A 54,278-nucleotide genomic window follows, 5' to 3' on the forward strand; every position below is an offset into this window, starting at 1 on the left:
CAGCGCGGTGCGGCCGGCCACCAGTAAAAGATCGAGGGGATCGGTCATGGGTTGACCAACGCCGGCGGATGGCGATGGTTCCGCGCAAGCCCCCAATGTCAGGCGACAATTCCGCGCTTGAATGGCGCGTCTGGCGGCCTAGTCTGCCGCCATGCTGAAGATTCTGGGCAAGGCCTCGTCGATCAACGTGCGCAAGGTTCTGTGGGCCTGCGCCGAGATGGACGTGCCCTATGTCCGCGAGGACTGGGGTGCGGGTTTCCAAAGCACCGACGATCCGGCCTTCGCCGCACTCAATCCCAACCGTCTGGTGCCGGTGGTGGTGGATGGCGATTTCGTGCTGTGGGAGTCGAACGCCATCCTGCGCTGGCTGGCGGCGCGCGAGGAACGCTTCGACCTGCTGCCGCGCGCCGATGCACAACATGCCCGCGAGCGGGCGCGGGTCGAGCAGTGGATCGACTGGCAGGCCACCGACTTCAACGCCGCCTGGCGTTATGCCTTCCTGGCGCTGGCCCGCCGCGCGCCGGGTTTCGACGACGCGAAGCAGGTCGAGACTTCGCTGAAAAGCTGGGCCGCGATGCTGGCGATCATCGACGGCCAGTTGCAGAAGACGGGCGGGCATATCGCTGCGCAGGAGTTTACGCTGGCCGACATCCCCGTGGGGCTGGGCGTACATCGCTGGATGATGACGCCCGTCGAGCAATTTGGGGAAACCGCCGGACACGAACGCCCCGCTTTCCCCCATGTCGGCGCCTATTACAACAGGCTGGTCGCGCGGCCGGCTTTCCAGTCGCATGGCAGTGTTGGCGTGGCCTAGCCCAGCAACCAGCGCAGCACAATATACAGCCCGAGCAGCAGCAGGCCGGCATAGAAGACGCGCTTGAAGGCGGTTTCCGACAGATGATGCCGCAGGCGGCGGCCCAGCGCCATGCCGGCCAGCGCCGGCACCAGGCAGGCGGCGGACAGCGCGAGCTGTTCCGGCCCGAGCAGGCTGCGACCGCCCAGGCTGGCGCCGAGGCCAAGGGTGGAGGCCATGAACAAGAGGCCCATGGCCTGCACGAGCTGGTCGCGGCTTAAGCCCAGCGCCTGCAGGTAGGGCACGCCGGGCACCACGAAGCTGCCGGTCAGGCCGGTGAACAGGCCGTTGACGATGCCGGTGAGCGGCCCGGCCCAGGTTTCATGGCGCGCGGCGAGCTTCAGCGGCGGACGCAGCAGCCCGAGCAAAGCGTAGACCACGAGCAGCAACCCGAGCAAAGCGGCCAGCATTTTGCCGTCGACCACGCCGAGCGCAGCGGTGCCGGGCCAGATGGCGATGCCGGCGCAGAGCAGGAAGGGCCAGAGCCGCAGCAGCAGCGCGCGCAGATGGCCGCCATGCAAGGCCTGCCACAGGTTGGTGACCAGATTGGGCGCCAGCAGCAGGATCATCGCCAGCGTGAGGTCCATCGTGGCGGCCAGCAGGCCGAGCGAGATGCTGGGCAGGCCGAGGCCGATCACGCCCTTCACCATGCCGGCGAGCAGGAAGACGGCGACGATCCAGGACAGCGCCAACAGATCGAGAGACTGGACATCGAAAGACTGGACATCAAAAGACATGAAACGACTCCGGAGTGATGACTCCGGGCATCATGGCGCGGAAGCGGCGGGGAATGGTTCGGTACCGGCCGAACTGTCGCGGATGCTCAGAGCCAGAGCAGCAGCAGCGCCAGCACCGCCGGCAGCGTCTGGATATACAGGATCTTGCGCGCCGCCGTGGCCGCGCCATAGAGGCCGGCGACGGCGATACAGGCGAGGAAAAAGCTCTTGATGTGCAGCGCGGCCGCCGCGTCGCCGTATAGCGGCGCGTAGAGCAGGCCGAAGGCGAGCCCGGCGGCGAGGAAGCCGTTATAGAGCCCCTGGTTGGCGGCCAGCACCGCCGTGTCGCGCGCTTTCTCCGGCGTGTTGTTGAAGGCGCGCAGGCCGGCCGGTCTGGTCCAGAGCACCATCTCCAGCACCAGGATGTAGACATGCAGCAGCGCGATCAGCACCACCAGGATATCGGCGAGCAGCATCATGGGGCGAACCACTCCGCGACGGATTTGAACAGGCCCAGGCCGGCGGCCTCGGCCAGGCGGATCTCGGCCCAGGTTTGGCCGAGCAGCACAGATTCCTGGCGCGTGGCGCCATGTTGTCTGAGCAGGCGGCGCAGGCGCTGGGCACGCTGCGCATCGGTATCCATCGGCCGGAACGGCAGCACGAGCAGAGCCTCGGCCTTGCCGTCATGGCGCTGGTTGATCTGTCGCAGCAGCGCACGGCGCGCGGGCGGATCGAGCGGGCCGGTCATTGCCTCGTCGAGCAGCAGGAACAGCCGGCCGTCGAGGCGGGCGATTTTCTCATCGAACTCGGGCGCAGCCGTGATGCGCAATCCGCCATCGCGATCCCGCAGCACCGAAACGACATGATGCAGCGGCAGCAGCAGCACCGAAAGGTGGCAGCCATGATCCAGCAGGGCGAGCGTCACGTCGCGATAATCCAGGCCGAGCCGCGCGGCCCGGCGCAGGCGCGTGGCGACGATCTCGCGCGGCGGCGTCTTCCAGGCCCTGGCATGGGCGCGGCGCCAGGCCACGGCAACGCCCGACATGTCGAGCGGCGGGCCGCCATTGTGGCCAATCCCAGCCAGGCGCGGCGGAACCAGGCCGGAGATCGCCGGAGGCCGGCGCAGCAGGGTTTCCAGATTGGGATGGCGGCTGTGGAAAAAACGGTCGCCCATGGGTCCTCGTTACAATCCCGTAACGCAGTCCAGTCTTCCGCATATGCCGCAGGGCGTCAATCGGGCCGGCTATACCCGTGTCGCGTGGCGTAACCAGATTTCAACTGCCCGGACCGGCGCCGCCTCGCTAGCGTCTCCACCTGCCCCCGGAGCGAGTCATGTCAGTCCTTACCGCCCAGTCCCTGTTTCCCGCCCGCGTCACGTCCGGCCATGGCTGGCCCGAGATTCGGGACCCAAATATGCACACCTTCCTGCGCTGCTGGGCGCAATGGCGCCAGCCGGCGCCGCGTTTCGGCCCGGTGGACGCACCGACCGGCAAGCTGCCGCCACGCCGGCGCGACATCGACCCCATCGCCCTGCGCCACTGCCTGCCGCATCTTTGGATTTTCCGCGTCGATCCGGACCTGCGCAACGCGCGACTCACGCTCGCCGGCGAGGAGATCCTGTTCTACTGGGGCCGCAGCATCATCGGCAACGACGTGAACCAGCTCTGGGGCGATGAACGCCTGGCCCGCACCAGCCTGGACCATCTGGTGCGCTGCGCCGCCACGCCGGCGATCATCCATGGCCAGCCGCAAAACCGCGCGCCGAAGGCCCATGGGCTGCGGATCGAACGGCTGATGCTGCCGCTGATGAACGACGACGGCGCGCCTTTCGGCGTGATCGGCTATAGCCGCTTCGAGCGCGAGACGCACTGGAATACTGCCACGCGGCCGCACCCGAACGAATCCTTGCAGATCTATCCGCTGTCGGAACTGCCCGACACGCTGCCAGATTGAAGGACAGGCCAACTAACAGGGGCCGGACTAGCGGCGCGCCGGACTGACGGAACCGACCCGGGCTGTGCTAGTTTCACGTGGTGCTCTCCGGAGGACTGCGCGTAATGGACCCCCAGATCGTCAAATTCGCGGCTGCCCTTGGCATCGGCCTGCTGATCGGCGCCGAACGCGAACGCCGCAAGGGCGCGCGTTCAGTGGCCGGCATACGCACCTTCACCCTCGCAGCCCTGGCCGGCGCCGCAGCGCAAAGCATCGGCGATGCGCTGCTGCTGACGGTGGCGGTGGCCGGTACCGCCCTGCTCTGCGCCGTCGCCTACCAGCGCCAGGCATCTGCCGCCGAGGCCGCGGACAGCGACGACAATTACGGCCTCACCTCCGAGATCGCGCTGGTGCTGACTGTGCTGCTGGGTGGCCTGTGCATGCTGAAGCCCGTTCTGGCAGCCGGCATCGGCGTCACCGCTGCCATCCTGCTGGCCGCGCGCACGCCGCTGCATGCCTTCGTGCGGCAGACACTGACCGCCGACGAGCTGCGCGATGCCCTGATCTTCGCCGGCGCTACGCTGGTGATCCTGCCGCTGCTACCCGACCGCGCGATGGGGCCCTTCGAAGCCTTCAACCCGGCCAAGGTCTGGATCGTCGTGATCCTGGTCATGGCGATCGGCGGCATCGGCCATATCGCCGTGCGGGCGCTGGGCTCACGCTACGGGCTGCCGCTCGCCGGTTTCGCCGGCGGCTTCATTTCCAGCACCGCGACCATCGGTGCGATGGGCCAGCGTGCCCGCGACGAACAGGCGCGCAGCGCGGCCGTTGCCGGCGCCGTGCTGTCCACCGTCGCCACCGTGGTGCAGATGGCGCTGGTGCTGGCCGCCACCAGCCTGCCCGTGCTGCTGCATATGGCGCTGCCGCTGGCGCTGGCCGGTGCCGCCGCCATCGCCTACGGGGCGATCTTCACTTTCGATGCATTGCGGCGCGCCCGCGACGAGGAAAAAGAACCCGGCCGCGCCTTCAGCCTGAAGGGAGCGCTGGTCTTCGCCAGCCTGCTGGCCGTGATCCTGTTTGCCGCGGCGGCACTGCAGCATTATTTCGGCGCAGCCGGCGTGCTGGCGGCTGCAGCCGCCGCCGGCTTTGCCGATACCCATGCGGCGGCGATCTCGGTGGCCTCGCTGCAGATGGAGCCGCAGGCGGCTGCCATGCCGATCATAGTCGGATTCACCACCAACTCGGTCAGCAAGGCGGTCTTCGCATGGATCGGCGGCGGCATGGCCTATGCCCTGCGCGTCATACCCGGTCTGGTGCTGGTGGCGGGCGCGGCCTGGGTCGGCCTGCTGCTAGGCTAACCGTCAGTCCTCGTCGCGGGCGTAGGGATTCTTGCCCTTGCGCAGATGCATGCGGATCGGCACGCCCTGCAGGTCGAACACCTCGCGCAGCCCGTTGATCAGGTAGCGCAGGTAGGATTCCGGAATGAATTCGGCGCGCGGCGCGAACAGCGCGATGGTCGGCGGCCGCGCCTTCACCTGGGTGGCGTAGCGGATGCGCACGCTGCGCCCGCCGGCCAGCGGCGGCGGATTGCGCGTCGTGACCTCTTCCAGCCAGCGGTTGAGCTGCGATGTCGGGATGCGGCGGTTCCAGCGCTCGTACTGTGCCATCACGGCGGGCAGCAGGCGATCCAGATGCCGGCCGGTGAGCGCGGAGAAGGTAACGACCGGAATGCCACGTGCCTGCGGCAGCGAGGTCTGCAACCGGTCCTCGATCTCCTTCAGCGCCAGCGCACGGTCTTCCACCGCGTCCCACTTGTTCACGGCGATGACCAGCGCGCGGCCTTCCTGCAGTACATGATCCGCGATGGTCAGGTCCTGCTTGTCCATGCCCAGCACGGCATCGAGCGCCAGCACCACCACCTGCGCCATGCGCACGGTGCGCAGCGTGTCGGCGACCGACAGCTTTTCCAGCTTGTGCTCGACGCGCGCCTTGCGGCGCATGCCGGCGGTATCCACCAGTTTCACCCGGCGGCCCTGGTACTCCCATTCGATGGCGATGGCATCGCGGGTCAGCCCCGGCTCCGGGCCGGTCAGCAGGCGGTCGCTGCCGATCAGCTTGTTGATCAGGGTGGATTTGCCCGCATTGGGACGCCCGACCACGGCGAGCTGGATCGGGCGGTTGGGGTCTTCGGCCGGCGCCTCGGCATCGGGATCGATGTCGATATCGGCCTGCACCATGTCGAGTTCGTCGGCATCGTCGGCCGGCACGGCATCGGTGTTGCCCGCGATGTGCTCCATCAAGGCCAGCGAGAGATCGTACATGCCCTCGCCATGCTCGGCCGAAACCGGAATCGGATCGCCGAAGCCCAGGCCATGCGCCTCGGCCACGCCGAAACCGCCGGCGCCGCCCTCGCATTTGTTGGCCAGCAACAGCACGGGGCGCTTCTGCTTGCGCAGCCAGTTGGCGAAATGCCGGTCCAGCGGGGTGACGCCGGCGCGGCCATCGATCACGAACAGCACCGCCGCCGCCTCGCGCACGGCGGCCTCGGTCTGCAGCCGCATGCGGCCGGCCATGCTGTCGTCGTCGGATTCCTCAAGGCCGGCGGTATCGACGGCAGTGAATTCCAGATCGCCGAGATGCGCCGCGCCCTCGCGACGGTCGCGCGTCACGCCAGGCGTATCGTCGACTATGGCGAGCCGCCGGCCGACCAGGCGATTGAACAGCGTCGACTTGCCGACATTCGGCCGGCCGACAATGGCGACTTTTGCGGGCATGACCTGCCTTAGCGATACGCGATCAGTTGCGCGTCGTCGGTGACGACGTAAAGCGTGCCATCGGCCACGACCGGCGCGACCGAGGCCTTGTCGGGAAGCGAGACCTGGCCGATCAGGTCGCCGGTATAGGGCGACACGGCAAACAGGCGCTCGTCGGTGGAGGCCAGCAGCAGGCGGTCGCCCGCCAGCACCGGGCCATACCAGGTGATGATGCCCTTGTTCGTCTTGGCCTTGGGATCCTCGTAACGGCGCAGCTGGCGGATCCATTTCACCTTGCCGTCGCGACGCGACAGGCAGAGCAGCTCGGCGTCGATGGTCACGGCATAGATGAAGTCGCCGGCGGCCCAAGGCGTCTGGATGCTGGGGATCACGCGTTCCCAGATGCGTTCGCCGCTGCGCATGTCGAGGGCGACGAAACGGCCCGACTGGCTGACGGCATAGACGCGGTCGCGGTCGATGACCGGACGGCCATTAATGTCGTTCAATGCGCCGGCCTGACTGATACGGCCCGAGGCGCGGATCAACTGTTCGCTCCAGACCACGACGCCAGTATCGGCGCGCAGGGCGATCAGTTCGCCCGACGAGAACGGCACCACGACGACATTGCCTTCGATGGCTGGATTGGCCGCGCCGAGGAAACCCGCGGTTTCGGCGACGCCGGCGAAGGTCCACAATTCATTGCCTCGGTCGAGGTCGAGCGCATGCACCTGATTATCGTAGGTGATGACGAAGACGCGGTTGCCATCGGCCGCCGCAGCGCCACGGATCGGCTGCTTGAGCGAGGTGACCCAATGCGCGAGGCCGGTGGCGGCCTGCAAGGCAATGACATCGCCGTAACCCGTGGTGACGATCACCTTGCCGGCATGCACGGCCAGGCCGCCGCCGATGGCGCCCGTTTCTTCCTTGCGCGGGGTGAGTTCGACGCGCCACAGGCGCCGGCCGGTGCTGGCGTCGAAGGCGCTGACGCGGGTTTCCGAATCCATCGCATAGACGCGACCCTCGGCCACCACGGGCTGGGCCAGGATTTTCTGTTCCTCGTCGGCGCTGCTGCCGAGATCCGCGGTCCACGCCCGCTGGAGCGTATCGCCCAGGGCCAAGTGATACATGGCGTGGCCGGGATAACCACCGGCCTGCGGCCATTCGGCATTGCGCCACGGCTTGGGCAGCGTGACCGGCGTTTCAGCCAGTTGTGGATCGGGATCGAGCTGGCTGTCGAATGCCAGCACGGAAATGCGCTCGCCGGTGACTACCGGCTTGGGGTCGTCGGCAAACCAGTCGGAGACCGTGTCGCAGCCGGCAAGCACAACGGCGGCGACGGCGATGGCAGCGAAGCGGAACATCGGATGACCCATCTGCATGGCGGCCTGCGGCGGTTGCTGGAGCAGTTACTGGACCGGACCGCCGAGGGCGGCCAGCAATTCGGCGGCGCGCCCGCGCAGGCCGGCCGGCACCAGCGGATCGTCAGCCAATGTTGTGAGCTGCTGGCGCGCGGCATCGCGGTTGCCGGCCTTGAGTTCGGCGAGTGCCTGCAATTCGCGGCCATTGGCATACCACGGGCTGTCGCCCGGGATCGCGGAGACATGCTTGCGCACGCCATCGACGCCCAGCGTGTCGAAGCCGTGGAAGGCGGCAAGGTAATTGGCAAGATCGCGGAAGCGCTGAGCGATGCCGCTGTCGGAGGCGATGGCGGCATAGGCGGCGACGGCCCCGGCGGCGTCCTTGGCCTCGATCAGCATGGCGGCCTGCTGGAAGCGGGCCAGCAGGGCATAGCCATCCTTGCCGCTGGCCGCCATGTCGGCGAAGGCCTTCGCGGCATCGGCGGGCTTACCCGCCTGCGCCTGACCGAGCGCCGCAGTGAAGGCAGCGACGGCGGCGGCGGCCTTCTCGGCCTGCCAGTTCTTCCAGACCTGATGACCGGCCACGCCGATCAGCAGCAGGACGACGAGGCCGATGGCGTAGGGACTCCACCGCTTCCAGGCTTTTTCCAGCCGGTCGCGACGTACTTCCTCGTCGACTTCCTCGATGAAATTGGCCACAGGCGACTCCCTGAACGAACAGCCGGACACACGGCCGGTCTTGCGACCGGTTCAAAACGGCGCGTACCTTACCTGCAACACGGCACGATGGCAAAGCCCGGAAGACCACCAAATTTTGGGGTAACCATTTGATAACACATCGAGTCTTGGCACGACTCGGAAAATCGACTAACCTGCCTGCCGCTCATGCAGTCAGGGACGACAATGCCGGCGGTTCACCGGCAGGCCCTTCAAGGGGGGAATAAAGGAATGTTCGGTTTCCGGAATGCGACAATCGCCGTGGCGCTGCTGGCCGCTGCCGCCAGCCTTGCCGCCTCTGGCGTCGTCGCGACCGGCGCCGCCCAGGCCCAGTCGAAGAAAGGCGGCAAGCCCACCGCCCTGATCCCGTTCGAGGCCGAGCGTGCCAAGGAACGCGGCGACCGCAACCTGATCCGCCTGAACGACGACATCACCCGCATGTCGTCTGCCCGCGTGGTCGAACTGCCTGTGGTGGACGGCCGCATGGGCGACCATGCCCGCCTTGAGGATGTCGAGATTTTCTTCCCCTTCGGCAGCATCGTACTCGCCACCGCCGAATTCCATAAATACCGCCCTGCCCTGGTGGCCAGCGCCGCCGTCACGCCGCTGCCCGACGTGAGCGCCGATCCGCGCTATGACCGGGTAAAGCATTTCGACCATCAGCTGGGCAAGGTCTGCGCCAGCGAGAAACTGAGCGATGGCCAGCGGATCGAGATGCGCATCAGCGCCGAGCGCGTGCTGTCGCTGGTGCATGTGACCCCGGCCAAGTTCCAGGGTCCCACCGCGGCCGACAACCCCTCCTACAAGGTGGTCAGCGCGCTGGAAATGCGGTTCCTGTCGTTCAAGGAACCCGATGCCGAGCGGCTGTACCGCCAGTGCCAGCGCCCCGCTGGCACCAAGGTTTCCCAGAAAGACTGACCGCCAGCGCCGGCCCCGGCGATGAGCGACAACGACTGGCTCCGCCTGGCCGCCCTGGTGATGGCAGCAATGCTGATCATGCCGGCCGTCCTGCGGCTGCCCGGCGCCGTCGGCGGCCGGCGCATCCTGCTTTTCATCGTTGCCTGGCTGGGCATCTTCCTGCTGGTCGGACTGGCCTACAGCTTTTTCGCCGGCTGAGGCTGGCCGTCCGGGCCAAGCGCTCCAGATAAGAGAACGGTTTCACGCGGATTTTATCACCGCGCGATGGCGCGTCGGCCCACAATCCGGCGCCCTGCATGCCACCGTGCCTGTCCGCCACGGGATCGTTTCGTCTCAACCGGAGGAACATATGAACGCCGATCTGCTCAGCCTCGTCCCCAAAGTCGATTTCAACCGTCGTGGCTTCATGGCCACCAGCCTGATCACCGGCTTCACCGTCGCCGCAGGTCCGGTGATGGCACAGACCGCGATCAAGACCGATGCCACCGGCCTCAATGCCGGCGAGGTGGATATCCCAGTCAAGGGCGGCATGATGAAGGCCTATCGCGCCCAGCCGGCCGGCGCCGGCCCCTTCCCCACCATCCTTGTGGTGCAGGAAATCTTCGGCGTGCACGAATACATCAAGGATACCTGCCGCCGCTTCGCCAAGCTGGGCTATCAGGCCATCGCCTCCGACCTTTATGCCCGCCAGGGCGACATGAGCAAGGTGACCGACCTGCAGGGCGCGCTGGCCGTGGCCGGCAAGGTGCCGGACGCGCAGGTGATGGCCGACCTGGACGCCACGGCGGCCTGGGCGGCGAAGAATGGCGGCGACGCCAACAAGCTGGGCATCACCGGTTTCTGCTGGGGCGGCCGTATCACCTGGCTCTATGCCGCGCATAACCCGAAGGTGAAGGCCGGCGTGGCCTGGTATGGCCGCCTGGTCGGCCAGGCCAGCGAGCTGACGCCCAAACATCCGGTCGATATCGCCAAAGACCTGAAAGCGCCGGTGCTGGGCCTGTATGGCGCCGCCGACCAGGGCATCCCGGTTGCCACCGTCGAGCAGATGAAGGCGGCGCTGGAGGCGGCGAAGAAGTTCAACACCTTCTACGTCTATCCCGACACGCCGCATGCCTTCCATGCCGATTACCGCCCGAGCTATCGCAAGGAGCAGGCCGAGGATGCCTGGCAGAAGGCGGTCGGCTTCTTCAAGGTGCATCTGGGCTAAAACGACGGCGGGCCGCCCTGAAAAGCGGCCCGTTTAATTTTGCCGATCAAGCGGGCGGCGGTAGATCGCCCCCAGGATCATGCCGACCGTCTCGGGCGCATCGCCGAGCCCGAGCGGCATCAGCAGGCGCTCGTGGGTGAACCAGCGCTCGCCGATTACATCGTCGAACTTGTAAAGCTGAGGCTCGGCCGCGACGAGCGCTTCCAGGTAGTGCTGATGGACGCGCTCGGCGAAGGATGCCGGCTGCAGCTGGTCGACGTAACGACCGGTCATCTCCTGACCGTAGTCGCGGGCCAGATCGGTGCCCCACAGGCGATAGCGGAACCGGATGGCGGGTTCGCGCTCCACATCCACCAGCAGCACATGACCCAGCGCGTAACCGATATCGAGCGGATCGATATCCTCGCGCAGCGGAAAGCGCCGTCCGCGTCGCCGGTCGTTCCAGTAATCCAGCAGGCGTTCGAGCTGCGGATGCAGAAAATCCACGATCGTTTCCCCCCGCGACCAGTATGGCGGGCGGGAGCGACCGGCAGCAATCCGTAAAAACAGAAAAAGCCTGTCCTTTGCAGGACAGGCTTTTCGTCAAAGATGCCGGCGCGGACGGTACCGCGCGTCTTAAGTGCAGGTCAGAGGGTGTCCTTGAGCTGCTTGGACGCCTTGAAGCGCACCGACTTCGAGGCGGCGATCTTGATCGTCTCGCCGGTCTGCGGATTGCGGCCCTTGCGGGCGCCACGCTTGGACACCTTGAAAGTGCCGAAGCCGACGATGGTGAAGCCGCCTTCCTTCTTCAACGACTTCGCCATCGCCGCGAAGACGGCATCCACGGCGTCGCCGGCGGCAGCCTTGGTGGTGCCGGCGGTTTCGCGCACGATTTCGATCAGATCAGCCTTGTTCATCACACCCTCCAGATTCTGCGGATACGCCCGCCAAACAGAATCGGACGATCCGCAGCGGGTGAGAGCAGTTACCACATCCACCGCGTCAAACAAGGCCAACAAAGGTCGCCCAAAGCCTTGTCATTCGCGGCTTCAGCCGCAATCGCGATTCGACGCAGCGCAAAAAGAGCGAGTCGCTATCCATTGTCGCGTCGACCCGATTTGATCGAGATCAAAGCCGCCGCGGAACGCCGCTGGCTAGCCTCCGGCCACAAGAAACATCGGCAACCGAATCCGGGGGAGACACATCATGCCGTTCACCGAACAGCTCTATCTCATCGGCGCCTGCAGCGCCTTCGTCATCTTCGCCGTGGCGCTGTTATTCTGCCGCGTGACCTCGGCCGACCTGCCGAAGTAAGTCAGCCCAGCAGCGGCCTGTGCAGGAGGGCGCGCAGGGCGCCATCCCGCACCATGGTCTTGGCCGCCGCCAGATCCGGCGCCAGCCAGCGATCCTCGGCCATCATCGGCACGGCATCGCGCAGCAGTTTCTGCGCCTGCTGCAGATGCTTGCTGGTGCGCAGCGGTGCGCGCAGATCGACGCCCTGCGCGGCACAGAGCCATTCCACCGCCATGATGCCGGCCGCGTTCTCGGCCATGGCCAGCAGACGATAACCGGCATGGGCCGCCATGGAGACATGGTCTTCCTGGTTGGCAGATGTCGGGATGGTGTCGATGCTAGCCGGATGGGCGCGCTGCTTGTTCTCGGAGGCCAGCGCGGCGGCCGTCACCTGCGCGATCATGAAACCCGAATTGATGCCGGGATTGGGCGCCAGGAAGGCCGGCAGGCCGCTTAAGACCGGATCGACCAGCAGCGAGATGCGGCGTTCGGAGAGATTGCCGATCTCGGCCAGTGCGATGGCGATGATGTCGGCGGCGAAGGCCACCGGCTCGGCATGGAAGTTGCCGCCGGAGAGGATTTCTCCTTCACCAAAGACCAATGGATTATCCGAAACGCCGTTGGCTTCGCGCTCCAGCGTGGCGGCAGCCTGGCGCAGCAGATCGAGCGCCGCGCCCATCACCTGCGGCTGGCAGCGCAGGCAGTAGGGATCCTGCACGCGCTCATCGCCGGTGCGGTGCGAAGCGCGGATATCGGACCCCTCCAGCAGCTCCAGCAGCAGGGCCGCCACCTCGATCTGGCCCGGCTGGCGCCGCGCGGCATGAATGCGTGGATCGAATGGCGTATCGCTGCCGGCGGCGGCATCGACGGACAGCGCGCCCGTGACCAGCGCCGCCGCCGTCACGTCCTCGGCGGCGAACAGACCCGCCAGCGCCAGCGCGGTGGAAACCTGCGTGCCGTTGAGCAACGCAAGGCCTTCCTTCGCGCCGAGTTTGAGCGGTTGCAGGCCCGCCTTCGCCAGACCTTCGGCGGCCGGGCATTCGCGGCCGGCGATACGCACGCTGCCCTCACCCAGCAAAGGCAGCACCAGATGCGCCAGCGGCGCGAGGTCGCCCGAAGCGCCGACCGAGCCCTGCGCCGGCACGCAGGGCAGCACATCGGCATTGAGCAGGGCCCGAAGCGCTTCGATGGTGTTCCAGTGCACGCCCGACAGGCCCTGGGCCAGGGAGTTGAGTTTCAGCAGCAGGATCAGACGCACGATGGCATCGGGCAGCAGCGGCCCGGTGCCGACCGCATGGCTGAGCACCAGGCGGCGCTGCAATTCGGCCACCTGATCGGGCGCGATGCGCACACGGGCCAGCTTGCCGAAGCCGGTGTTGACGCCATAGACGGCCGCTTCGCCGGCGGCGGCCCGCGCCACGGCTTCGGCGGAGGCCTCGACCGGCGCACGGGCGGAAGCATCGATCTCCAGGCCAAAGGCACCGCCGCGATAGAGCCCGGCCAGATCGGCAAGTGTGAGCGTTCCGGGCGTCAGTCGATAGGCCACGCGCATCCCCAATTCTGCGGCTTGAATCGAGTATAGGCTAAGGCCGGGCCGGTCAGGTTGTCTATACATGATTATTTGACTTGCCGTCTTTCGCGGCACGGTTTTTAATTAGGCATTCGCGCCGGGGCCAATGGCGGCCCCGCCCGCAGCCTTCCGGGGGATCAACCACATGAAAACGATGAAGATTCTGGGCACCGCCGCTGTCCTGGCCCTGTTCGCCGGCGCACCCGCCATGGCGCAGGACATGCCGAAGGTGGTGCTGGGCATGAGCGGCTGGACCGGCTTCGCGCCGCTGACGCTCGCCGCCGATGCCGGCCTGTTCAAGAAGCGCGGCGTGGATGTCGAGATCAAGTTCATCCCGCAGAAGGAACGTCACCTGACGGTGGCCGCCGGCGCCACCCAGGCCGTGGCGACCACGGTCGACACCTTCGTGGCCTGGACCTCGGCCGGCGTGCCGCTGACCCAGGTGCTGCTGCTCGACAAGTCGAAGGGCGGCGACGGCCTGGCCGTGCGCAACAACATCAATTCGGTGAAGGACCTGAAGGGCAAGACCATTGCTGTCGACGGCGCCGGCACCACGCCGTATTTCGTGCTGATGGTGATGCTGAAGCGCAACGGCATGGGCCCGAAGGATGTGCAGTATGCCACCCTGGCGCCGAACCCGGCCGCGCAGGCCTTCGTCGCCGGCCAGTACGATGCCGCCTCGACCTACGAGCCGTATCTGTCGTCGATCCGCAATGCGCCGGACAAGGGCAAGATCCTGCACACCACGATCGAATATCCGGTGGTGGTCGACATGCTGGCCTTCCAGCCCGACTACATCAAGAAGAACCCCAAGACCGTGCAGGCGGTGGTGAACGGCTTCTTCGACGCGCTGGAGATGATCAAGAAGGAACCCGACAAGTCCTACGAGATCATGGGCGCCAAGGTGAAGCAGACCGGCCCGGATTTCGCCAAGTCGGCCGCGTTCATCGCCTGGCAGGACAAGGCCGCCAACCAGGCCTATTTCAAGGGCGACCTGCAGGCCTTCATGAAGGAAGCCGCCGACATCCAGCTTGAATCCGGCGTGATCAAGAAGATCCCCGACCTGAAGCCGATGGTCGACGACAGCTTTATCAAGTAAGGGTTTTCCGTTGTTCGAACCGCTTAAACCCGTTTCCCCAGGGCGCCGCACCGCCCTGGGGATTCTCTTTTTCGTGGTCTTCCTCGGCCTCTGGGCTGCGGTGACCTATGGCGGCATCGTGCCGCCGCTGTTCCTGGCCGATCCGCTGAAGGCGGCGCTGGCCGGCGTATCGCTGTTCACCGAATACGGTTTTGCCGGCGATGTGGGCGTCACCATCTGGCGCGTGGTGGGCGGCTTCGTGATCGCCGCCGTGTTCGCCGTGCCGCTCGGCATCCTGATGGGCGCCTTCAAGAGCGTGGAGGCCTTCTTCGAACCCTTCATTTCCTTCGCGCGCTACCTGCCGGCCTCGGCCTTCATTCCCCTGCTGATCCTGTGGGCCGGCGTGGGCGAGGCACAGAAGCTGGCCGTGATCGTGATCGGCTCGTTCTTCCAGATCGTGCTGATGGTGGCCGTGATCGTGGGCGGCAGCCGCATGGACCTGGTGGAAGCCTCGAAGACTCTGGGTGCCAAGCGCGCCGGCATCGTGCTGCGCGTGCTGCTGCCCGGCGCCGCGCCGCAGATCGCCGAGACATTGCGGCTGGTGCTGGGCTGGGCCTGGACCTATGTGATCGTGGCCGAACTGATCGGCGCGCAGAGCGGCATCGGCCACATGATCATGGACAGCCAGCGCCTGCTCGATACCGGGCAGATGATCTTCGGCATCGTGGTGATTGGCCTGATCGGCCTGATCTCCGACTTCCTGTTCAAGCAGGCCAACGCCCGCCTCTATCCCTGGTATTTTCTCAAGTGAGCAAGCTCAAGATCGACAACGTCAGCCGCGTGTTTCCCGGCGTTCGCGGCGGCGAACCGACCCGGGCGCTGGAACCCACCAGCATCGCGGTGGAAGACAACGACTTCATCACCATCCTCGGCCCCTCGGGTTGCGGCAAGAGTACGTTGCTGCGCATCGTGGCCGGGCTGGACCAGCCCACCACGGGCAGCGTGCTGCTGGACGGCCAGCCAGTGCGCGAGCCGGGGCCGGATCGCGGCATGGTGTTCCAGTCCTACACTTTGTTTCCCTGGCTGACCGTGCGGGAAAATATCTGCTTCGGCCTGCGCGAAAAAGGCGTGGCCGAGGCGCAGCAGCGCGAGATCGTCGCCCGCTACATCGACCAGGTGGGCCTGAAGGGGTTCGAGAATCATTACCCCAAGCAGCTCTCCGGCGGCATGCAGCAGCGCACGGCGCTGGCCCGCGCGCTGGCCAACGACCCGAAGATTCTGCTGCTGGACGAACCCTTCGGCGCGCTGGACAACCAGACCCGCGCCCTGATGCAGGAGCTGCTGCTCGGCATCTGGGAGAAGGCGCAGAAGACCGTGCTGTTCGTCACCCACGATATCGACGAAGCCATCTTCATGGCCAACCGCGTGCTGGTGATGACCGCCCGCCCCGGCCGGGTGAAATGCGACATTGCCATAGACCTGCCGCATCCGCGCCATTACACGGTGAAGACCACGCCGGAATTCGCGGCCTACAAGGCACGGCTGACCGAGGAAATCCGCGTGGAGTCGATCCGTGCCGCCGAAGCTGAACATTAGGCCGTTCCAAGCCGCCGACCGCGCGGCCGTGATCGCGCTGTGGCAGGCCTGCGACCTGACACGGCCGTGGAACGACCCGGACAGCGACATCGCCTTCTGCATGTCGAAACCGGATTCCACCATCCTCGTGGGCGAACAGGATGGCAAGATCGTCGCCAGCGTGATGACCGGCCATGACGGCCATCGCGGCTGGCTCTATTACCTCGCCGTCGAGCCATCGATCCAGAAATCCGGTTTTGGCCGCGCCATGGTGGCGGCGGCGGAAGCCTGGCTGCAGGCACGCGGCGTGCCCAAGGTAATGCTGATGGTGCGGCCAGAGAATGAGCGCGTGCGCGCCTTCTACGACGCGCTGGGCTACACCGAAGAGCCCCGCGTGATCTTCAGCCGCCGGCTGGACGGCAAGTAGACTCTATTTCTTCAGCGCCGCCGCATACTGGTCCGGCTTGAATCCGACCAGCAGTTTGCCGCCGCTGAGTTCCAGCACCGGACGCTTGATCATCGAAGGTTGGGCCTGCATCAGCGCAATCGCCTTCTTCTCGGTAAGCCCTTCCCGCTCGGCCTCGGGCAGCTTGCGGAACGTCGTGCCGGCGCGGTTGAGCAGAATTTCCCAGCCGACCCCTTTGCACCAGGATTCGAGTTTGGCCTTTTCGATGCCGCTGGCCTTGTAGTCGTGGAAAGCATGGGCCACGCCGTGACTTTGAAGCCAGGTGAAGGCCTTTTTCATCGTGTCGCAGTTCTTGATGCCGTAGATCGTGACGGGCATGGAATACTCCCGGAGCGGATGCAGGGACTCTTGTGCCGGATTCCGGCCGGCTGGCGCAAGGGCCGGCTCTGCCATAGTATGACCGCAGACCCCAGCGATCATGAGGCTGCCGTGTCCGCACCGCCCCAGCCAGAACCCGCCGAAAGCCGTTTGCGCCAATACCTGCGCAGCCTGTATTTCGGCGACGACCAGGGTGCGCGCCGCTTCCGCTACGGGCTGGTCGTCTTCGACATATTGACCATCGCGTTTTTCATCCTGGCCGCCACCGTGCAGGACCAGTGGTGGGTGATCCCGATGGATTTTGCGCTGGGTGGCCTGCTGACGCTGGAACTGCTGGCACGGCTTTATGCCGAGACCGACCGCCGCGGGCATATCCTCAGCTTCTCGATGGCGGCCGACATCGCCGTGATCGCCTCGCTGTTCCTGCCGGTGGTGCTGGAGAACCTGGCCTTCCTGCGCATCTTCCGTGCGCTGCGGCTGCTGCGCTCGTACCACCTGCTGAGGGACCTGCGGTCCAGCTCGTTGTGGTTCCGCCTGCATGAGGACGTGATCCAGCGCAGCCTGAACCTGATCGTGTTCATCTTCATCGTCACGTCCTTCGTCTATGTCACGCAGCACAACGTCAACACCGGGATCAGCACCTATGTCGACGCGCTGTATTTCACCATCACCACGCTGACCACCACCGGCTTCGGCGACATCACGCTGCTGGGGCCCGGCGGACGACTGCTGTCTGTGGTGATCATGGTGGTGGGCGTCAGCCTGTTCCTGCGGCTGCTGCAGGCGATCTTCCGGCCGCACAAGGTGCGGTTCGAATGCCCGGACTGCGCCCTGCGCATCCACGATGTGGATGCCGTGCATTGCAAACATTGCGGCCGGGTGCTGCCGATCCCGACAGACGGGGCGGTATAGCCGGCAGGCGCATATCGCCAATACTTAGGTATTGACCTAAGTATATTCCGGGACTATGGTCCGGGCCGAAACGCATTGCCCTCGCCCCGGAGACGCCCTTGCAAACATCCGCCGCCGGCCAATCCCTCGCTACAAATGCGGCCATCGTCGATGGCGTGTTCCGCGCGCTCTCGGATCCGACGCGGCGCCATGTGCTGGAGCGGCTGAGCCGTTCCCCGGCCTCGGTGAGCGAACTGGCCGCGCCTTTCGACATGGCCCTGCCCTCCTTCGTTGCACATATGAAGGTGCTGGAGCAGAGCGGGCTGGTGCAGTCGAAGAAAAGCGGCCGGGTGCGGACCTACCAGCTGGTGCCCAAGCGCCTGAAGCTGGCCGAAGACTGGCTGGGCAAGCAGCGCGCCCTGTGGGAGCGCCGCCTCGATCAGATGGATGCGTATCTTTTGAGCCTGAAGGAGACAGAAACGTGAGCACCGCCCCTGTTTGGACCATCGACCCCAAGCTCGACCTCGTGCTGGAACGCGAGATCGACGTGCCGCCCGCCCTGGTGTGGAAGGTATGGACCCAGCCCGAGCATCTGAAGCACTGGTTCGTGCCGAAGCCCTGGAGCGTGACCGATTGCGAGATCGACCTGCGGCCCGGCGGCATCTTCCGCACCACCATGCGTTCGCCCGAGGGCCAGGAATTCCCCAATCTCGGCTGCTATCTGGAAATCGTGCCGCAGCAGCGGCTGGTCTTCACCGATGCGCTGCTGCCGGGTTTCCGCCCCGCCGAGAAGCCCTTCTTCACCGCCATCCTCAGCCTGACGCCGCAGGGCAGCGGCACGCGCTACACGGCCATTGCCATTCATCGCGATGAAGCCGGCCGCAAGCAGCATGAGGAGATGGGCTTCGAGCACGGCTGGGGCACAGTGGTGACCCAGATGGTTGAATACATCAAGGCGATGTAAGGCCTCAGTCCAGCGCGGCGATGGCTTCCACTTCCAGCAGCAGGTCGGGATTCACCAGGGCGGTGACTCCGACCAGCGTGCTGGCCGGATAGGGGCCATCGCCGAAGCATTTCGCCCGCGCCGCGCGGATCGGCGGCAACATTTCGGGCGTCAGGTTCACCACATAGGTGACCAGCTTGAACACGCGGCCGACATCCGCGCCGCCGGCAGCCAAAGCGGTTTTCAGGTTGGCGAAAACCTGTTCGGCCTGGGCGCCGATATCGCCCTTCCCCACCAGATTGCCACTGGCATCCAGCGCCACCTGGCCGGAGATGTGCAACTGCCGCCCCGCCGGAACGATGGCGATATGCGAATAGCCAGTGGGCTTGGAAAGGCCCGGCGGATTCCTGCGTTCGATGGTCATTGGTCCTGCCTCACGCCTTGTAGCTGATCTTCACCTTGGCCGCGGCCGCCTTTGCCGCGGCGCGGGCGGTATCGACGTCGCCCTGCTTCGCCAGCGCCAGCGCCACGCCCATGCGGCGATAGGGCCGCGTGGTGGGTTTGTTGAAGATGCGCAGATCGAGATCGATGCCCTTTGCTGATGGCGTGAGCGCCTCGGCCAGGCCTTCTACGGTGAAATCCGTGGCGTCGCGGTCGGCCAGGATCACGGCCGAGGCGCTCGGGCCGTTCTGCGTGATGCTGGGGATCGGCAGGCCGAGGATGGCGCGGGCATGCAGGTCGAATTCGGTGAGGTTCTGCGAGATCAGCGTCACCATGCCGGTATCATGCGGGCGCGGCGACAGCTCGGAGAAGATCACTTGATCGTTCTTGACGAAGAATTCCACGCCGAACAGGCCGTAGCCGCCCAGATTGTCGACCACGGCCTTGGCCTGGCGCTGCGCCTCGGCCACCGCACTCTCGGTCATCGGTGTCGGCTGCCAGCTTTCCTGGTAGTCGCCGCGTTCCTGCCGGTGGCCGATGGGTGGGCAGAAGATCACGCCCTGGCGCGTGCGGATGGTGAGCAGGGTGATTTCGTAGTCGAAAGCGATGAAGGCCTCGACGATCACGCGCTTGCGGTCGCCGCGCATGCCGGCCACGGCATAGTCCCAGGCCTTGTCGATGTCGCCCGGCGCCTTCACCGTGCTCTGGCCCTTGCCGGACGAGGACATCACAGGCTTCACCACGCAGGGAATGCCCACTTTCGCCACCGCGTCGCGCATCTCCTCCAGGCTTTCGGCATAGAGGAATTTCGAGGTCGGCAGGCCCAGTTCGTTGGCCGCCACGTCGCGGATGCGGTCGCGGTTCATGGTCATCAGCGTGGCGCGCGCGGACGGCACCACGTTGAAACCGCGATCCTCGAAATCCTTCAGCACCTCGGTGCGGATGGCTTCCACCTCGGGCACGATGAAATCGGGCTTGTGCTTCTCGATGGCGGCGCCCAGGGCCGCGCCATCCAGCATGGAAAACACCTCATGCTCATCGGCCACCTGCATGGCCGGCGCGCCGGCGTAAGCATCGCAGGCCACCACATGGGCGCCGAGCCGCTTGGCGGAAATGACGAATTCGCGACCCAGCTCGCCCGAGCCGAGCAGGAGGATTTTTCTGAAAGCGGTCATTGGCCCAATCGTCTCGCCCGTCGTTGCATCCAGGCAAGGCTTATAGCAGCGCCGCCCCCGCCAAGGCAAAGCCCCGCCGCCCCGATGGGAGCCGGCGGGGAAAGGCTTCAGGCCGGCGGCATGGTCGCGAATCTCGGCAGGGCCGGATCGAGCGGGTCCCAGTCATGGGCACGGCTGGCATAGGTCACGACCTGCGGCCTGAATCGCCCGGGTTCGTCCAGGCTGGCGGCGTGGATGGTGAACAGATCCGGCATCGCGGCGAAGGTGAGATGGACCGGCGCGCCGCAGCCGGGGCAGAAGCCGTGCCGCTTCACATTGCCGCTGTCGGCCACGACGTCCCTTTCCTTTGCCGTGCCGGTGAGCGTCACGTCGGCGCGGCTCGCAAAAGTCATGTAGGAGCCATGGCCGGTGCCGCTGACCTGCTGGCAGTCGCGGCACTGGCAATGGTTGGAGAACACCGGCTCGGCCGCGATCTCGTAGCGGATCGCACCGCAGGCGCAGCCGCCGGTATAGGGTTTTGTCATGATGTTTCTCCTGTCATCAGTTTCAGCCATGGCCCGGCATGAAAGACGCTCATCAGGGCATACATGAGGGCCATTCCGTTCAGAGGCAGGCTCTCGGGCGCGGTCAGGCAGAGCGGATCGGGCAGAAGGCCGGTCAGCAGCGCCATGACCGCGAAGGTCGGCGCCGCCGCGAAGCGCAGGGCCTCGGCGGCGACACTATGGCTCAGGCGCAGCACGACGCGCCTGCGGCTTTCTCCGGCACATCGTATTCGTCATGCCGGCGCCACCAGAAGCCGGTCTCTTCCTCGTTGCGGCCCTTCGGCGCGCGGTCGAGCCAGGGATACATGCCCCATATGCCATCCACGCCGCGCGAATAGGCCGAATAGGTGTGATAGACCTCGCCGTCCTGCAGCACGAAGGCACTCATGCCCGGCCGTTCGCGCATGTAGCTGGCCGGATCGGTGCCGCTGGTGGCGGCCATCTCGATCACCGGCGGCGCGGTCACGCCCAGCATCGGCTGGCCCGGACGGTAGTTATAGTCTGCGCCCTCGCGCTGCTGCCGCTCGGTAAACGAGACGGCATAATCGAAATTGAAGTCGCAGCCTGAGGACGAGGCCCAGGGGAAGCTCCAGCCCATGCGGCGCCGGTATGCCAGGAGTTTGGTCAGCGGCGCGCGCGATACCGCCGTGAAGGCGACATCGTGGTTTTCCAGATGCACCGCGATGCCGTTGAAACCATCGGCGATCGCCGAGCAGGACGGACAGCCGGCCGTAAAGTCCGGACCGAACATGAAGTGATACACGATCAGCTGCGACCGGCCGCGGAACAGACCGGCCAGCGAAACCGCGCCCTGTTCGGTATCGAAACTGTATGCCTTGTCGACCCGCACCCAGGGCAGGGCCTGGCGCCGGCGCGCCAGGTCGTCGCCCTGTCGCGTGTATTCTTTTTCCGCCTTCAGCAGATCCAGCCGCGCCTTCAGCCATTCCTCGCGGGTTCCGGTTGCATGCATCGTCATCGCTTTCGCCTCCTTCTAGGGTGTCGTTGGATACAGTTGTCCCGTTCGCCGGAGCGGGATTCTCCGGCGGCGCTTTATTCAGATGATGTGATCGGTGGTTCGGCTCAGTCCTGTTCGTCGGCGACGGCGCTCAGGGTCTGGACACACTTGACCCAGCCCTTGCCCATATTCTGATAGGCCGTGTCGTTCTTCGGCAGCACGAAGCCGGAATGCTCCATGCGAAGCCGTGTGCCGGTCTGCACGCGGGTGAGCGTGAAAGTGACCACCGTGTCGAGCTTCGAGCCGTAGCCGACATTGCCCTCGTGGCCGCCGCGCCAGGCATAGGCGAAACGCTGCAGCGGCACGACCTCCAGCACCTCGCAGTGAATCGTGCCGTCCCAGGCGCCGGCCGGCGTGGTCTGGAAGGTGAAGCGGTTGCCCAGCACGGGCTCAAAACCATTGGGCTTCATCATCCAGCGCGACATCAGGTCGCCGTTGGTGATCGCCTTCCACAGCACCTCGGGCGCATGGGGGAAGACCTCGTCCAGCACGATGGCCTGAGTCGTGGACTGAGCTGTGGATTTCATAGAGAGATCGTTCATGGGTCGATATCCTTCAGCAGGTCGCGCAGGGCGTCGAGGCGCTCGCGCCAGAAGACGGCGTAATCGTTGATCCAGTCGGCCAATGGCGCGAGGCCTTCGGGCTGGGCGCGGTAATAGACGCGGCGGCCCTCCGGCCGTTCGGCCACCAGCCCGGCCTGTTTGAGGGATTTCAGGTGCTGCGAGATGGCGCCCTGGGTCACGCCGCTGCCCTGGGTCAGCTCGGCCACGGTGATCTCGTCGGCGCGCACGACGCGTTCGAAGACGGCGCGCCGCGTGGGATCAGCCAGGGCGCGCATGACGGTATCGATGGGGGTGGTTTCGATCATGGGCCTATAATTAGCCCACGCTAATCAATTAGTCAACACTAATTATTTTGCCCGGAAACCGGCGTTAACCGCCCTTCCCCGCCTCCCGCACCACATCCAGGAAGGCGCGCAGGGCCGGCGGTACGGCGCGGTGGCCGGGATAATAGACCGCCACGGCTTCCGCCGGCGCCATCCAGGCCGTCAGCACCGGACGCAGCCGCCCGGCCTTGAGCGCCGCAGAGGCGGCGATGTCCACCACATAGGCAATGCCCAGTCCCTTGATGGCGGCCTCCGCCATCAGTTCCTCGTCGTCGAGGATCAGGGACGCGGGTGCGTCGACCGTCATCCCCTGCCCGGCGCGCTCGAATTCCCAGCGATAGAGTTTGCCGCCCGGCAGGCGATGGCCGATGCAGCGATGCCGTACCAGATCGTCGGGCGTTTTCGGTGTGCCGGCGCGTTTGAGATAGGCCGGCGACGCGACGCAGACGAAGCCCACCGGTTGCCCGAGCGGCACCGCGATCATGTCGCGTGGAATCGAGCCCATCAGCCGCACGCCGGCATCGAAGCCACCCGAGACGATATCCACCAGCCGGCCCTCCACCACGATATCCACGACGACATCGGGGGAACGCTGCGCCATCACGGGCAGCACATCGCGCACCAGCAGGGCGGCAGGCAGGCGCGGCGTGTTGATACGCACTGTGCCAGCTATAGCGCCGCTGCCGCGAAAGGCCACGACGCTGTCCAGCGCATCGTCCAGCGCGCCGAGTGCGGATTGCAGGCGGCCGAGCAGCGCGGCGCCGGCCTCGGTGGGCGCGACGCTGCGCGTGGTGCGGTTCAAGAGCCGCACGCCCAACCGCTCCTCCAGCGCGCGCATGGCATGGCTGAGCGTGGAGGGCGCGGTGCCGAGCTGATCGGCGGCGCGGCGGAAACTGCGATGGGTGGCGACCGCCACGAAGGCGGCGAGGTCGTTGAGCGACGGCGAGGAAGGGCGACTGGTCATTACTGGTGATTTTGCAGCAACCCATACGGAATTCAACGGCTAATCCGAACAATCCGGATCGCCTATATCGGGGCCAGACCAACCGACCAGAGCAACTGAAAGGCACCCGATGACCAAACGCGACGCCGTCTTCCCCGCCAACCGCCACGCGCTCTACGACCTGCATCAGTATTCGCCCGCCATCCGCTCCGGCGACCTGCTGTTCGTCTCGGGCCAGGTGGGCAGCCGCGACGACGGCTCGCCCGAGCCGGTTTTCGCCGACCAAGTGCGGCGCGCCTTCGCCAATCTGCGCGGCGTGCTGCAGGCGGCCGGCTGCAGCTTCGATGACGTGGTGGATGTCACCACCTTTCACACCAACCCCGATGCCCAGGTGGAAACCGTGCTGGCGATCCGCGCCGAGGAAATCGGCGCACCGCCCTATCCGAACTGGACCGCCGTGGGCGTGACCTGGCTCGCCGGATTCGATTTCGAGATCAAGGTGATCGCGCGGGTGCCGGCTAAGGCGTGATGCGGCAACGACGTTTATAGGTGCGGCCCAGCCATGGCGTAGCGCGTGACGGAGGCGATGCTGCAGATGGTGAAGTTCTATATCGCCGGCCTGCAGGTGACAGAGAAGGATTTAAAAAAGAACTAAAGAAAGGCCCCGCGCCTTCCGTCACGCTTTACCTTCGCTTGCTTTGGTCAAATGATCTAAAATTCGAATTAGAGTTTCATTCCGACTTTCACCAATCTCTTCGGCCCACTTATTGGCCATTACCGCCGGATCACCAAGTTCGGAGAAATCAGGTTTTCCATTTTTCATCGGTAATGTTTTTAACTTCGTTTGAATTATTTCCCTTCGCCGAACCATGTCAGCAACAAAGAAAGACGACATGGCCTCTTGTGATCGAGAAACTCCCAAGACTCTACTTATGCTACCAATTTTCTTTTCAAGTTTCTCCGTTTCAGATCGCTCAATGCCGGCTCGTATATCAAGATAGTCTGTACATCCACTATTAATCAGACTTACTTGACGGGCCACATGAAGAAAGTCTCTTGGTACTTCCGCAACGCCAGGCCTCACGATTATGAGATGGCGGCTCACGGAAAACTCCAACCAATTTCGGATTACCAGATTTATGTGAGAGTCGCCAAAACTGTAGCCAATGCAGATTAGCTCTGAGACGAAATTCACATTCTGCTGAAAATACTTCAGCAGACTCTTCGGCAACGTTTGACTCGCGCGAGCATCGAATTTATAGGCCCCGGCTAAAAGACTGCGACGAAGGAATTGCATTTCGCCTGCATCGTCAGCATAGGCAATTTCGTTAACCACCTTCAATCGACCGTCGGGCGCCCCTGGATCAGGGTAGAAGAGATCGTTGTTCGCGGCTCGGAGCACGTTGAAGACCCCTGCCGATCCCGGCTCTTCCGGCAGAAGACGCAACACATCCCTTCCATCATTGAAAGTGAAAGTATCAAGAGATCCGTGTACTTTGAGAAGATAAAGACCCGGCTTTAAAGGATTTGGGAAATACATGCCCACGTGGTCAAGATCGTGTTGATTTATGACCTCCGCTTTAATTTCTCCGATTTTCCGGCCACGAGCATCACGGCGTGGCAAACAGGCAGTCTGAGGACTGAAGCCGCAGTAAAGCGGAATCCGCAACCGCGCGGCCATAGCTTCAATAATTAAGTCATGATTGAGAGAGAAAACCCACAGCGGGTCATCACCTTGCACAAATGCATTGAGCCCGTCATACAGAGGCAAGTTACGCTCGAAAAACAAATCATTGTTCACTTGGCGACAAGTAAGCAAACTCGACACCAAATCAACAATCCAGGAATATAAGCTGTGATACTCCTGCGCTGTCGTTTGTTGGCGGCGGAATTGGGTTTCGAGATACCCTAAAATCGCTTCGTAATGCATCCCAGAGCGCTCAAGCTCTGTGACCAAGTCCTCGATCACTGTTTCCGAATAACCGCCACCTTGCAGGCGCCATCCATTGTTAAGTTGGCGAAGCTTATCGGGCGTCAGCCAATTCTTAATCTCGTTCGTTAAATCCCACGCAAGGGGCATACCTGCTTCGACGGAAGCACCTGCCCCTAACAAAAGCCCTGTCCGATGCCTCATGGCTGGATATTCCCTCGCCACTCTGCTCTGATCAACACTCTCTATTCACTGATCCAAATACGCTATTGTCCTAGGAATTCCCCCATTCTCACTGCCACATAAGCAGACCCGGCAAACTCAGCGTAATAACGTATGTCAAGCCGATGATACTGAACACTTCAACAAGATATCACCCGCCCGGATGCAGCCCCGGCGCTTCCTGGCCGGTGCGCGCCACATATTCGGTATAGCCGCCGGTGAACTGGTGCACGCCCTCGGGCGTCAGTTCCAGCACGCGGTTGGAGAGCGCGGCCAGGAAGTGGCGGTCATGCGACACGAACAGCATGGTGCCCTCGAAATTCGCCAGCGCCGTCACCAGCATTTCCTTCGTCGCCATGTCGAGATGGTTGGTCGGCTCGTCGAGCACCAGGAAGTTCGGCGGGTCGAACAGCATCATGGCCATCACCAGCCGCGCCTTCTCGCCGCCCGACAGCACACGGCAAGTCTTTTCGATATCGTCGCCGGAGAAGCCGAAACAGCCGGCGAGAGTCCGCAACGTGCCCTGCCCCGCCTGCGGGAAGGCCTTGTCGAGCGTTTCGAAAATCGTGTCGTCGCCGTCCAGCAGATCCATGGAATGCTGGGCGAAATAGCCCATCTTAACGCTGCCGCCCAGCGTCACCGTGCCCTGGTCGGGTTTGGTATCGCCGGCCACCAGTTTCAGCAAGGTGGATTTGCCCGCGCCGTTGGCGCCCAGCACGCACCAGCGTTCCATGCGGCGCACCTGGAAATCGAGGCCGGCATAGATGGTATGATTGCCGTAGCCCTTGTGCACGTTCTTGAACAGCGCCACGTCCTCGCCCGAGCGCGGCGGGCTGCGGAATTCGAACTGCACTGCCTGGCGCCGGCGCGGCGGCTCTATCTTTTCGATCTTGTCGAGTTTCTTCACCCGGCTCTGCACCTGGGCGGCGTGCGAGGCGCGCGCCTTGAAGCGTTCGATGAACTTGATATCCTTGGCCAGCATGGCCTGCTGGCGCTCGAACTGCGCCTGGCGCTGTTTCTCGTTCAGCGCGCGCTGCTGGTCGTAGAAATCGTAATTGCCGGAATAGGTGGTGAGCGTGCCGCCGTCGATCTCCACGATCTTGCCGACGATGCGGTTCATGAACTCGCGGTCATGCGAGGTCATCAGCAGCGCGCCGTCATAGTTCTTCAAAAAACTTTCCAGCCAGATCAGGCTTTCGAGATCCAGATGGTTGCTCGGTTCGTCGAGCAGCATGCCGTCCGGGCGCATCAGCAGAATACGCGCCAGCGCCACGCGCATCTTCCAGCCACCCGAGAGCAGCCCCACATCGCCGTCCATCCGTTCCTGGCTGAAGCTTAAACCCGCCAGCACCTCGCGCGCCTTGGCCTCCAGCGCATAGCCGTCCAGCTCCTGGAACCGCGCCTGCGCCTCGCCATAACGCTCGATCAGGGCTTCCATGTCGTCGGCCTGCTCAGGGTCGACCATGGCGGCCTCAAGCTGCGCCATCTCGGCGGCCAGCGCGCTGACCGGGCCGACGCCATCCATCACGGCGGCGACGGCAGACTGGCCCGACATCTCGCCGACATCCTGGTTGAAATAGCCAATCGTCATGCCGGTATCGATCGACACCTGGCCGTCATCGGGCTTCTCCTCGCCGACGATCATGCGGAACAGCGTGGACTTGCCGGCACCATTCGGCCCGACCAGCCCCGCCTTCTCCCCCTTCTGGAGGCCCATCGAGGCATCGATGAACAGAATCTGGTGGCCGTGCTGCTTGCTGACGTTATCGAGACGAATCATGGGGGCTGCATGGACTGGAGGATGGACATAAACAAACCGGGCCGCATCGGCGGCCCGGGGATGCCCTATCAGGACCGGTGACAAATATCCAGTCGCAACTGCGCCAAGGCCCCCATCACCCCCTTCAGGGTGCAACCGGTATTGGCGTCGAAGGTGGCAGGCCCGCCACTGCATGCCCGGATTGCCTGCCGCGCCCCATGGCGGCAATGCCTTGGGCAAAGCTCACGTGCGGCACATAGCCAAGCTCTGAGCGTGCCTTGGCGATACTGATGGTGAACGGCTTGCCGATCAGGCGCAGCATCTGGCGCGTAATCGGTGGCTCGCCGCCACGCCCCAGCAAACGCCATGCCGCACCCATGATGCCCGCCATCATCCAGGCCAGGCGGAATGGCACGGCCCGGTCTTTCGGCACGATGTCGCGCGTGGCCAGCAACGCCGAGATGACGCTCTTCAGCGTGCCGTTCTCTCCGTCGGACACAAAATAGGTCTCGCCGCCCCGACCATTGTCGACGGCCAGCAGCAGCGCGTCGCAGAGATTGTCGACATGGCAGGTGGACATGGCCTGTCCGCCACCGCCGACCCACTGGAAACGCCCGACCCGCACGGTTTCGACCATGTGATCGAGGGTTGGCATATCCGGGCCCCAGATAAAGGGCGGACGGATGGCGATGGTCTCGAAGCCAGGACGGCGGTTATTGGCGGCCAGCAGCAGGCGCTCGCCTTCGGCCTTCGAGGATGAATAGGGCGCGAAGTCGCGGGTCTGGAGCGGAAGCCTCTCATCGACATCGAGCATCGGCTCCGGATCGCCCATCACGACGGCCGCGGCGCTGACGGCAACCACCCGGCGCAAGCCCTGGGTCGCGGCCGCAGCATCCACCAGCATGCGCATCCCTTCGACATTCACGCGATCAAAGACGGCGCGCGGTCCCCAAAGTTTAAAATGGGCGGCGACGTGGAAAACGACCTCGCAGCCCGCCATTCCGGAGCGCAGGGCGGACGCGTCGGTGAGATCGCCCTGCACCGGGATGGCGCCTGCCCGGCGCACCGCGTCCATCGCCTCCGGGCTGCGCGCCAGCGCTTTGACCTGCCAGCCACGGCTTGCGAGGAGCGCGATCAGGCGGGAGCCGACGAAGCCCGAGCCGCCGGTGACGAAGGCGGATCGTGGGGCAGCCGTGGTCTGTGGCGCGGTCAGTGAACTGGGATTCTGCATGGGAAGCCTCCGGGTAGGGCGTTGATAGGCCTTACTATAGGAGGATTCGGACAATATTCAACGAACATTTTATATATTTTGTTCATCGTTGCATCTGGCGCCACGGTCCCTTAAAACTTCCGGTCATGCAGGCCCCTCGTCCCCCCAGTGATGACCCCTCCTTCCGGGAACAGATTCTCGACGCCGCCCGCACCCAGTTGCGGCGCTTTGGCGAGGCGAAGACGAATGTCGTCGATATCGCCCGCGCCCTCGGAACCTCGCACACCACGATCTATCGCCACTTCCGTTCCAAGGCGGAGATTTTTGACGCCGTGGTGGCTGAAGCCATGCGCGACGAAGAAGAGATGGCGCGGCGCTTCGTGGATGTAGATGGTCCGGCGGCCGAGCGGCTGGAGGCCATGGTGCTGGCCCTGCACGCCCGCAAACGCGAGCGTTTCGCTGGCGACCCGGAGGTCTATCAACTTTACCGGCGCGTCATGGAGGAGCGGCCAGACATCATCGCGGCCTATGCCCGCGCGATGACGGCGCTCATAGCCCAGATCATAGCCGACGGCATCAAGCGACGGGAATTCAAGGTCGACGACGTGACGATCGCGGCCGGTGTGGTGCGGGACGCCCTTACCGTGTTCGTGCACCCGGCTCATGTGGAGGCAGCCGTGAAGGCCGGCCTGCCGACCGAAGCGATGGCAAAGAATGTGGTCCGCAGCCTTGTCGCGGCCTTCCGCGCCGGCATGCTGTACGGACAGGCCAGCTCAGAAGGCTAGCCGCTACCCCGTCGCAGAAGCGGTCGTGACCGCCAGCACCGGCAACAGCTCAGCGAAGGCCGCCAGATCTGACAAGCGGCGGCCGGCACATATCTGCTTGGCCTATCAGGCGGGCGTCACAAGTCGGCTCGAACTGCTCGACGCGCAGCGAACCGTTTACGCCGCCCGGCAGACGATGCTAAGCGTGCGCCACGCCGAACTCACCAGCGCAACCGCCCTCTATCGCGCCCGGGGATGCCCCGTGATGAAAAGACATGAGACAAAGATGGCCCGACCCCTTGTGATGCTCCTTCCCGCGGAGCCAGCCGATTTCCCGGCCTTCAAGCGCGACCTGCAGGCCGCTTTCGCGGTCGCGGTGGTCGAAGAGATGGGAGAACTGCCGGACGGGCCGATCCCGTCCGATGCGGATTTGGATCGCGCGATGGCTGCACCGAATGCGGTCGTCCTGCACATCCTGCACGATGACCGCAGGGTCGGTGGCGCCGTCGTGACGATCAACGGCGATACGCATGCCAACTCCCTCGACCTCTTGTTCATCGCGGTCGGGAACCACGGGCAGGGTCTGGGCAAGGCAGCCTGGTCGGCGATCGAGGCGATGTTCCCCGACACCCACACCTGGGAGACCGTCACGCCATATTTCGAGAAACGGAACATCCATTTCTACGTCAACGTCTGCGGATTCCATATCGTCGAATATTATCATGAACGGAATCCCGACCCCCACGTGCCCAGCCCGACAGGCCTGCCCGACAACAGCGGCATGTTCCGCTTCGTAAAGGAGATGCGGCGGCGACTGGATCAGGGCGACGCCATCTAGCACGGCGGCGACGGCGCTCTGACCCGACGTGTCGCCGACGATCATGCGGATCAGCCGTTGGCTGCCAAGCCGCGCCAGTTGGGCCATCACTCCCACTCAATCGTGCCCGGCGGCTTGGAGGTGATGTCGTAGGTCACGCGGTTCACGCCCTTCACCTCGTTGATGATGCGGGTGGCGACGCGGCCGAGGAAATCGTGCGGGAACGGGTAGTAATCCGCCGTCATGCCGTCGGTGGAGGTGACGGCGCGCAACGCGCAGGCCTGATCGTAGGTGCGGCCATCGCCCATCACGCCCACGGTGCGCACCGGCAGCAGCACGGCGAAGGCCTGCCAGATATCGTCATACAGGCCGGATTTGCGGATTTCATCCAGATACACCGCATCGATCTCGCGCAGCAGGTCGAGCTTTTCCTTCGTGATGTCGCCGGGAATGCGGATGGCCAGGCCCGGGCCCGGGAAGGGATGCCGGCCGACCAGGCTTTCGGGCAGGCCGAGCTCACGACCCAGGTCGCGCACCTCGTCCTTGAACAGCTCGCGCAGGGGCTCGACCAGCTTCATGTTCATGCGTTCGGGCAGCCCGCCCACATTGTGGTGCGACTTGATCGTGACGCTGGGCCCGCCATGGAAGCTGATGCTTTCGATCACGTCGGGATAGAGCGTGCCCTGTGCCAGGAATTCGGCGCCGCCGATCTTTTTGGCTTCTTCCTCGAACACGTCGATGAACAGCGCGCCGATGGTCTTGCGCTTGGTCTCGGGGTCGGAGACGCCGGCCAGCTTGCCCAGGAACAGCGCGGAAGCATCCTTGTGGATCAGCGGGATGTTGTAATGCTCGCGGAAGAGCTGCACCACCTGCTCGCCCTCGCCCTTGCGCAGCAGGCCGTGGTCGACGAAGACGCAGGTGAGCTGGTCGCCGATGGCCTCGTGGATCAGCACCGCCGCCACGGAGGAATCGACGCCGCCGGAAAGGCCGCAGATCACCCGGCCCTTGCCCACCTGGGCACGAATCTTGGCAATCGCCTCGGCGCGGTAGCCCTTCATGCTCCATTCGCCCGAGCAGCCCGCCACCTTGCGCACGAAGTTGCGCAACAGCTTGGCGCCGTCCAAGGTATGCATCACCTCGGGGTGGAACTGCACGGCGTAGATCTTGCGCTTGTCGTCGGCGATGGCGGCATAGGGCGAACCGTCACTGACGCCCACCACGCGGAAGCCATCGGGGATCTTGGTGATCTTGTCGCCGTGGCTCATCCAGACCTGGTGCTTCTCGCCCTTGCCCCAGACGCCGTCGAACAGGCCGCAATCATCCTTGATCTCAAGGAAGGCGCGGCCGAATTCGCGGTGATGGCCGGTCTCGACCTGGCCGCCGAGCTGGGTGCAGATGGTCTGCTCGCCATAACAGATGCCGAAGACCGGCAGGTTGCGCTCGAACACCGCCTGCGGCGCGCGGGGCGAAAACTCTTCCGTGGTGGAGGCCGGACCGCCGGAGAGGATGATGCCTTTCAGTTCGCCATGGGGGCTTTCGGCCGTCAGCGCTTCGGCGGCCTTCTGGAACGGAACGATCTCGCAATAGACGCCGGCCTCGCGTACGCGACGAGCAATCAGCTGGGTGACCTGCGATCCGAAATCGACGATGAGAATACGCTCCGCCATCGGGGTACTTCCGCTCCTGTGGTTGGGGCCGAAGCGAAGAGGCCCCCGGTCGGGGGCCCCTGCTTCAGCTTGCTGGCTTCAGCTTGGTTTGGCCGCCCTGTAGGCGGCGATCTTGTTTTTCAGTTCCGTATACTCGGCGCAGCCGAAGGTGCAAAGGCTGCTGAGCCGTTTCAGATGCTCCTCCGCCTTTTCCGGCTGGTTGGTCTTGAGATACGCCTCGCCGATATATTCATGGGCGCCGCGATGCTTGGGATCGAGTTCCAGCGCCTTGTTATAGGCGATGAAGGCTTTTTCGTAGTCGCCCTGGTTGCGCAGGGCATATCCCAGCCAGTTGAAGGCATCGGCATTCTTGTCGTCCCGGGCCACCACGGCCTGGAATTTGGCAGCGGCCGTGGCGAAGTCCTTGGCGTCGATGGCCTTGCGGCCCTCGGCGAAATCGGGATCGGCCGGCTTGGCGGCCGTTGTCGCAGGGTCGCTGCCCATGGCGAAGACGGTAACAGGCGACAGGGCCAGCAGGGCGGTCAGGAACAGACGACGCAGGATCGACATGGCTTGCTCTCCCTTAACTCGGCTTGCCGGCCTTGAAGGCCGCGATCTTGTTTTTCAGCTCGGTATATTCCGCGCAGCCGAACAGGCAGAGGCTGTCGAGGCGCTTGAGATGCTCCTCGGCCTTCTCAAGCTGGTTGGTCTTCAGATAGGCCTCGCCGATATATTCATGGGCGCCGCGATGGCGCGGATCGATTTCCAGCGCCTTGGTGTAATGGGCGAAGGACTGCTCGTAATTGCCGAGGTTGCGATAGGCATAGCCGAGCCAGTTATAGGCATCGGCATTCTGGGCATCCTTGGCCACCACCGCCTGGAACAGCGGAATCGCCGCAGTGAAGTTCTTCGCGTCGATGGCCTTGCGGCCTTCGGTGAAGTTCGGATCGACCGGCTTGGCGGCCGGGGCCGGGTCGCTGCCGCCGGCGGCATGGGCGGGCGGCACGGCAGCAACCGGAGAAAGGCAAAAGGCGGCGGCCAGCAGAATGGCCGGCAGGATACGGAACACAGACATCGTGAAGCTCCTCGATGCGGATGGCATTATATCCGTCCCGGGCTTCATGGAGCCACCCCCGCGCCCGTCCGCCGGAAGGCGGCGGCGAAAAAGCCGTCGGTACCGTGGCGGTAGGGTGTGAGCGACAGCCGGTTCCCGGAACGCATACGAGAGTCCGTTACACCCTCCCCCCAGGCCTCGGCCAGCGGCAGGGCCATAAATTCCCCGTGATGGTTGAGGAACCAGTCGACCTGCTCGCCATTTTCGGCAGGCAGGATCGAACAGGTGGCATAGACCAGGCGGCCACCCGGCCGCACCAGCCGAGCGCCATCCTCAAGCAGCCCGCGCTGGCGCCGCAGCACCTCGTCCAGGCTGGCGGGATCGTAGCGCCAGCGCGCTTCCGGATTGCGCCGCCAGGTGCCGCTGCCCGAACAGGGCACATCCAGCAACACGCGGTCGGCCTGGCCTTCCAGTTTGCGCAGCAGGTCGGGCATGGCATCGGCCGGGTGCACGGTCACGTTCCGCACGCCGGCGCGTTCCAGCCGCGGGATCAGGCGCTCGATGCGGCGCTGGTCGTTGTCGGCGGCATGCAATTCGCCCTGGTTGCGCATGCAGGCGGCCAGCAGAAGGGTCTTGCCGCCGGCCCCGGCGCAGAGATCGACCACCACCTCGCCCGGCCGCGCATCCACCAGCAGGCCGGCCAGCTGGGCGGCTTCGTCCTGCGGTTCGATCAGGCCGTCGCGGTAAAGATCGTTCATCTCCAGCCGCACGCGTTCCGGAATCCGGATGCCCAAAGGCGAAAACGGCGTGACGGCCGCGGTGATGCCATCGGCCTGCAGCTGCTCCAGCACGATGGCGCGGTTGCTCTTCAGCGTGTTGACGCGCAGATCGAGCGGCGCGCGACCGTTCAGCGCGGCCAGTTCCATTTCCGTATCGGCGCCGAAGGCCTGCTGCACCATCTCGGCCACCGATGGCGGCAGGTTGCCGCGCGCCCAGAGCGGCGCATCCTCATCTGACGGCAGGCGCGACAAAGCGGCGGCTTCATCCTCGCTGAGCGGCGGTGGGGCATAGCGGCTGCCGTCGCAGAGCTGGCGCCAGACATGCAGCGGCGTGGCGGCATCGGCGAATAGCAGCAGGCGCGGCGTGAGTTCCGCCCCGGTCTGCTGCACGCGCCAGCGTCGCATGCCCTGCTCGCGCAGGACGGCATAGACCTGCTCGGCCACGGCGCGGCGGTCCTTGGCGCCGGCATAGCGGCTGCGCCGCTGCCACTCAGCCACCACGCGGTCGGCGGCGGCGGCACGATCCAGGATCTCGGCGATGATCTCGATGCTGGCGGCCAGGCGCGCGGCCGGCGTCATCGAGGCTTAATTCTCCTGCCGGTAATTGGGCGCTTCGCGGGTGATCGCCACGTCATGCACATGGCTTTCACGCAGGCCGGCCGAGGTGATGCGGATGAACTTGCAGTTCGTGCGCATCGCATCCAGCGTGGCATTGCCGGTATAGCCCATGGCGGCGCGCAGGCCACCGACCAGCTGGTGCAGGATGGTGCCGGCCGGGCCCTTGTAGGCGACACGACCCTCGATGCCCTCGGGCACCAGCTTCAGCTTGTCGCCCACTTCCTGCTGGAAATAGCGGTCGGCCGAACCACGCCCCATGGCACCGATGGACCCCATGCCGCGATAGGACTTGTACGAGCGGCCCTGATACAGGAACACCTCGCCCGGGGCTTCATCCGTGCCGGCCAGCAGCGAACCGATCATGCAGGCATTGGCACCGGCAGCGATCGCCTTGGCCAGGTCGCCCGAGAACTTGATGCCGCCATCGGCGATGATCGGAATGCCGGCCTTTTCGGCGATGGCCACTGCATCGGCCACGGCGGTGAGCTGCGGCACACCGACGCCGGCCACGATACGTGTTGTGCAGATCGAACCCGGGCCAATGCCGACCTTCACGCCGTCCACGCCGGCATCGATCAGCGCCTTGGTGCCTTCGCTGGTGGCGACATTGCCGCCGATCACCTGGGTGCGGTTGGACACCTTCTTGATCGCCATGATCGTTTCCAGCACGCGGCTGGAATGGCCATGGGCGGTATCGACGATCAGCACGTCGACGCCGGCATTCATCAGCTCCTGTGCGCGCTCCAAGCCATCCGCGCCGGTGGAGACAGCGGCGGCGCAGCGCAGACGGCCCTGCTCGTCCTTGCAGGCATTGGGATGCAGGCGGGCCTTTTCGATATCCTTCACCGTGATCAAGCCGACGCAGCGATAGGCTTCATCCACCACAAGCAGCTTTTCGATGCGATGCTGGTGCAGCAGACGCTTGGCCTCGTCGATGGAAACACCCTCGCGCACGGTGATCAGCGGATGCTTGGTCATCAGCTCGTGCACCGGTTGGCTCATGTCGGTGGCGAAGCGCACGTCGCGGTTGGTCAGCACGCCGACCAGCTTGCCGCCCTGGGTCTCGGTGACAGGAATTCCGTGGATGCCATGGCGCTCCATCAGCGCCAGCGCATCGGCCAGCGTGGCATCGGGCCGGATGGTGAGCGGATTGACCACCATGCCGGATTCGAATTTCTTCACGGCCGCGACCTCACGGGCCTGTTCCTCGATGGTCAGGTTCTTGTGGATCACGCCGATGCCGCCGGCCTGAGCCATGGCGATGGCCATGCGCGCCTCGGTGACGGTGTCCATCGCCGCGGAGATCAGCGGGATGCCGAGTTCGATGCTGCGGGTCAGACGCGTGCGGGTATCCACTTCGGTGGGCAGCACGCTGGATGCCGCCGGCTCCAGCAATACGTCATCGAAGGTATAGGCTTCACGGAACTGCATGGGATACTCCTTGGGTCACGCGGATTTGGTCTGGGGCTTGTTGTTGTTTTCGGCGGCCGCCTCGGCGGCGAAATCGCCTCCGGAACGGCCTTCCTTCATCAGGTCGGGATAATGCGTCAGCATCGCCTCACGCCATGCGACGAAGGGCAGGTCGGCAAAGCTGCCGCGGTCGGCCACGTATTCCATATGGCGACGGTTGTCGGCATCGAAGGGATGGAATACCGAGTCAGTCTCGCCGTCGAATTCGAGCGGCAGAACGCGGAATTTCTCGCACAGGGCCAGATTGAAAGCCGGCGTGGCCTTCACCCATTTGCCGTCGATGAAGAGTTCCGTATAGCCGTGATAGTAAAAGATATCGGTGCCCATCTGGGCACGCAGGCGTTCAGTGGCCAAGTGGTTCTTCACATCGGCCAGGCCTAAGCGCGAGGGAATGCCCTCGGCGCGCGCCACGGCGGCCAGCAGGATCGCCTTGTTGACGCAGAAGCCCTTGCCGCGTTCGATCACGCCCGATGCGCGCATGCCCTCATGGCTGACTTCGACGCTGTAGGGATCGTAGAGGAAGCGGTCACGCACCGCGTAGTAAAGCCGGATCGCCTTGGCCTTGGGGTCGGTCTCGCCGCCGGCCGCTTCGCGGGCCAGCGCGCGCACGGCCGCATGATCGCTATCGATGAAAGGGGTGGCGGCAAGGTATGCCGGGTCCACCGCGGGCTCGGAAAGGTCCGACGCGGCCATTGGCAAGGCGGCTCCTGAAGGGAGTGAAGTATGTCCTTGCCGCGGAGGATATAGCCCCTCTTCGCCGCCGGGTCCAGCGCCAAAAGCTGCCGGTTTTAGCGGGGGTTAGCCGCGGAAGCCGGTGGCGATGACGTAGGATTCGGCCGAATCCGCCCGACTGGCCGGCGGTTTGACATGCCGCACGGTCCGGAAATCCCGCTTCATGGTGTTGAGCAGCTCGTTTTCGGTGCCGCCGCGCAGCACCTTGGCCACGAAGGCGCCACCCGGATTGAGCACCCGCAGGGCAAAATCCAGCGCCGCCTCGCACAGCATCATGATGCGGATATGGTCGGTCTGGCGGTGACCGGTGGCCGGTGCGGCCATGTCGGACAGCACCAGGTCGGCCTTGCCGCCCAGGGCTTCGATCACCTTCTGGTCGGCGCCCTCGGCCAGGAAATCCTGCTGCATCAGGGTGGCGCCCACGATGGGATCGACCGGGTTGATGTCGACGCCCAGCACGAAGCCGCCAGTTGCATCGCCCGCCTTCACGCGTTTCACCGCCACCTGGGTCCAGCCGCCGGGCGCCGCGCCCAGATCGACCACGCGCATCCCCGGTTTGAGCAGTTTGTACTTCTCGTCGAGTTCGATCAGCTTGTAGGCGGCGCGGCTGCGCCAGCCTTCACTCTTGGCGGCCTGCACGTAAGGATCGTTGAGCTGACGCTGCAGCCAGCGCGCCTGACCCACGGTACGTCCGCGCGCGGTCTTCACCCGCACCTTCAGTCCGGACTTGCGTGGCGGCGCCGTCATCGCCGCCCCCTGTTCCGGTTCGCGTTCTGGCGCGATTGCCGCATCAGCTCCACCAGCACACCCTCGCGCACGCCGCGGTCGGCCACGCGCAGGCGCTGGGCCGGCCAGAAACGATAGAGCGATTCCAGGATGGCGCAGCCCGCCACCACCAGATCGGCGCGTTCCTCGCCGATGCAGGGATGCAGGGCACGCTCGGGCACGCTCTGCGCCGCCAGCTTGTGCGACTGCTCGATCACGGTGGGGAAATCGAGCCAGCAGCCATCGACATGGCGACGTTCGTAGCGCGGCAGACCAAGCAGAACGCCAGCCAGGGTGGTGACCGTACCGGAGGTACCGAGTACCTGCACCGCGCCGCTTTTCAGCTTCTCGCTTAAGCGATGCTTTTCCTCAAAAGGCCGCAGCACGGCCGAGACTTCCTCGATCATGCGTTCGTAGGAGCCGCTGTCATGATCGCCGGGACCAAAACGCTCGGTCAGGTTCACCACGCCATAGGGCAGCGAGATCCAGTCGATCACCTCGGTACGACCACCGCCGGGCAAATTCGCCCAGAGAATTTCGGTAGAGCCCCCGCCGATATCGAACACGATGGCCTCGCGGTGCGGCGGCTCCAGCAGGGGCGCGCAGCCGGTGAGCGCCAGCCTCGCTTCCTCGGCCGTGGAGATGATGTCGAGCTGGATGCCGGTGGCTATCTTCACCTCGTGCAGGAATTCGGCGCCGTTACCGGCACGCCGGCAGGCTTCGGTGGCCACCGCGCGGGCAACGGCCACGCCACGGCGTGCCATCTTCTCGGAACAGATCTTCAGCGCATCGATGGTGCGGGCCATCGCCGCATCCGACAACTGGCCGGAGACCGACAGCCCTTCGCCCAGGCGAACGATGCGCGAGAATGCCTCGATCACCCGGAAACCGTCGCGATGCGGCCGGGCAATCAGCAGGCGGCAGTTGTTGGTGCCCAGGTCGAGCGCGGCAAAGACCGGCGCGATGCCCTGCGACGGCACCCCGGCAGCCATGCCCGGCCTCGCTTCAGGCGCATCAATTGTCACGCAACCATCCTTCGACGCGCCCGATCCGGGGCGATGCAGCCCGGCAGATCGTGGAAATTGCATTCATGACGCCAGTGTAGCCTGCCGCGGGCCCGCGGTTAAGGCTGCCAGATGGTCAATCCAGCAATCCTGCTTGCGGGTCGGATCAATTCTGGGTCTTGGGAGCCGTCGCGCCGTTCGGGGCCGCGCCATTCTTGGGCAGGGCGAATATCTGACCTGGATAAATCAGGTCGGGATCCTGAATCTGAGCCTGATTGGCACGGTAAATCTCGGTGTAGCGGGGTCCCTCGCCATAGACGCGGCGGGCAATGCGCCACAGGCTGTTGCCGGGCTGGACCACCACGCCGGAACCGTCCTCGCTAAACTTGATGTCTTCCGGCCGGGCCCGACTGAAGGGCAGTTCGAGCCGCGAGGCGACCTTGCCGCCGGCCTGCTCGACCTGGTCGACGCGCAGGGAATAAATACCCGGATCGACAGCCTTTTCGGGTTTCAGGCTCCAGCGGCCGTTCTTGTCGGCGGTGGCGACGCCAATGGGCTCATTGTTCAGGTAGATCTGCACAGTGGCGCCGGGCTGGGCGCGGCCCGAGAGGATCAGGTTGCCGGCCTGATCGTATTCGATGGCGTCCAGCGCCAGGCCCTTGCGGGCCGGATCGAGCGGACCATCGGGACGCTGCAGCAGGCGACTGGCGCCTTTGAGCGGCGTAAGCACGGCAATCGCCTGTTCGCCGCCCTCGCCCGGCTGGCATTCCGGCACCACGGCGACCACGCTGGCCTCGGCCTTAATGGGTTCCTGGCCCTGCATCTGGGATTCCAGCACGAATTCCTGGTTGCCTTTTTCCAGCGGCAGATCGGGCACCAGCACCCATTCGCCGCGGCTGTCAGCCGTCACGCGGCCCAGTTCGCGCTGGCCGGTCTTGACCACCACCACCGAGCCCGGCATGGCGCGGCCGGCAAAAACGGAGGTGCAATTGCGGCTGATGCGCACGACATCGAAGCTGGGCGGGGCCTTGGCGACACTGTCGGCCGGCGGCGGCGTGGGTGCGGCCGGCACCGGCGGCGGCGGCGGGATGTTGGCCTGCGGAGTCATGCCGCGCTTATTGGTATCGGCGCCGAAGAAGATCACTGCCAGGATGCCCAGGACAGCGACGCCGAGAAGGATGAAGAAGAAACGACTGCCCCGCACCGTTATGTTCCCGGCTAGCCAAATTGTGAACGACGCAAGAGATTAAGTCCTCGCCAGAGGACCCGCAACACCTCTAACTTGTTCAGAGTTTGCAAATCCTTACCAACTACCGTTTTCCAGCCCCGCCATGCGCCACAACCGTCTTCTGCCCGGCCCCCGCCTGCGACTCCTGCTCGCAGCTATGGCTTTTGCCCTGAGCCATGCCAGCGCCAGCATGGCTCAAACGCCCGCCGGTGCCCCGAATCCCGACGATGCGGTGCAATATGGCGCATACGTGTTCCGGGCGGGCGGCTGCTTCGAATGCCATACCGACACGAAGGCCAAGGGACAGCCCCTGGCCGGCGGACGGGGCCTGCCGACACCATTCGGCACCTTCTATTCGCCCAATATCACGCCGGATCCGGAAACCGGCATCGGCCGCTGGAGCGAGGCGGATTTCGTGAAGGCCATGCGTCAGGGCCTGTCGCCCAAAGGCGAAAACTATTTCCCGTCCTTCCCTTACACCGCCTTTGCCAAGATTACCGAAACCGACATGCGGGCGCTGTGGGTCTATCTGCGGGCGCAGCCGCCGGTGAAACAGCCGAACAAGCCGCATGACGTGCCCTTCCCGTTCAATCTGCGCCTCGCAGTCTGGGGCTGGAAGTTCCTGTATTTCGACGATGCACCCTTCACGCCGGACCCGGCGAAGCCCGCGGCCTGGAACCGTGGCGCCTATCTGGTCAACGCTCTGGGCCATTGCGGCGAATGCCATACCCAGCGCAACCTTCTGGGCGGCCTGAAATCTGACAGGATGTTCGGCGGCTCCACTGACGGCGCCGAAGGCAAGCCGGTCCCCAACATCACGCCGCATCCCTCCGCCGGGATCAGCCGCTGGAGCGAGAAGGATATTGCCGATTTCCTTGGCAGCGGCATGACGCCGGACGGCGATTTCACCGGCGGTCTGATGGGCGACGTGATCGAGCAGAGCACCAAATACCTGACCGCCGAAGACCGCATCGCCATGGCGGCCTACCTGAAAGCGCTGCCGCCGGTCGAAAGCCCGCCGCGCAAGCCAAAATAAAACGGGCCGGCAATGCCGGCCCGTCTGCGATGGAAAGAGTTGCTGCGCTCAGCTCTTGGGCGTGCGGTAGGGTCGGTGGCAGGAACCGCAGGTGCCACCCAGCGCGGCGAAATCCGCCTTCACGGCATCCATGTTGCCCGCTTTGGCCGAAGCCGCCAGCTTCTCGGCTGCAGCCTTGCTGGCCGCTGCCTGCTTCTCGAAATCGGCCCAGTTGGCCCAGATCTCGGGCTTGGCCCAGGTTTCCGCGCCCTTGTCGGAGCCTTTCGGGAACAGGCCGGGCACCTTCGCCGCAGTGGCCGCGATGGTTTCCGCCGGCGCCACGGCATTGGCCGCCGGGCCGTTCTCGTCGACCACCTTCTTGATCGCCGCCATGGCGGCGCCTTGTGCCTTCATCCCCTCCTGCCGGGCCTTGATGATATCGGCCTGAGCCACTGCCAGGCCGGCAGCCGCCGTCACCGCAACGCCAAGCGCCGCTGCCAGTACCGCCTTGTGCCACTTTGCCATTTTGTTTTTTCCCTGCGTTAGAGACCCGTCTGCTGTACCGGGCCAGAATCCTGTATACCCGGTCTGCGGCGCAGCGACGACAAGTCGTTCAATCCTCACGAAGAATTCAACGATCATTACCTGTGGGTAACACCAGGACCTGCGCCCGGCCTGCACTGGCGCTGGCGTCGCCAGGCAGAATCGGCTACCCATCCCCACCCTGAACAAGCCACCTCCCAGTTCGTTTGGACCCGCGATGACCGCCATCCGCTCCGTCTGCGTCTATTGCGGCTCGAGCCTCGGCGAGAGCCAGATCTACACCGCCCAGGCCCAGATCCTCGGACGCCGCCTGGCCGAGAACGGTATCCGCCTGATTTACGGCGGCGGCCGCATCGGCCTGATGGGCGTGATTGCCGATGCCGCGATGAAGGCCGGCGGCGAAGTCGTTGGCATCATCCCCAACCACCTGCATGACTGGGAAGTGGGCCATACCGGCCTGACCGAACTGCATGTCGTCGACAGCATGCATACCCGCAAGCGCATGATGGTCGACATGTCCGACGCCTTCATCGCCATGCCCGGCGGCGTGGGCACCCTCGACGAATTCTTCGAGGTGGTGACCTGGCGGCAGCTCAAGCTGCATGACAAGCCGATCATCGTGCTGAACACGGAAGATTACTGGCATCCCCTGCTGGCCCTGGTGGAGGCCGTGATCGAGCGCGGCTTTGCCCGCCGCACCACCGCCAACCTGTTCACCGTAGTGGACGATGCCGAGGCCGTGGTGGCCGCCCTGCTGGCCGAGCCGGCACCGGAGCGCCCCGCCACGCCCAGCCGGATATGAGGCGAGCGCAGACACCGGCCTCGAAACGGGCGGAAATGGCGGGACTTTGATCTTTTTTCGCCTGCCCTAGAGTTTAAATCCACCTGTCCGCCGGGGGTGTAGGCCTTTGCCCGGCCGGCCTGCTTTGCTAGGGTCCGGCCACCTGACGAAACGCAACCGTGACCGTGGAGGGATCTGTCTTATGGCGAAAATCAAGGTGAAGAATCCGGTCGTCGAGCTCGACGGCGACGAGATGACCCGGATCATCTGGAAGTTCATCAAGGAGAAGCTGATCCTCCCCTATCTCGACGTCGATCTGCTCTATTTCGATCTCGGCGTCGAATACCGCGACCAGACCAACGACCAGGTCACCATCGACTCCGCCCACGCCATCCTCAAGCATGGCGTCGGCGTGAAATGCGCCACCATCACGCCGGACGAAGCCCGCGTGAAGGAATTCAATCTGAAGGAAATGTGGAAGTCGCCGAACGGCACCATCCGCAACATCCTGGGCGGCACGATCTTCCGCGAGCCGATCATCTGCAAGAACGTGCCGCGCCTGGTGCCGCACTGGAACGACCCGATCGTGGTCGGCCGCCATGCCTTCGGCGACCAGTATCGCGCCACCGATTTCCGTTTCCCTGGCAAGGGCACGCTGACCATCAAGTTCGTCGGTGAGGACGGCAAGGTGATCGAGAAGGAAGTCTTCAAGGCTCCCGGCAGCGGCGTCGCCATGGCGATGTACAACCTGGACGACTCGATCCGCGACTTCGCCCGCGCCAGCATGAACTATTCGCTGGCCCGCGGCTGGCCGCTTTACATGTCGACCAAGAACACGATCCTCAAGGCCTATGACGGCCGCTTCAAGGACCTGTTCGAAGAGGTGTTCAACACCGAGTTCGCCGACAAGTTCAAGGCCGCCGGCATCACCTACGAACACCGCCTGATCGACGACATGGTGGCTTGCGCCATCAAGTGGTCGGGCAAGTTCGTCTGGGCCTGCAAGAACTACGACGGCGATGTGCAGTCCGACGTGGTGGCGCAGGGCTTCGGCTCGCTGGGCCTGATGACCAGCGTGCTGATGACGCCGGACGGCAAGACGGTGGAAGCCGAGGCCGCCCACGGCACGGTGACCCGCCACTATCGCGAACACCAGGCTGGCCGCGAGACCTCGACCAACCCGATCGCCTCGATCTTCGCCTGGACGCGCGGCCTGATGCATCGCGCCAAGCTGGATAACAACGCCGATCTGGACAAGTTCGCCAAGACGCTGGAGAAGGTCTGCATCGAGACGGTGGAAGCCGGCTTCATGACCAAGGACCTTGCGATCCTGATCTCGAAGGACCAGCCCTGGCTGACCACCCAGAAGTTCCTCGACAAGATCGACGAGAACCTGAAGAAGGCGCTGGCGTAAGCCGCCGACGCGAGACGTAGCCGATCAGACGGCGGGGGGCGTTTCGCCTCCCGCCGTTTTTCTTTGCGCGGCGCGCTGCTCGGCCAGGCTGGAGATGTGTTCGCGGATTGCCGGATGCACCTGCAGCAGGCGCTGGAAATCGGCCACATCCAGCGTCAGCAGCCGACAGGCCGAGATCGCGCTGACCGTGGCGGTGCGATCGGTGCGATTGAGCAGTGCGATCTCGCCAAAATGCTGCCCAGACCCCAGCACTACGGGTTCGGGCAGGATTTCCACCTCCACCTCGCCGGCCATGATGAAGAACATCGCCTCGGCGCGGTCGCCCTTGCGCACGATTACCGCGCCGGCCGGCACCACCTGGGGCTTGAGCAGGCTGGCGATCTCGGCAATCGAACTGGCATCGAGCTGGCTGAAGATCGGCAGGGATGCCACCGCGCGCCAGGTCACCATGAATTCGCGGCGTTTGAATTCCTCGGCGAAGCCCGAGGCGAGCAGACCGGCGGGGATTGCAAAAGTGGCCACGCCCAGCACGATGACGAAGCCGTTGAACAGCTTGCCCAGCGGCGTGATCGGAATCATGTCGCCATAGCCGACCGAACCGACCGTAACGATGCCCCACCACAAGGCCTGCGGGATCGAGCCGAACACCTCGGGCTGGGTTTCGTTTTCCAGCACATACATGATGCAGGAAGCGATCACCAGCAGCACGCCGACCGTCATTAACGCGGCCCCCAGAGCCGACATTTCCCGCCGCAGCACGCCGGCCACCATACCCAGGCCCGGCAGATAACGCGCCAGCTTGAACAGGGTGAACATTTCAAGCGTCAGGAACAGGTCGCGCGGAAACGGCACGATCAGATTGATCCAGAAGGGCAGGATGACGAGCAGGTCGATGACGCCGAGGAATGACGTCATGTAGCGACGGCGCATCGCCACCGCACCGGTGCGGCCGGCATGGATGTAATCCGGCGCGATCCAGATACGCATAAGATATTCGATCGTGAACAGGATATCGGTGGCTTCGCGCACGCGGTCGAGCCAGAAACCGCTGCGATCATCCAGACCGGGCACGGTCACCAAAATAATGGCCAGCGCGCAAGCCGCGATACCAAGCAGGATCAGGCTGGAGACGAGTCTGTGCCCCAGTCCGGAATCCGTGCGGTCATCGGCAAGCAGGTCGAAACAGAACTGCCGCCAGCCCGCATCAGGCGTGGCGGCAGTGCGGCGGCGCCTGTAGCGCCCTGAGGTCACGCCGCCTTGCCGATCTCGGCCGCGATGGCATCCAGCGCCTTCTCGGCACCGGTCGGGTCGGCACCGCCGCCCTGGGCAAAATCGGGTCGGCCACCGCCGCCCTGGCCACCGATCAGCGGGGTGGCGATCTTGACCAAGTCGGCGGCATTCAGCTTAGCGGTGAGGTCGGCACTGACACCGACCACCACGGCCACCTTGCCATCGGCCACCGAGGTGAGCGCGACAACGCCAGAGCCGAGCTCCTTCTTCAGTGCGTCGACCATGCCGCGCAGGTCCTTGGCCGGCACGCCGTCCAGCCGGCGGGCGGCATATTTCACGCCATTCAGATCCTTCACCTGCGGGCCGCCGGCACCGCCGCCAGTGGCGAGTTGCTTGCGCAGTTCGGAAAGTTCACGCTCCAGCTTGCGCTTTTCTTCCAGCAGGGCGGTCAGGCGCTGCGGCACTTCCTTCGGTTGCGCCTTCAGCGCGTCGGCGGCGGCTTTCAGGGTTTCTTCCTGCTCGGCGAAATAACTGCGCGCCGCCTCGCCGGTCAGCGCCTCGATGCGGCGCACGCCGGCCGCGACGGCACCTTCGTTGACGATCTTGAACAGACCGATATCGCCGGTGCGGCGCACATGGGTGCCACCGCAAAGCTCGACCGAATAATCCTTGTCGCCCAACTTGCCCATGGCCAGCACACGGACCTCGTCGCCGTATTTCTCGCCGAACAGGGCCATGGCGCCGGCGGCGATGGCTTCGTCGGGCGTCATCAGGCGGGTGGTGACATCGCTATTCTGGCGCACGACCTCGTTCACTTCCGCTTCGACGGCCAGGGTTTCATCGACGCTGAGCGGCTTGGGGTGACTGATATCGAAACGGAAACGATCCGGCGAAACCAGCGAGCCCTTCTGCGTGACATGATCGCCCAGCTTCCGGCGCAGGGCCGCGTGCAACAGATGCGTGGCCGAGTGGTTGGCACGGATCGCGCTGCGACGGGCGTGATCGACGGTGAGCGTCGCCATGTCGCCGGTTTTCAGCGTGCCTTCCACCACCTTACCGACATGCACATGCAGCAGGCCGAGCTTCTTCTGGGTATCCGAGACCTGCACCTTCGCGCCGCCCGCGGTGGCGATCACGCCGGTATCGCCGACCTGGCCGCCGGACTCCGCGTAGAACGGCGTCTGGTTCAACACGACGGCAACCTCGGCGCCGGCCTTGGCCTCTTGCACCGGCTGACCGTTCACCACGATGGCATCGATGCGGCCTTCGGCGGCCTCGGTATCGTAACCGAGGAACTCGGTGGCGCCCTGCTCTTCCTTGATGTCGAACCACACCTTCTCGGTGGCCGCCTCGCCCGAACCGGCCCAGGCCTTGCGGGCCTCGGCGCGCTGGGCGGCCATGGCTTCCTGGAAGCCATCGAGATTGACGTTGATGCCGCGCAGGCGCAGGGCATCCTGGGTCAGGTCGAGCGGGAAGCCGTAGGTGTCGTAGAGCTTGAACGCCACCTCCCCCGGCAGCATGTCGCCCTTCGACATGCCGACCGTGGCTTCGTCGAGCAGCTTGAGGCCGCGATCCAGCGTCTGCTTGAAGCGGGTTTCCTCTAATTTGAGCGTCTCGCTGATCAGGCTTTCGGCGCGGCCGAGTTCGGGATAGGCGCGGCCCATCACCGACACCAGCGCCGGCACCAGACGGTGCATCAACGGTTCCTTGCAGCCCATCAGCTGGGCATGGCGCATGGCGCGACGCATGATGCGGCGCAGCACATAGCCGCGGCCTTCGTTGGACGGCAGCACGCCATCGGCGATCAGGAAGCAGGACGAGCGCAGGTGATCGGCGATCACGCGATGGCTCATCTTGAAATCGCCATCGGCGGCAACATGCGCGAAATCGGCCGACGCCTCGATCAGCGTGCGCATGATGTCGATGTCGTAATTGTCGTGCTTGCCCTGCATCACCGCAGTGATGCGCTCGAGGCCCATTCCGGTATCGATCGAGGGTTTAGGCAGGCTGACGCGCTGCTCCTTGGTCACCTGCTCGAACTGCATGAACACGAGATTCCAGATCTCGATATAGCGGTCGCCATCGGCGTCCGGGCTGCCCGGCGGGCCGCCGGCCACCTTGTCGCCGTGATCGTAGAAGATTTCCGAGCAGGGACCGCAGGGGCCGGTATCGCCCATGGCCCAGAAATTGTCCGAGGTGGCGATGCGCACGATGCGCTCGTCGGGCAGGCCGGCCACCTTCTTCCAGATGTTAAAAGCCTCGTCATCGTCGTGATAGACGGTGACCCACAGCTTGTCCTTCGGCAGGCCGTATTCCTTGGTGATCAGGTTCCAGGCGAACGGGATCGCCTCGTCCTTGAAATAGTCGCCGAAGGAGAAGTTGCCGAGCATCTCGAAGAAGGTGTGATGCCGGGCGGTGTAGCCCACATTGTCGAGGTCGTTGTGCTTGCCTCCGGCGCGCACGCATTTCTGCGAGGTGGCGGCGCGGGTATAGGGGCGCTTTTCCTGGCCGGTGAAGACATTCTTGAACTGCACCATGCCGGCATTGGTGAACATCAGGGTGGGGTCGTTGCGCGGCACCAGCGGCGAAGACTCCACCACCTGGTGGCCAGCCTTGGCGAAGTAATCAAGAAAGGCCTGGCGGATATCGCTGGCGGAGGACATGGACTTCACACCCCTGATCTTGGGCCTGGCGGGCGGATCGGCCCCGGCCGGACGTCTGCTGTCTGGGCCGGTGCGGCCGTTAAGGATTTCACCCGACCGGCCCGGCAAGAGGACTTAATTAACGCCCCGGGAAACCCCTGTCCAGCCAGCGGAAAGGCGGGTGGAAAGCCGTTAACTGCACGGCTTTAGGGCAAAAAAAGACCCCGGTACCGAGGTCCGGTACCGGGGTTCCCATGGAGGAGAGAACTCATACGCCGCCAGATAGCGGCGAGAGGGGAAAAATCAATCTGCGTCCTCGGTCTCGGCGGCGTCCGCGCCGGCATCGATGGCGGCGGCCACAATGCCCGAATTGGCCTTGATGGCGGCCTCGATCTTTTCGGCAACCTCCGGATTTTCCTTGAGGAATACCTTGGCAGCCTCGCGGCCCTGGCCGATCCGCTGGCTGTCGAAGGAGAACCAGGAGCCCGACTTGTCGACCACATTGGCCTTCACGCCCAGGTCGATCAGTTCGCCGGTCTTGGAGATGCCCTCGCCGTACATGATGTCGAAATCGACCACCTTGAACGGGGGCGCCACCTTGTTCTTGACCACCTTCACGCGGGTCTGGTTGCCGACCACCTCGTCGCGCACCTTGATCGAGCCGATGCGGCGCACATCGAGGCGGACGGAGGCGTAGAATTTCAGCGCGTTGCCGCCGGTGGTGGTTTCCGGGTTGCCGAACATCACGCCGATCTTCATGCGGATCTGGTTGATGAAGATCACCATGGTGTTCGACTTGGAGATCGAAGCGGTGAGCTTGCGCAGGGCCTGGCTCATCAGGCGGGCCTGCAGGCCGACATGGGTGTCGCCCATCTCGCCTTCCAGTTCGGCCTGCGGCACCAGGGCGGCGACGGAGTCGACCACCAGCACGTCGACGGCGCCCGAGCGCACCAGCGTGTCGGCGATTTCCAGCGCCTGTTCGCCGGTATCGGGCTGCGAGATCAGCAGCTCGCCGATATTGACGCCCAGCTTGCGGGCATAGGACGGGTCCAGGGCATGTTCGGCGTCGATGAAGGCGCAGGTGCCGCCCTTCTTCTGAGCCTCGGCCACCACATGCAGGGCGATGGTGGTCTTGCCCGAGCTTTCCGGACCGTAGACCTCGACGATGCGGCCGCGCGGCAGGCCGCCGATGCCAAGGGCAATGTCGAGGCCGAGCGAGCCGGTCGAGACCGATTCGATCTCGATGCTCTGGCGCGCCCCCAGCTTCATCACGGAACCTTTGCCGAAGGTGCGCTCGATCTGCGAGAGCGCGGCTTCCAGCGCCTTACCCTTGTCCATGTTCTCTTTTTCCACGACGCGAAGATTGGGGGACGACATGCGGGGCATCCTTTCATGGGGCCGGTGGATTTGCAACGATACGCGCTAATGACCCTATATGTTCTCATATCGTTGCCATTGTCCAGCAGAATCAGCAAGCCCCTGCTATGGCAAGGCTTTTTCGTTTAATTCGCAGGATGTTCCGGTTCTATTTATAACCGGTTCGCGGCCGTTCAGGCTGTCGGGCGATTCCCGCCGGGTGGCTCGGCATCCATCACTTCCTTCACTTTTCCGGCCAGCTGGCTGAGGGAAAATGGCTTGGGAAGGAAGTTTACATGGGCGGATTTCGCCATATTCGAGCGTAAACTGTCTTCAGCATAACCAGAGATAAACAGGATTTTCAGGTCCGGCCGGCTCTGCCGCAGGGCGGCGGCCAGGCTGGGGCCGTCCAGATTGGGCATCACCACGTCGGAGATCAGCAGCTCTACCCGGTTGAGCTGTTCGGCCGGCAGGGCCAGCGCCTGCTCGCCCGAGGCCGCCTCGATCACGGTGTAGCCCTTGTTGCGCAGCGCCCGGGCGGCGAAGGCGCGCACGGCATCCTCGTCTTCCACCAGCAGCACGAGGCCGCGGCCGGTAAGGTCTCGGGCATCGATGCGCGCCTCGTTGCGGCTGGCGGCGATTTCCTCGGGTTTGGGCCGGTAGCGCGGCAAGTAGATGCGGAAACAAGCCCCCGCGCCCGGCATGCTCTCGACATGGATGAAGCCGCCAGTCTGCTTGATGATACCGTAGACGGTGGACAGGCCCAGACCGGTGCCGGCACCCACCGCCTTGGTGGTGAAGAAGGGATCGAAGATCTTGGCCATGTGCTCGGGCGCGATACCGTGGCCGGTGTCGGTGACTTCAATCAGCACGTAATCGCCGGGCGGAATGGTCTCGGCGCCCAGTTCAGCAGCGCGTTCGACATGGTGATTGAGCGTGCGGATCTTCAGCTCGCCGCCTTCGCTCATGGCATCGCGCGCATTGACGGCGAGATTAATGATGACCTGCTCGAGCTGACCCTGGTCGACCTTCACCAGACCCAGATCGCGGCCATGAGTCATGGTCAGTGTAATGGTCTCGCCGATCAGGCGACCGATCAAATTGCGCAGGTCGGCCAGCACATCGGTGACATCCAGCACCTTGGGTACCAGAGTCTGCTGGCGCGAGAAGGCCAGCAGCTGGCGCACCAGATTGGCGGCGCGGCTGGCGTTCTGCTTGATCTGCATGATGTCGGCGAAGGACTGGTCGCCGGGCTGATGACGCTGCAACAACAGGTCGCAGAAGCCGATCATCGCAGTCAGCAGATTGTTGAAGTCATGCGCGATACCGCCGGCCAACTGTCCCACCGCCTGCATCTTCTGGCTCTGGTGAAACTGCGTCTGCAGGCTGCGCTGCTCGGTGGTGTCGACCAGATAGACGAGTTGTGCCGACTGGCCATCGTCGCGTTCCGCCGATGAGGCAGCGAAGACCTCGACCACGCGCTCGCGCGGGCCGGCCAGACGCACCTCCAGCGCGCGGCTGAAGGTTTCGCCACGCCGCAAGGCGATCAGGTGCCGCGTCAGCGCCAGCGCATCTTCCTCGCGGACCAGCGCGGCCAGCCGCTGGCCCAGCCAGTCGTCGCGGCCGCAGAGGTTGGCAAAGGCGGCATTCGCCTCGCGGATGGTGCCGGCGGAATCCAGCACCAGGATGCCGACCGGGGCCTGGTCGAAGAAGCGACGGAACTCGGCTTCCACCGGACGCAGCGTGCCGCGCTGGCGCAGTTCCAGCCCCAGATCATGCACCACCGCGCTGTAGCGCAGCGGATGGCCTTCAGGATCGGAGATCGCCGTCTGGCTGACGCTGACCAGACGAAGGCCGGCCTTGTCTTCCCCGGCCTTTTCGCTGCGCACCGGTTTCAGCTTGGCCTCGCCGCCCTCCCAGTCCGGGGTCATCGCCTCGCCTTCGCGGCCCTCGCCATGCTGCAGCACGTCGGAGAGGCCCAGATGGCCGCCGACCAGCTGCTCGGGCTGCAATCCGATCCAGGCGGCGAAGGTGTGGTTGGCGAATAGAAAACGGCCGTCGGGCGCCACCGAATAGAGGCCGACCGGGGCATTGTCGATGAAAGCCGCCAGTTCATCGCGCTGCTGCCGCACCGCGATCAGCGCCGCGGCATTGTCGGGCATTTCCTGGATATCCCAGATCACCCAGTCGCGCCGGCCCGGCGCCAGCATGCCGGTGACGCGCAGAGGCAGGAAGTCGTCGCCCAGCTCGAGCGGGAAATCCTCCTGCACGGCGCGACCCAGCGGCAGCAGGGCGCGCAGGCGCGATAGGGTTTCGACGTTGCCGATCTCGCCACCCAGCAACTGTTCGGGTGGAATGCCGCCTTCCCTGCCCAGCCGGCCGGCCAGCACACGGTAGGCTGTATTCGCCGCCAGCAGCGTGGTGCCGCGCGTGATCGCGCGGGCGAACGGACTCGCTTCGGCCAGCAGCCAGGCGGCGCGCCGACGCGACGATCCGATCAGGGAGAGGAAGGACAGCGACATCGCGTTACTCGACCGTCTCGACCTTGGGCTCGTAGCGCGCGTTGAAGCCATCCTTCAGCCGCATGATGTAGCTGATCACCTCGGCTACCGCGCGGTAATGATCGACGGGGATGGGCTGATCGAGCTCCACCTTGTAGAGCGCGCGCGCCAGCGGCGGGTTCTCGACGATGGGGACCTTGTTCTCGGTCGCGATCTCGCGGATACGCCGCGCCAGCACATCGACGCCCTTGGCCACCACGACTGGCGCTTCCGACTGTCCAGATTCGTATTTCAGCGCCACGGCATAATGCGTCGGATTGGTGATCACGACGCTGGCCTCGGGCACGGCAGCCATCATGCGCTTGCGCACGCGCTGCATGCGCAGCTGACGCAGGCGCGCCTTGATGAGGGGATCGCCCTCGGTTTCCTTGTGCTCGTCCTTGACCTCCTGGCGGGTCATGCGGAGCTGCTTCATGTAATTGTAGCGCTGATACATGTAGTCGGCGACGGACACCACCGCCATGATGACGATCAGCGACCCTAGCAGCTTGAGCACGATGGTGGCGCAGAACGATAATACAACAGCAAGATCGAGGTCGATCAGGGTCTCCAGCCTGTCGAGTTCGGGCATGAGGATCACGAACAGGATGGCGCCAATGATGCAGACCTTGGCCAGATTCTTGATGAATTCGACCGCACCCTGAACCGAGAAAATGCGCTTGAGGCCCGCAATCGGTGACAATTTTGCGATGTCGGGCTTTATCTTCTCAGGCGTGAACTGGGGCGGATTCTGCATGACGCTGGCCGCGAGGCTGAATGCCATGAAGACACCCAGAACCGGACCGAGCACCGTACTGAGATCAAGAATCAGATCCAGCACGAGTCTGGTCAGATGGCTGGGATCGATGGGGATGCGATGCGGCTGCTCGAAGAAGACCAGCGTAGACCCCACCACGCGACGCGATAGCAGGTCTCCCATCAGCCACATCAGCAAGGCGGCGGCCAGAAACACGAACAGGTGACCGACTTCCTGCGACTTGGCGATATTGCCTTTCTTCGCCGCTTCGTCTAGCCGTTTGGCGGATGGGTCTTCTGTTTTGGAGTCTGGATCGGCGTCTTCGGCCATTCCCGCCCCTAGCGCGGCGTCAGGAACTGCGACATCAGTTCCTCATACCGCGTCGTGAACATGATACCGATCGCCGCCAGCGAGAACCCCAGAATGAATAGCGAGGTGGCAATTTGCGGGGCCTGCATGATGAAGAATATCTGCAGCGTTGGCATCAGCCGGTTCAGCAAGCCCAGCGCAACGTTGAAAATGATGCCGTAGACGATGAATGGAGCCGCCATCTTCACGCCGACGGCAAAGCTTGATGCGACCAGTTCGGTAGCGACATTGGCGAAATCGCCAAAAGCCGGCACCCGCAGCGGCGGGAACAGCACGTAACTGTCATACGCCGCCTGAAGCGCCAGCAGATGCAGGTCGGTGGCGAAAATCAAGGCGATGCCGAGGAATACCATCATGCTGCTGAGCAGGGCGCTCTGTGAGCCCTGGTTGGGATCGAAGAACAGGGCGGCCGAGAGACCGGCCTGCAGCGCAATGATGCTCCCGGCCACATGTAATGCCGAGATGATCAGTCGCGAGATGAGCCCCAGAGCCAGACCGAAGCCGATTTCGGTGACCATGAGAAAAGCCAACTGGAATGGCTGGGCCGGTAACGGCGGCAGGCTCGGCCCGAGAATGGGCGTGGACAGGGCGGCCGTGAGCAATGCGATGCTCAGGCGCACGCGCGCCGGTACCGAGCTTTCGCCCACCGCCGGCAGAGCCATCATGGCCGAACCCAGACGGCAGAAAATCAGCATGAATGCGTAGATGTTGCCGGCAACGAAATCCTGCAGCACGGCCGCCCCGCTACTGCAGGCCCGCGATGCGGCTGGCGATCTGCTCCATGAAGGAGATCATGGTGCCGATCATGAACGGCATGGTGAGGATCAGGGTGCCGAAAATGGCCAGGATTTTCGGCACAAAGGTCAGGGTGGGTTCCTGCAACTGGGTGAGGGCCTGGAAAAGCGAAATGGCAATGCCGATCACCAGGCTGACGATCATGGCTGGCCCGGCCACCTTGATCAGAACCCAGATCCCATCGCGCATGATGTCTACTACTTCGACGGCCGTCATCGATTCGCCCTCTGCCGCCGACCATACCGCATTGTCTGCCGCAACCCCAGAGGGGGAAGCGAGTCAGATCGGCATACGCATGATTTCCTGGTAGGCGTTGATGACGCGGTCGCGTACCGCCACCACCGTGTCGAGGGCCACTTCTGCATTTGTCACGGCCGTCACCACGTCGGTGACATCGGCCTTGCCGGCCACGGCCATGGCGGAGGTGGCTTCGGACTGCTTCGCGGCGTCCACGGCCTGCTGCAGCGCCTCGCCCAGCATGTCGCCGAAACCGCCGCCCGCCTTGACCTTGCTGGCATCGCCCGGGGCCAGACTGGCAGTCAATCCGGGAAGGGCACCGCCTATGCGTAGATCAGCCATGGTTCACTCTCCTCTCGCCGGCATCAGTTGCGCAGCAGATCAACCGTGCGGGTGATCATCTGCTTGGCCGAGTCGACGACGTTGAGATTGGCTTCGTAGGTGCGCTGGGCTTCACGCATGTCGGCCATCTCGATCACGGTCTTCACGTTGGGCATTTTGACATAACCATCGGCATTGGCCGACGGATGGCCGGGATCGTATTTCAGTTCGAAATCGGACTTGTCGGTCTTCGGCGGCTGCGCCTTCACCATGTTGGCGCCGGTGGCGCGGTCGAGTTCGCTCTTGAAACTGACCACCTTGCGACGATACGGATCGCCGCCCGGCGTCTTCGCCAGGGAGTCGGCGTTGGCGATGTTTTCCGCCAGGGTCTTGAGACGCTCGCCCTGGGCACGCATGCCCGAGGCCGAGATTTTCATGGCGTTTTTCAGTTCCATGGATCGCCTCCGTTATCCGTCGCAGACATTAGCGCTGTCCGCCGGTGCCGATCGCCTTGCGGAGCATGGTGACCTGCTTGCGATAGAGATTGGTTATCAGGGAATGATCGGCCTGGGTTTCGGCCACATTCATCATCTGCTGTTCGAGGTTAACCTCGTTGCCATTCGGCGAGGTCTCGTATGTGCCCTTGCCGCGCTCGGCTTTCCAGGTATCCGTGCCGCGCGTGCCCAGACCACGGAAATGGCCTGGCTGGGT

The 54,278-nt window shown here is 64.5% G+C and carries 61 protein-coding genes (2 of these 61 cut by a window edge); 19 read left to right on the forward strand and 42 right to left on the reverse strand.

Annotation, left to right across the window (positions count from 1 at the left end; genetic code table 11):
- Positions 1-48, reverse strand: partial view of a DUF421 domain-containing protein gene (locus ACK4FJ_RS01135; RefSeq protein WP_409762738.1) — the start only. It extends 441 nt beyond the left edge of the window; the window shows 48 of its 489 coding nt (coding positions 1-48); its start codon is at positions 46-48; its stop codon lies off the left edge, out of view.
- Between the two features lie 103 nt (positions 49-151).
- Between ACK4FJ_RS01135 and ACK4FJ_RS01140 the strand changes: the two genes are divergently transcribed.
- A complete protein-coding gene (locus ACK4FJ_RS01140) occupies positions 152-814 on the forward strand; it encodes a glutathione S-transferase family protein (protein ID WP_409762741.1) in 663 nt (220 codons plus the stop codon).
- Here the strand turns inward: ACK4FJ_RS01140 and ACK4FJ_RS01145 are convergent.
- The 3 genes from ACK4FJ_RS01145 to ACK4FJ_RS01155 all read right to left on the reverse strand — a co-directional run bounded on the left by ACK4FJ_RS01145 (position 811) and on the right by ACK4FJ_RS01155 (position 2,743).
- Entirely contained in the window at positions 811-1,590 is a 780-nt protein-coding gene (locus tag ACK4FJ_RS01145; protein ID WP_409762744.1) for a sulfite exporter TauE/SafE family protein, read from the reverse strand. The genes ACK4FJ_RS01140 and ACK4FJ_RS01145 overlap by 4 nt on opposite strands.
- Before the next feature lie 86 nt (positions 1,591-1,676).
- Positions 1,677-2,048 carry a DUF1304 domain-containing protein gene (locus ACK4FJ_RS01150; protein WP_409762747.1) on the reverse strand — a complete coding sequence of 124 codons (372 nt, stop codon included), beginning with the start codon at positions 2,046-2,048 and terminating at the stop codon, positions 1,677-1,679.
- Positions 2,045-2,743, reverse strand: coding sequence for a hypothetical protein (locus tag ACK4FJ_RS01155; protein ID WP_409762750.1), 699 nt, complete (start codon positions 2,741-2,743; stop codon positions 2,045-2,047). Before ACK4FJ_RS01155 ends, ACK4FJ_RS01150 begins: the two co-directional genes overlap by 4 nt.
- 158 nt (positions 2,744-2,901) lie before the next feature.
- Between ACK4FJ_RS01155 and ACK4FJ_RS01160 the strand changes: the two genes are divergently transcribed.
- Entirely contained in the window at positions 2,902-3,522 is a 621-nt protein-coding gene (locus tag ACK4FJ_RS01160; protein ID WP_409762753.1) for a PAS domain-containing protein, read from the forward strand.
- 104 nt (positions 3,523-3,626) lie between these two features.
- The gene (locus ACK4FJ_RS01165) at positions 3,627-4,859 is read left to right on the forward strand and encodes an MgtC/SapB family protein (protein WP_409762756.1); all 1,233 of its coding nucleotides are present in this window, start codon (positions 3,627-3,629) and stop codon (positions 4,857-4,859) included.
- A 3-nt stretch (positions 4,860-4,862) separates the two neighbouring features.
- Here the strand turns inward: ACK4FJ_RS01165 and der are convergent, their stop codons facing one another.
- Genes der through ACK4FJ_RS01180 form a run of 3 tightly spaced genes read right to left on the reverse strand, consistent with a single transcriptional unit; the run spans position 4,863 to position 8,311 of the window.
- Positions 4,863-6,275: a ribosome biogenesis GTPase Der gene (gene der / locus ACK4FJ_RS01170; protein ID WP_409762759.1), complete on the reverse strand. Its 1,413-nt coding sequence runs from the start codon at positions 6,273-6,275 to the stop codon at positions 4,863-4,865.
- 8 nt (positions 6,276-6,283) lie between these two features.
- Positions 6,284-7,633: a PQQ-binding-like beta-propeller repeat protein gene (locus ACK4FJ_RS01175; protein ID WP_409762762.1), complete on the reverse strand. Its 1,350-nt coding sequence runs from the start codon at positions 7,631-7,633 to the stop codon at positions 6,284-6,286.
- Positions 7,634-7,660: 27 nt separating this feature from the next.
- Positions 7,661-8,311 carry a tetratricopeptide repeat protein gene (locus tag ACK4FJ_RS01180; RefSeq protein ID WP_409762765.1) on the reverse strand — a complete coding sequence of 217 codons (651 nt, stop codon included), beginning with the start codon at positions 8,309-8,311 and terminating at the stop codon, positions 7,661-7,663.
- A 249-nt stretch (positions 8,312-8,560) separates the two neighbouring features.
- On the opposite strand from ACK4FJ_RS01180, the gene ACK4FJ_RS01185 reads away from it, so the two are divergent.
- The 3 genes from ACK4FJ_RS01185 to ACK4FJ_RS01195 all read left to right on the forward strand — a co-directional run bounded on the left by ACK4FJ_RS01185 (position 8,561) and on the right by ACK4FJ_RS01195 (position 10,454).
- A complete protein-coding gene (locus ACK4FJ_RS01185) occupies positions 8,561-9,247 on the forward strand; it encodes a hypothetical protein (RefSeq protein WP_409762768.1) in 687 nt (228 codons plus the stop codon).
- Between the two features lie 21 nt (positions 9,248-9,268).
- Positions 9,269-9,445 carry a hypothetical protein gene (locus tag ACK4FJ_RS01190; protein WP_409762771.1) on the forward strand — a complete coding sequence of 59 codons (177 nt, stop codon included), beginning with the start codon at positions 9,269-9,271 and terminating at the stop codon, positions 9,443-9,445.
- 151 nt (positions 9,446-9,596) lie between these two features.
- Positions 9,597-10,454 (forward strand): dienelactone hydrolase family protein, encoded by an 858-nt coding sequence (locus ACK4FJ_RS01195; protein ID WP_409762774.1) that lies wholly within the window; start codon positions 9,597-9,599, stop codon positions 10,452-10,454.
- 33 nt (positions 10,455-10,487) lie between these two features.
- On the opposite strand, the gene ACK4FJ_RS01200 is transcribed toward ACK4FJ_RS01195, so the two are convergent.
- From ACK4FJ_RS01200 to hutH, 3 genes are all read right to left on the reverse strand, one after another.
- Entirely contained in the window at positions 10,488-10,940 is a 453-nt protein-coding gene (locus ACK4FJ_RS01200; RefSeq protein ID WP_409762777.1) for a PAS domain-containing protein, read from the reverse strand.
- 140 nt (positions 10,941-11,080) lie between these two features.
- A complete protein-coding gene (locus ACK4FJ_RS01205) occupies positions 11,081-11,350 on the reverse strand; it encodes an HU family DNA-binding protein (protein ID WP_409762780.1) in 270 nt (89 codons plus the stop codon).
- Positions 11,351-11,748: 398 nt separating this feature from the next.
- Positions 11,749-13,278: a histidine ammonia-lyase gene (gene hutH / locus ACK4FJ_RS01210; protein WP_409762783.1), complete on the reverse strand. Its 1,530-nt coding sequence runs from the start codon at positions 13,276-13,278 to the stop codon at positions 11,749-11,751.
- Between the two features lie 163 nt (positions 13,279-13,441).
- Here hutH and ACK4FJ_RS01215 point away from each other — a divergent pair, with 163 nt between their 5' ends.
- The 4 genes from ACK4FJ_RS01215 (at position 13,442) to ACK4FJ_RS01230 (ending at position 16,376) form a co-directional block, all read left to right on the forward strand.
- On the forward strand, positions 13,442-14,395 hold the full coding sequence (locus tag ACK4FJ_RS01215; RefSeq protein WP_409762786.1) for an ABC transporter substrate-binding protein: 954 nt from the start codon (positions 13,442-13,444) through the stop codon (positions 14,393-14,395).
- Positions 14,396-14,468: 73 nt separating this feature from the next.
- Complete coding sequence (locus ACK4FJ_RS01220; RefSeq protein ID WP_409762789.1) at positions 14,469-15,185, forward strand: ABC transporter permease; 717 nt, start codon at positions 14,469-14,471, stop codon at positions 15,183-15,185.
- Positions 15,182-15,970 (forward strand): ABC transporter ATP-binding protein, encoded by a 789-nt coding sequence (locus ACK4FJ_RS01225; RefSeq protein ID WP_409762792.1) that lies wholly within the window; start codon positions 15,182-15,184, stop codon positions 15,968-15,970. The genes ACK4FJ_RS01220 and ACK4FJ_RS01225 overlap by 4 nt, the downstream gene beginning before the upstream one ends.
- Positions 15,948-16,376 carry a GNAT family acetyltransferase gene (locus ACK4FJ_RS01230; RefSeq protein WP_409762795.1) on the forward strand — a complete coding sequence of 143 codons (429 nt, stop codon included), beginning with the start codon at positions 15,948-15,950 and terminating at the stop codon, positions 16,374-16,376. The genes ACK4FJ_RS01225 and ACK4FJ_RS01230 overlap by 23 nt, the downstream gene beginning before the upstream one ends.
- Positions 16,377-16,379: 3 nt before the next feature.
- Here the strand turns inward: ACK4FJ_RS01230 and ACK4FJ_RS01235 are convergent, their stop codons facing one another.
- On the reverse strand, positions 16,380-16,733 hold the full coding sequence (locus ACK4FJ_RS01235; protein ID WP_409762798.1) for an ArsC family reductase: 354 nt from the start codon (positions 16,731-16,733) through the stop codon (positions 16,380-16,382).
- A 111-nt stretch (positions 16,734-16,844) separates the two neighbouring features.
- Between ACK4FJ_RS01235 and ACK4FJ_RS01240 the strand changes: the two genes are divergently transcribed.
- The 3 genes from ACK4FJ_RS01240 (at position 16,845) to ACK4FJ_RS01250 (ending at position 18,588) form a co-directional block, all read left to right on the forward strand.
- Positions 16,845-17,645: a potassium channel family protein gene (locus ACK4FJ_RS01240; protein ID WP_409762801.1), complete on the forward strand. Its 801-nt coding sequence runs from the start codon at positions 16,845-16,847 to the stop codon at positions 17,643-17,645.
- A 98-nt stretch (positions 17,646-17,743) separates the two neighbouring features.
- Positions 17,744-18,109, forward strand: a complete 366-nt coding sequence (locus tag ACK4FJ_RS01245; protein WP_409762804.1) for an ArsR/SmtB family transcription factor — start codon at positions 17,744-17,746, stop codon at positions 18,107-18,109.
- Positions 18,106-18,588: an SRPBCC family protein gene (locus tag ACK4FJ_RS01250; RefSeq protein WP_409762807.1), complete on the forward strand. Its 483-nt coding sequence runs from the start codon at positions 18,106-18,108 to the stop codon at positions 18,586-18,588. The genes ACK4FJ_RS01245 and ACK4FJ_RS01250 overlap by 4 nt, the downstream gene beginning before the upstream one ends.
- A 4-nt stretch (positions 18,589-18,592) precedes the next feature.
- On the opposite strand, the gene ACK4FJ_RS01255 is transcribed toward ACK4FJ_RS01250, so the two are convergent.
- The 8 genes from ACK4FJ_RS01255 to ACK4FJ_RS01290 form a co-directional block, all read right to left on the reverse strand.
- Positions 18,593-18,991 (reverse strand): RidA family protein, encoded by a 399-nt coding sequence (locus ACK4FJ_RS01255; protein ID WP_409762810.1) that lies wholly within the window; start codon positions 18,989-18,991, stop codon positions 18,593-18,595.
- A gap of 10 nt (positions 18,992-19,001) precedes the next feature.
- Positions 19,002-20,183: a formate-dependent phosphoribosylglycinamide formyltransferase gene (gene purT / locus ACK4FJ_RS01260; protein WP_409762813.1), complete on the reverse strand. Its 1,182-nt coding sequence runs from the start codon at positions 20,181-20,183 to the stop codon at positions 19,002-19,004.
- Positions 20,184-20,290: 107 nt separating this feature from the next.
- Positions 20,291-20,707, reverse strand: a complete 417-nt coding sequence (locus ACK4FJ_RS01265) for a GFA family protein (protein WP_409762816.1) — start codon at positions 20,705-20,707, stop codon at positions 20,291-20,293.
- Positions 20,704-20,922: a hypothetical protein gene (locus ACK4FJ_RS01270; RefSeq protein ID WP_409762819.1), complete on the reverse strand. Its 219-nt coding sequence runs from the start codon at positions 20,920-20,922 to the stop codon at positions 20,704-20,706. The genes ACK4FJ_RS01265 and ACK4FJ_RS01270 overlap by 4 nt, the downstream gene beginning before the upstream one ends.
- Positions 20,910-21,701 (reverse strand): DUF899 domain-containing protein, encoded by a 792-nt coding sequence (locus ACK4FJ_RS01275; protein ID WP_409762822.1) that lies wholly within the window; start codon positions 21,699-21,701, stop codon positions 20,910-20,912. The genes ACK4FJ_RS01270 and ACK4FJ_RS01275 overlap by 13 nt, the downstream gene beginning before the upstream one ends.
- Before the next feature lie 104 nt (positions 21,702-21,805).
- Positions 21,806-22,282 carry an SRPBCC family protein gene (locus tag ACK4FJ_RS01280; protein WP_409762825.1) on the reverse strand — a complete coding sequence of 159 codons (477 nt, stop codon included), beginning with the start codon at positions 22,280-22,282 and terminating at the stop codon, positions 21,806-21,808.
- Positions 22,279-22,608, reverse strand: coding sequence for an ArsR/SmtB family transcription factor (locus tag ACK4FJ_RS01285; RefSeq protein WP_409762828.1), 330 nt, complete (start codon positions 22,606-22,608; stop codon positions 22,279-22,281). Before ACK4FJ_RS01285 ends, ACK4FJ_RS01280 begins: the two co-directional genes overlap by 4 nt.
- A 64-nt stretch (positions 22,609-22,672) precedes the next feature.
- Positions 22,673-23,590, reverse strand: a complete 918-nt coding sequence (locus ACK4FJ_RS01290) for a LysR family transcriptional regulator (RefSeq protein ID WP_409762831.1) — start codon at positions 23,588-23,590, stop codon at positions 22,673-22,675.
- Between the two features lie 109 nt (positions 23,591-23,699).
- On the opposite strand from ACK4FJ_RS01290, the gene ACK4FJ_RS01295 reads away from it, so the two are divergent.
- Positions 23,700-24,098: a RidA family protein gene (locus ACK4FJ_RS01295; protein ID WP_409762834.1), complete on the forward strand. Its 399-nt coding sequence runs from the start codon at positions 23,700-23,702 to the stop codon at positions 24,096-24,098.
- A gap of 147 nt (positions 24,099-24,245) precedes the next feature.
- On the opposite strand, the gene ACK4FJ_RS01300 is transcribed toward ACK4FJ_RS01295, so the two are convergent.
- From ACK4FJ_RS01300 to ACK4FJ_RS01310, 3 genes are all read right to left on the reverse strand, one after another.
- Positions 24,246-25,703, reverse strand: coding sequence for a hypothetical protein (locus ACK4FJ_RS01300; RefSeq protein ID WP_409762837.1), 1,458 nt, complete (start codon positions 25,701-25,703; stop codon positions 24,246-24,248).
- A gap of 169 nt (positions 25,704-25,872) precedes the next feature.
- The gene (locus ACK4FJ_RS01305; RefSeq protein ID WP_409762840.1) at positions 25,873-27,501 is read right to left on the reverse strand and encodes an ABC-F family ATP-binding cassette domain-containing protein; all 1,629 of its coding nucleotides are present in this window, start codon (positions 27,499-27,501) and stop codon (positions 25,873-25,875) included.
- A gap of 124 nt (positions 27,502-27,625) precedes the next feature.
- Positions 27,626-28,711: an NAD-dependent epimerase/dehydratase family protein gene (locus ACK4FJ_RS01310; RefSeq protein WP_409762843.1), complete on the reverse strand. Its 1,086-nt coding sequence runs from the start codon at positions 28,709-28,711 to the stop codon at positions 27,626-27,628.
- 125 nt (positions 28,712-28,836) lie between these two features.
- On the opposite strand from ACK4FJ_RS01310, the gene ACK4FJ_RS01315 reads away from it, so the two are divergent.
- The gene (locus ACK4FJ_RS01315) at positions 28,837-29,475 is read left to right on the forward strand and encodes a TetR/AcrR family transcriptional regulator (protein ID WP_409762846.1); all 639 of its coding nucleotides are present in this window, start codon (positions 28,837-28,839) and stop codon (positions 29,473-29,475) included.
- A 25-nt stretch (positions 29,476-29,500) separates the two neighbouring features.
- Positions 29,501-30,292 carry a GNAT family N-acetyltransferase gene (locus ACK4FJ_RS01320; RefSeq protein WP_409762849.1) on the forward strand — a complete coding sequence of 264 codons (792 nt, stop codon included), beginning with the start codon at positions 29,501-29,503 and terminating at the stop codon, positions 30,290-30,292.
- A gap of 86 nt (positions 30,293-30,378) precedes the next feature.
- Here ACK4FJ_RS01320 and guaA read toward each other — a convergent pair whose 3' ends face one another.
- The 9 genes from guaA to ACK4FJ_RS01365 form a co-directional block, all read right to left on the reverse strand.
- The gene (gene guaA / locus ACK4FJ_RS01325; protein WP_409762852.1) at positions 30,379-31,938 is read right to left on the reverse strand and encodes a glutamine-hydrolyzing GMP synthase; all 1,560 of its coding nucleotides are present in this window, start codon (positions 31,936-31,938) and stop codon (positions 30,379-30,381) included.
- A gap of 78 nt (positions 31,939-32,016) precedes the next feature.
- On the reverse strand, positions 32,017-32,487 hold the full coding sequence (locus ACK4FJ_RS01330; RefSeq protein ID WP_409762855.1) for a tetratricopeptide repeat protein: 471 nt from the start codon (positions 32,485-32,487) through the stop codon (positions 32,017-32,019).
- Positions 32,488-32,500: 13 nt separating this feature from the next.
- The gene (locus ACK4FJ_RS01335; RefSeq protein WP_409762858.1) at positions 32,501-32,992 is read right to left on the reverse strand and encodes a tetratricopeptide repeat protein; all 492 of its coding nucleotides are present in this window, start codon (positions 32,990-32,992) and stop codon (positions 32,501-32,503) included.
- A gap of 44 nt (positions 32,993-33,036) precedes the next feature.
- Positions 33,037-34,329, reverse strand: a complete 1,293-nt coding sequence (locus ACK4FJ_RS01340) for an RsmB/NOP family class I SAM-dependent RNA methyltransferase (RefSeq protein ID WP_409762861.1) — start codon at positions 34,327-34,329, stop codon at positions 33,037-33,039.
- Between the two features lie 6 nt (positions 34,330-34,335).
- Positions 34,336-35,799, reverse strand: a complete 1,464-nt coding sequence (gene guaB, locus ACK4FJ_RS01345) for an IMP dehydrogenase (RefSeq protein ID WP_409762865.1) — start codon at positions 35,797-35,799, stop codon at positions 34,336-34,338.
- A gap of 15 nt (positions 35,800-35,814) precedes the next feature.
- Positions 35,815-36,531: a transglutaminase-like domain-containing protein gene (locus ACK4FJ_RS01350; RefSeq protein WP_409762868.1), complete on the reverse strand. Its 717-nt coding sequence runs from the start codon at positions 36,529-36,531 to the stop codon at positions 35,815-35,817.
- 105 nt (positions 36,532-36,636) lie between these two features.
- Positions 36,637-37,317, reverse strand: a complete 681-nt coding sequence (locus tag ACK4FJ_RS01355; protein WP_409762871.1) for an RlmE family RNA methyltransferase — start codon at positions 37,315-37,317, stop codon at positions 36,637-36,639.
- Positions 37,314-38,327, reverse strand: coding sequence for a Ppx/GppA phosphatase family protein (locus tag ACK4FJ_RS01360; RefSeq protein WP_409762874.1), 1,014 nt, complete (start codon positions 38,325-38,327; stop codon positions 37,314-37,316). Before ACK4FJ_RS01360 ends, ACK4FJ_RS01355 begins: the two co-directional genes overlap by 4 nt.
- Positions 38,328-38,505: 178 nt before the next feature.
- Positions 38,506-39,543 carry an Ig-like domain-containing protein gene (locus ACK4FJ_RS01365; protein WP_409762877.1) on the reverse strand — a complete coding sequence of 346 codons (1,038 nt, stop codon included), beginning with the start codon at positions 39,541-39,543 and terminating at the stop codon, positions 38,506-38,508.
- Between the two features lie 181 nt (positions 39,544-39,724).
- Here ACK4FJ_RS01365 and ACK4FJ_RS01370 point away from each other — a divergent pair, with 181 nt between their 5' ends.
- A complete protein-coding gene (locus ACK4FJ_RS01370; protein ID WP_409762880.1) occupies positions 39,725-40,603 on the forward strand; it encodes a c-type cytochrome in 879 nt (292 codons plus the stop codon).
- 48 nt (positions 40,604-40,651) lie between these two features.
- On the opposite strand, the gene ACK4FJ_RS01375 is transcribed toward ACK4FJ_RS01370, so the two are convergent.
- Positions 40,652-41,107: a c-type cytochrome gene (locus ACK4FJ_RS01375; RefSeq protein ID WP_409762883.1), complete on the reverse strand. Its 456-nt coding sequence runs from the start codon at positions 41,105-41,107 to the stop codon at positions 40,652-40,654.
- A gap of 235 nt (positions 41,108-41,342) precedes the next feature.
- Between ACK4FJ_RS01375 and ACK4FJ_RS01380 the strand changes: the two genes are divergently transcribed.
- Both ACK4FJ_RS01380 and ACK4FJ_RS01385 read left to right on the forward strand, forming a co-directional pair.
- Positions 41,343-41,927 carry a TIGR00730 family Rossman fold protein gene (locus tag ACK4FJ_RS01380; RefSeq protein WP_409762886.1) on the forward strand — a complete coding sequence of 195 codons (585 nt, stop codon included), beginning with the start codon at positions 41,343-41,345 and terminating at the stop codon, positions 41,925-41,927.
- 181 nt (positions 41,928-42,108) lie between these two features.
- On the forward strand, positions 42,109-43,320 hold the full coding sequence (locus tag ACK4FJ_RS01385; protein WP_409762889.1) for an NADP-dependent isocitrate dehydrogenase: 1,212 nt from the start codon (positions 42,109-42,111) through the stop codon (positions 43,318-43,320).
- Between the two features lie 24 nt (positions 43,321-43,344).
- Here the strand turns inward: ACK4FJ_RS01385 and ACK4FJ_RS01390 are convergent, their stop codons facing one another.
- The 10 genes from ACK4FJ_RS01390 to flgB form a co-directional block, all read right to left on the reverse strand.
- Complete coding sequence (locus ACK4FJ_RS01390) at positions 43,345-44,571, reverse strand: cyclic nucleotide-gated ion channel (protein ID WP_409762892.1); 1,227 nt, start codon at positions 44,569-44,571, stop codon at positions 43,345-43,347.
- Positions 44,568-47,213 carry an alanine--tRNA ligase gene (gene alaS / locus ACK4FJ_RS01395; protein ID WP_409762895.1) on the reverse strand — a complete coding sequence of 882 codons (2,646 nt, stop codon included), beginning with the start codon at positions 47,211-47,213 and terminating at the stop codon, positions 44,568-44,570. The genes ACK4FJ_RS01390 and alaS overlap by 4 nt, the downstream gene beginning before the upstream one ends.
- Before the next feature lie 282 nt (positions 47,214-47,495).
- A complete protein-coding gene (recA, locus tag ACK4FJ_RS01400) occupies positions 47,496-48,569 on the reverse strand; it encodes a recombinase RecA (protein ID WP_409762898.1) in 1,074 nt (357 codons plus the stop codon).
- 173 nt (positions 48,570-48,742) lie between these two features.
- Positions 48,743-51,070 (reverse strand): ATP-binding protein, encoded by a 2,328-nt coding sequence (locus ACK4FJ_RS01405; protein WP_409762901.1) that lies wholly within the window; start codon positions 51,068-51,070, stop codon positions 48,743-48,745.
- A 4-nt stretch (positions 51,071-51,074) separates the two neighbouring features.
- On the reverse strand, positions 51,075-52,175 hold the full coding sequence (gene flhB / locus ACK4FJ_RS01410; RefSeq protein WP_409762904.1) for a flagellar biosynthesis protein FlhB: 1,101 nt from the start codon (positions 52,173-52,175) through the stop codon (positions 51,075-51,077).
- A gap of 8 nt (positions 52,176-52,183) precedes the next feature.
- Positions 52,184-52,948, reverse strand: a complete 765-nt coding sequence (locus ACK4FJ_RS01415; protein ID WP_409762907.1) for a flagellar biosynthetic protein FliR — start codon at positions 52,946-52,948, stop codon at positions 52,184-52,186.
- A gap of 10 nt (positions 52,949-52,958) precedes the next feature.
- Entirely contained in the window at positions 52,959-53,225 is a 267-nt protein-coding gene (gene fliQ, locus ACK4FJ_RS01420) for a flagellar biosynthesis protein FliQ (protein WP_409762910.1), read from the reverse strand.
- A gap of 63 nt (positions 53,226-53,288) precedes the next feature.
- A complete protein-coding gene (fliE, locus tag ACK4FJ_RS01425; protein WP_409762914.1) occupies positions 53,289-53,588 on the reverse strand; it encodes a flagellar hook-basal body complex protein FliE in 300 nt (99 codons plus the stop codon).
- A 23-nt stretch (positions 53,589-53,611) separates the two neighbouring features.
- Positions 53,612-54,022, reverse strand: coding sequence for a flagellar basal body rod protein FlgC (flgC, locus tag ACK4FJ_RS01430; protein ID WP_374304360.1), 411 nt, complete (start codon positions 54,020-54,022; stop codon positions 53,612-53,614).
- A 28-nt stretch (positions 54,023-54,050) separates the two neighbouring features.
- On the reverse strand, positions 54,051-54,278 hold the 3' portion of the coding sequence (flgB, locus tag ACK4FJ_RS01435) for a flagellar basal body rod protein FlgB (RefSeq protein WP_409762919.1). The gene runs 189 nt beyond the window's last position; the window shows 228 of its 417 coding nt (coding positions 190-417); its start codon lies beyond the right edge, outside the window; it ends in the stop codon at positions 54,051-54,053.

Source organism: Ferrovibrio sp. (assembly GCF_046297595.1).
Classification (GTDB): domain Bacteria; phylum Pseudomonadota; class Alphaproteobacteria; order Ferrovibrionales; family Ferrovibrionaceae; genus Ferrovibrio.

Excerpts from the sequence above, each read along its gene's own strand:
- ACK4FJ_RS01315 (WP_409762846.1), top strand. The coding sequence starts at position 28,837 with ATGCAGGCCCCTCGTCCCCCCAGTGATGACCCCTCCTTCCGGGAACAG.
- ACK4FJ_RS01360 (WP_409762874.1), bottom strand. The coding sequence starts at position 38,327 with ATGGCTGCCGGGGTGCCGTCGCAGGGCATCGCGCCGGTCTTTGCCGCG.
- ACK4FJ_RS01355 (WP_409762871.1), bottom strand. The coding sequence starts at position 37,317 with ATGACGGCGCCGCCACGCAAGTCCGGACTGAAGGTGCGGGTGAAGACC.
- flgC (WP_374304360.1), bottom strand. The coding sequence starts at position 54,022 with ATGGAACTGAAAAACGCCATGAAAATCTCGGCCTCGGGCATGCGTGCC.
- ACK4FJ_RS01185 (WP_409762768.1), top strand. The coding sequence starts at position 8,561 with ATGTTCGGTTTCCGGAATGCGACAATCGCCGTGGCGCTGCTGGCCGCT.
- flhB (WP_409762904.1), bottom strand. The coding sequence starts at position 52,175 with ATGGCCGAAGACGCCGATCCAGACTCCAAAACAGAAGACCCATCCGCC.
- ACK4FJ_RS01190 (WP_409762771.1), top strand. The coding sequence starts at position 9,269 with ATGAGCGACAACGACTGGCTCCGCCTGGCCGCCCTGGTGATGGCAGCA.
- ACK4FJ_RS01300 (WP_409762837.1), bottom strand. The coding sequence starts at position 25,703 with ATGAGGCATCGGACAGGGCTTTTGTTAGGGGCAGGTGCTTCCGTCGAA.
- ACK4FJ_RS01335 (WP_409762858.1), bottom strand. The coding sequence starts at position 32,992 with ATGTCTGTGTTCCGTATCCTGCCGGCCATTCTGCTGGCCGCCGCCTTT.
- ACK4FJ_RS01155 (WP_409762750.1), bottom strand. The coding sequence starts at position 2,743 with ATGGGCGACCGTTTTTTCCACAGCCGCCATCCCAATCTGGAAACCCTG.
- ACK4FJ_RS01350 (WP_409762868.1), bottom strand. The coding sequence starts at position 36,531 with ATGGCCGCGTCGGACCTTTCCGAGCCCGCGGTGGACCCGGCATACCTT.
- fliE (WP_409762914.1), bottom strand. The coding sequence starts at position 53,588 with ATGGCTGATCTACGCATAGGCGGTGCCCTTCCCGGATTGACTGCCAGT.
- alaS (WP_409762895.1), bottom strand. The coding sequence starts at position 47,213 with ATGTCCTCCGCCAGCGATATCCGCCAGGCCTTTCTTGATTACTTCGCC.
- ACK4FJ_RS01385 (WP_409762889.1), top strand. The coding sequence starts at position 42,109 with ATGGCGAAAATCAAGGTGAAGAATCCGGTCGTCGAGCTCGACGGCGAC.
- ACK4FJ_RS01290 (WP_409762831.1), bottom strand. The coding sequence starts at position 23,590 with ATGACCAGTCGCCCTTCCTCGCCGTCGCTCAACGACCTCGCCGCCTTC.
- ACK4FJ_RS01255 (WP_409762810.1), bottom strand. The coding sequence starts at position 18,991 with ATGACCATCGAACGCAGGAATCCGCCGGGCCTTTCCAAGCCCACTGGC.
- ACK4FJ_RS01215 (WP_409762786.1), top strand. The coding sequence starts at position 13,442 with ATGAAAACGATGAAGATTCTGGGCACCGCCGCTGTCCTGGCCCTGTTC.
- ACK4FJ_RS01275 (WP_409762822.1), bottom strand. The coding sequence starts at position 21,701 with ATGACGATGCATGCAACCGGAACCCGCGAGGAATGGCTGAAGGCGCGG.
- ACK4FJ_RS01165 (WP_409762756.1), top strand. The coding sequence starts at position 3,627 with ATGGACCCCCAGATCGTCAAATTCGCGGCTGCCCTTGGCATCGGCCTG.
- guaA (WP_409762852.1), bottom strand. The coding sequence starts at position 31,938 with ATGGCGGAGCGTATTCTCATCGTCGATTTCGGATCGCAGGTCACCCAG.
- ACK4FJ_RS01310 (WP_409762843.1), bottom strand. The coding sequence starts at position 28,711 with ATGCAGAATCCCAGTTCACTGACCGCGCCACAGACCACGGCTGCCCCA.
- ACK4FJ_RS01205 (WP_409762780.1), bottom strand. The coding sequence starts at position 11,350 with ATGAACAAGGCTGATCTGATCGAAATCGTGCGCGAAACCGCCGGCACC.
- ACK4FJ_RS01280 (WP_409762825.1), bottom strand. The coding sequence starts at position 22,282 with ATGAACGATCTCTCTATGAAATCCACAGCTCAGTCCACGACTCAGGCC.
- ACK4FJ_RS01140 (WP_409762741.1), top strand. The coding sequence starts at position 152 with ATGCTGAAGATTCTGGGCAAGGCCTCGTCGATCAACGTGCGCAAGGTT.
- ACK4FJ_RS01160 (WP_409762753.1), top strand. The coding sequence starts at position 2,902 with ATGTCAGTCCTTACCGCCCAGTCCCTGTTTCCCGCCCGCGTCACGTCC.
- ACK4FJ_RS01195 (WP_409762774.1), top strand. The coding sequence starts at position 9,597 with ATGAACGCCGATCTGCTCAGCCTCGTCCCCAAAGTCGATTTCAACCGT.
- ACK4FJ_RS01375 (WP_409762883.1), bottom strand. The coding sequence starts at position 41,107 with ATGGCAAAGTGGCACAAGGCGGTACTGGCAGCGGCGCTTGGCGTTGCG.
- recA (WP_409762898.1), bottom strand. The coding sequence starts at position 48,569 with ATGTCGTCCCCCAATCTTCGCGTCGTGGAAAAAGAGAACATGGACAAG.
- der (WP_409762759.1), bottom strand. The coding sequence starts at position 6,275 with ATGCCCGCAAAAGTCGCCATTGTCGGCCGGCCGAATGTCGGCAAGTCG.
- ACK4FJ_RS01380 (WP_409762886.1), top strand. The coding sequence starts at position 41,343 with ATGACCGCCATCCGCTCCGTCTGCGTCTATTGCGGCTCGAGCCTCGGC.
- ACK4FJ_RS01150 (WP_409762747.1), bottom strand. The coding sequence starts at position 2,048 with ATGATGCTGCTCGCCGATATCCTGGTGGTGCTGATCGCGCTGCTGCAT.
- ACK4FJ_RS01145 (WP_409762744.1), bottom strand. The coding sequence starts at position 1,590 with ATGTCTTTTGATGTCCAGTCTTTCGATGTCCAGTCTCTCGATCTGTTG.
- ACK4FJ_RS01295 (WP_409762834.1), top strand. The coding sequence starts at position 23,700 with ATGACCAAACGCGACGCCGTCTTCCCCGCCAACCGCCACGCGCTCTAC.
- hutH (WP_409762783.1), bottom strand. The coding sequence starts at position 13,278 with ATGCGCGTGGCCTATCGACTGACGCCCGGAACGCTCACACTTGCCGAT.
- ACK4FJ_RS01285 (WP_409762828.1), bottom strand. The coding sequence starts at position 22,608 with ATGATCGAAACCACCCCCATCGATACCGTCATGCGCGCCCTGGCTGAT.
- ACK4FJ_RS01265 (WP_409762816.1), bottom strand. The coding sequence starts at position 20,707 with ATGACAAAACCCTATACCGGCGGCTGCGCCTGCGGTGCGATCCGCTAC.
- ACK4FJ_RS01330 (WP_409762855.1), bottom strand. The coding sequence starts at position 32,487 with ATGTCGATCCTGCGTCGTCTGTTCCTGACCGCCCTGCTGGCCCTGTCG.
- purT (WP_409762813.1), bottom strand. The coding sequence starts at position 20,183 with ATGACCGCTTTCAGAAAAATCCTCCTGCTCGGCTCGGGCGAGCTGGGT.
- ACK4FJ_RS01340 (WP_409762861.1), bottom strand. The coding sequence starts at position 34,329 with ATGACGCCGGCCGCGCGCCTGGCCGCCAGCATCGAGATCATCGCCGAG.
- ACK4FJ_RS01405 (WP_409762901.1), bottom strand. The coding sequence starts at position 51,070 with ATGTCGCTGTCCTTCCTCTCCCTGATCGGATCGTCGCGTCGGCGCGCC.
- ACK4FJ_RS01175 (WP_409762762.1), bottom strand. The coding sequence starts at position 7,633 with ATGCAGATGGGTCATCCGATGTTCCGCTTCGCTGCCATCGCCGTCGCC.
- fliQ (WP_409762910.1), bottom strand. The coding sequence starts at position 53,225 with ATGACGGCCGTCGAAGTAGTAGACATCATGCGCGATGGGATCTGGGTT.
- ACK4FJ_RS01305 (WP_409762840.1), bottom strand. The coding sequence starts at position 27,501 with ATGATTCGTCTCGATAACGTCAGCAAGCAGCACGGCCACCAGATTCTG.
- ACK4FJ_RS01235 (WP_409762798.1), bottom strand. The coding sequence starts at position 16,733 with ATGCCCGTCACGATCTACGGCATCAAGAACTGCGACACGATGAAAAAG.
- guaB (WP_409762865.1), bottom strand. The coding sequence starts at position 35,799 with ATGCAGTTCCGTGAAGCCTATACCTTCGATGACGTATTGCTGGAGCCG.
- ACK4FJ_RS01370 (WP_409762880.1), top strand. The coding sequence starts at position 39,725 with ATGGCTTTTGCCCTGAGCCATGCCAGCGCCAGCATGGCTCAAACGCCC.